This is a genomic window from Streptomyces sp. NPDC033270 (assembly GCF_055576575.1).
The window spans coordinates 2,061-59,731 of sequence record NZ_JBVIRA010000025.1; the positions used below are offsets into that span (position 1 = coordinate 2,061).

40 protein-coding genes and 1 other RNA gene (1 of these 41 only partly in view) are annotated in these 57,671 nt (G+C 73.7%); 25 read left to right on the forward strand and 16 right to left on the reverse strand.

All coding sequences use genetic code 11. The annotated features are described in order from the left end of the window. Positions 1-137: 137 nt before the first annotated feature. A complete protein-coding gene (locus ACZ5XZ_RS29485; protein WP_468983337.1) occupies positions 138-2,483 on the reverse strand; it encodes a bifunctional glycosyltransferase/CDP-glycerol:glycerophosphate glycerophosphotransferase in 2,346 nt (781 codons plus the stop codon). A 204-nt stretch (positions 2,484-2,687) separates the two neighbouring features. Between ACZ5XZ_RS29485 and ACZ5XZ_RS29490 the strand changes: the two genes are divergently transcribed. Beyond that, a complete protein-coding gene (locus ACZ5XZ_RS29490) occupies positions 2,688-4,919 on the forward strand; it encodes a PIG-L family deacetylase (protein WP_468983340.1) in 2,232 nt (743 codons plus the stop codon). On the opposite strand, the gene ACZ5XZ_RS29495 is transcribed toward ACZ5XZ_RS29490, so the two are convergent. The 3 genes from ACZ5XZ_RS29495 to ACZ5XZ_RS29505 are packed head-to-tail and all read right to left on the reverse strand — an operon-like array spanning position 4,916 to position 8,909. Further along, on the reverse strand, positions 4,916-5,323 hold the full coding sequence (locus ACZ5XZ_RS29495; RefSeq protein WP_468983342.1) for a GtrA family protein: 408 nt from the start codon (positions 5,321-5,323) through the stop codon (positions 4,916-4,918). The two genes, ACZ5XZ_RS29490 and ACZ5XZ_RS29495, sit on opposite strands and share 4 nt — an antisense overlap. Further along, a complete protein-coding gene (locus tag ACZ5XZ_RS29500; protein ID WP_468983343.1) occupies positions 5,323-6,294 on the reverse strand; it encodes a glycosyltransferase family 2 protein in 972 nt (323 codons plus the stop codon). Before ACZ5XZ_RS29500 ends, ACZ5XZ_RS29495 begins: the two co-directional genes overlap by 1 nt. Next, positions 6,291-8,909 (reverse strand): YfhO family protein, encoded by a 2,619-nt coding sequence (locus tag ACZ5XZ_RS29505; RefSeq protein ID WP_468983345.1) that lies wholly within the window; start codon positions 8,907-8,909, stop codon positions 6,291-6,293. Before ACZ5XZ_RS29505 ends, ACZ5XZ_RS29500 begins: the two co-directional genes overlap by 4 nt. A gap of 189 nt (positions 8,910-9,098) precedes the next feature. Between ACZ5XZ_RS29505 and ACZ5XZ_RS29510 the strand changes: the two genes are divergently transcribed. Genes ACZ5XZ_RS29510 through ACZ5XZ_RS29520 form a run of 3 tightly spaced genes read left to right on the forward strand, consistent with a single transcriptional unit; the run spans position 9,099 to position 11,720 of the window. After that, positions 9,099-10,703: a glycosyltransferase family 2 protein gene (locus ACZ5XZ_RS29510; protein WP_468983346.1), complete on the forward strand. Its 1,605-nt coding sequence runs from the start codon at positions 9,099-9,101 to the stop codon at positions 10,701-10,703. Positions 10,704-10,726: 23 nt separating this feature from the next. Next, the gene (locus tag ACZ5XZ_RS29515; protein WP_468983348.1) at positions 10,727-10,999 is read left to right on the forward strand and encodes a DUF1876 domain-containing protein; all 273 of its coding nucleotides are present in this window, start codon (positions 10,727-10,729) and stop codon (positions 10,997-10,999) included. A gap of 55 nt (positions 11,000-11,054) precedes the next feature. Further along, complete coding sequence (locus ACZ5XZ_RS29520) at positions 11,055-11,720, forward strand: class I SAM-dependent DNA methyltransferase (RefSeq protein ID WP_468983543.1); 666 nt, start codon at positions 11,055-11,057, stop codon at positions 11,718-11,720. A 26-nt stretch (positions 11,721-11,746) separates the two neighbouring features. Here ACZ5XZ_RS29520 and galE read toward each other — a convergent pair whose 3' ends face one another. From galE to ACZ5XZ_RS29535, 3 genes are all read right to left on the reverse strand, one after another. Next, a complete protein-coding gene (galE, locus tag ACZ5XZ_RS29525) occupies positions 11,747-12,724 on the reverse strand; it encodes a UDP-glucose 4-epimerase GalE (protein ID WP_468983350.1) in 978 nt (325 codons plus the stop codon). Positions 12,725-12,768: 44 nt separating this feature from the next. After that, a complete protein-coding gene (locus ACZ5XZ_RS29530) occupies positions 12,769-14,418 on the reverse strand; it encodes a glycosyltransferase family 2 protein (protein ID WP_468983353.1) in 1,650 nt (549 codons plus the stop codon). 296 nt (positions 14,419-14,714) lie between these two features. Further along, the gene (locus ACZ5XZ_RS29535; RefSeq protein WP_468983356.1) at positions 14,715-18,365 is read right to left on the reverse strand and encodes a bifunctional glycosyltransferase/CDP-glycerol:glycerophosphate glycerophosphotransferase; all 3,651 of its coding nucleotides are present in this window, start codon (positions 18,363-18,365) and stop codon (positions 14,715-14,717) included. Positions 18,366-18,615: 250 nt separating this feature from the next. Between ACZ5XZ_RS29535 and ACZ5XZ_RS29540 the strand changes: the two genes are divergently transcribed. Beyond that, positions 18,616-19,305 carry a class I SAM-dependent methyltransferase gene (locus ACZ5XZ_RS29540; RefSeq protein ID WP_468983358.1) on the forward strand — a complete coding sequence of 230 codons (690 nt, stop codon included), beginning with the start codon at positions 18,616-18,618 and terminating at the stop codon, positions 19,303-19,305. 67 nt (positions 19,306-19,372) lie between these two features. On the opposite strand, the gene ACZ5XZ_RS29545 is transcribed toward ACZ5XZ_RS29540, so the two are convergent. From ACZ5XZ_RS29545 to ACZ5XZ_RS29565, 5 genes are all read right to left on the reverse strand, one after another. After that, entirely contained in the window at positions 19,373-20,332 is a 960-nt protein-coding gene (locus tag ACZ5XZ_RS29545; RefSeq protein WP_468983359.1) for a class I SAM-dependent methyltransferase, read from the reverse strand. A gap of 491 nt (positions 20,333-20,823) precedes the next feature. After that, positions 20,824-21,741 (reverse strand): carbohydrate ABC transporter permease, encoded by a 918-nt coding sequence (locus tag ACZ5XZ_RS29550; RefSeq protein ID WP_468983362.1) that lies wholly within the window; start codon positions 21,739-21,741, stop codon positions 20,824-20,826. Beyond that, positions 21,738-23,168, reverse strand: coding sequence for a carbohydrate ABC transporter permease (locus ACZ5XZ_RS29555; protein ID WP_468983364.1), 1,431 nt, complete (start codon positions 23,166-23,168; stop codon positions 21,738-21,740). The genes ACZ5XZ_RS29550 and ACZ5XZ_RS29555 overlap by 4 nt, the downstream gene beginning before the upstream one ends. A gap of 164 nt (positions 23,169-23,332) precedes the next feature. Further along, entirely contained in the window at positions 23,333-24,694 is a 1,362-nt protein-coding gene (locus tag ACZ5XZ_RS29560; RefSeq protein WP_468983367.1) for an ABC transporter substrate-binding protein, read from the reverse strand. A 462-nt stretch (positions 24,695-25,156) separates the two neighbouring features. Next, positions 25,157-28,549 carry an FtsK/SpoIIIE domain-containing protein gene (locus ACZ5XZ_RS29565; protein ID WP_468983546.1) on the reverse strand — a complete coding sequence of 1,131 codons (3,393 nt, stop codon included), beginning with the start codon at positions 28,547-28,549 and terminating at the stop codon, positions 25,157-25,159. A 475-nt stretch (positions 28,550-29,024) separates the two neighbouring features. Here ACZ5XZ_RS29565 and ACZ5XZ_RS29570 point away from each other — a divergent pair, with 475 nt between their 5' ends. From ACZ5XZ_RS29570 to ACZ5XZ_RS29585, 4 genes are all read left to right on the forward strand, one after another. Then, entirely contained in the window at positions 29,025-30,653 is a 1,629-nt protein-coding gene (locus tag ACZ5XZ_RS29570) for a serine/threonine-protein kinase (protein ID WP_468983369.1), read from the forward strand. A 212-nt stretch (positions 30,654-30,865) separates the two neighbouring features. After that, positions 30,866-32,203: a serine/threonine-protein kinase gene (locus ACZ5XZ_RS29575; RefSeq protein ID WP_468983371.1), complete on the forward strand. Its 1,338-nt coding sequence runs from the start codon at positions 30,866-30,868 to the stop codon at positions 32,201-32,203. Positions 32,204-32,312: 109 nt separating this feature from the next. Then, complete coding sequence (prfB, locus tag ACZ5XZ_RS29580; RefSeq protein ID WP_468983373.1) at positions 32,313-33,419, forward strand: peptide chain release factor 2; 1,107 nt, start codon at positions 32,313-32,315, stop codon at positions 33,417-33,419. Between the two features lie 321 nt (positions 33,420-33,740). Beyond that, positions 33,741-34,580 carry a hypothetical protein gene (locus ACZ5XZ_RS29585; protein ID WP_468983375.1) on the forward strand — a complete coding sequence of 280 codons (840 nt, stop codon included), beginning with the start codon at positions 33,741-33,743 and terminating at the stop codon, positions 34,578-34,580. A gap of 145 nt (positions 34,581-34,725) precedes the next feature. Here ACZ5XZ_RS29585 and ACZ5XZ_RS29590 read toward each other — a convergent pair whose 3' ends face one another. Further along, positions 34,726-34,920: a hypothetical protein gene (locus ACZ5XZ_RS29590; protein WP_468983377.1), complete on the reverse strand. Its 195-nt coding sequence runs from the start codon at positions 34,918-34,920 to the stop codon at positions 34,726-34,728. Between the two features lie 249 nt (positions 34,921-35,169). Here ACZ5XZ_RS29590 and ftsE point away from each other — a divergent pair, with 249 nt between their 5' ends. From ftsE to ssrA, 5 genes are all read left to right on the forward strand, one after another. Further along, complete coding sequence (gene ftsE, locus ACZ5XZ_RS29595) at positions 35,170-35,859, forward strand: cell division ATP-binding protein FtsE (protein WP_018091242.1); 690 nt, start codon at positions 35,170-35,172, stop codon at positions 35,857-35,859. 32 nt (positions 35,860-35,891) lie between these two features. Beyond that, the gene (gene ftsX, locus ACZ5XZ_RS29600; protein ID WP_468983380.1) at positions 35,892-36,803 is read left to right on the forward strand and encodes a permease-like cell division protein FtsX; all 912 of its coding nucleotides are present in this window, start codon (positions 35,892-35,894) and stop codon (positions 36,801-36,803) included. Between the two features lie 90 nt (positions 36,804-36,893). Continuing rightward, positions 36,894-38,108: a S41 family peptidase gene (locus tag ACZ5XZ_RS29605; RefSeq protein ID WP_468983382.1), complete on the forward strand. Its 1,215-nt coding sequence runs from the start codon at positions 36,894-36,896 to the stop codon at positions 38,106-38,108. Positions 38,109-38,126: 18 nt separating this feature from the next. Beyond that, positions 38,127-38,624 carry an SsrA-binding protein SmpB gene (smpB, locus tag ACZ5XZ_RS29610; RefSeq protein ID WP_393499299.1) on the forward strand — a complete coding sequence of 166 codons (498 nt, stop codon included), beginning with the start codon at positions 38,127-38,129 and terminating at the stop codon, positions 38,622-38,624. A gap of 127 nt (positions 38,625-38,751) precedes the next feature. Continuing rightward, positions 38,752-39,121, forward strand: a transfer-messenger RNA (tmRNA) gene (ssrA, locus tag ACZ5XZ_RS29615). Positions 39,122-39,205: 84 nt separating this feature from the next. Here ssrA and ACZ5XZ_RS29620 read toward each other — a convergent pair. Further along, complete coding sequence (locus ACZ5XZ_RS29620) at positions 39,206-40,552, reverse strand: MFS transporter (protein WP_468983385.1); 1,347 nt, start codon at positions 40,550-40,552, stop codon at positions 39,206-39,208. A gap of 121 nt (positions 40,553-40,673) precedes the next feature. Between ACZ5XZ_RS29620 and ACZ5XZ_RS29625 the strand changes: the two genes are divergently transcribed. Beyond that, a complete protein-coding gene (locus tag ACZ5XZ_RS29625) occupies positions 40,674-41,651 on the forward strand; it encodes a LysR family transcriptional regulator (protein ID WP_468983387.1) in 978 nt (325 codons plus the stop codon). Here ACZ5XZ_RS29625 and ACZ5XZ_RS29630 read toward each other — a convergent pair. Next, entirely contained in the window at positions 41,648-43,744 is a 2,097-nt protein-coding gene (locus ACZ5XZ_RS29630) for an asparagine synthase-related protein (RefSeq protein WP_468983390.1), read from the reverse strand. The genes ACZ5XZ_RS29625 and ACZ5XZ_RS29630 overlap by 4 nt on opposite strands. Positions 43,745-43,987: 243 nt before the next feature. Here ACZ5XZ_RS29630 and ACZ5XZ_RS29635 point away from each other — a divergent pair, with 243 nt between their 5' ends. The 8 genes from ACZ5XZ_RS29635 (at position 43,988) to ACZ5XZ_RS29670 (ending at position 54,169) form a co-directional block, all read left to right on the forward strand. Next, positions 43,988-45,424, forward strand: coding sequence for a nitrate/nitrite transporter (locus tag ACZ5XZ_RS29635; RefSeq protein ID WP_468983392.1), 1,437 nt, complete (start codon positions 43,988-43,990; stop codon positions 45,422-45,424). Between the two features lie 236 nt (positions 45,425-45,660). Next, positions 45,661-46,851, forward strand: a complete 1,191-nt coding sequence (locus tag ACZ5XZ_RS29640; RefSeq protein WP_468983395.1) for a uroporphyrinogen-III synthase — start codon at positions 45,661-45,663, stop codon at positions 46,849-46,851. Between the two features lie 206 nt (positions 46,852-47,057). Beyond that, the gene (locus tag ACZ5XZ_RS29645) at positions 47,058-47,708 is read left to right on the forward strand and encodes a CGNR zinc finger domain-containing protein (protein ID WP_468983398.1); all 651 of its coding nucleotides are present in this window, start codon (positions 47,058-47,060) and stop codon (positions 47,706-47,708) included. 100 nt (positions 47,709-47,808) lie between these two features. Continuing rightward, entirely contained in the window at positions 47,809-48,348 is a 540-nt protein-coding gene (locus tag ACZ5XZ_RS29650; RefSeq protein ID WP_384437857.1) for a sigma-70 family RNA polymerase sigma factor, read from the forward strand. Next, on the forward strand, positions 48,345-49,085 hold the full coding sequence (locus ACZ5XZ_RS29655; protein WP_468983402.1) for an anti-sigma factor family protein: 741 nt from the start codon (positions 48,345-48,347) through the stop codon (positions 49,083-49,085). Before ACZ5XZ_RS29650 ends, ACZ5XZ_RS29655 begins: the two co-directional genes overlap by 4 nt. A 131-nt stretch (positions 49,086-49,216) precedes the next feature. Continuing rightward, positions 49,217-51,688, forward strand: coding sequence for a HelD family protein (locus tag ACZ5XZ_RS29660; RefSeq protein ID WP_468983404.1), 2,472 nt, complete (start codon positions 49,217-49,219; stop codon positions 51,686-51,688). A gap of 432 nt (positions 51,689-52,120) precedes the next feature. Beyond that, a complete protein-coding gene (locus ACZ5XZ_RS29665) occupies positions 52,121-53,554 on the forward strand; it encodes an NAD-dependent malic enzyme (RefSeq protein ID WP_468983406.1) in 1,434 nt (477 codons plus the stop codon). Positions 53,555-53,887: 333 nt separating this feature from the next. Next, positions 53,888-54,169, forward strand: coding sequence for an HU family DNA-binding protein (locus ACZ5XZ_RS29670; protein ID WP_006605312.1), 282 nt, complete (start codon positions 53,888-53,890; stop codon positions 54,167-54,169). A 323-nt stretch (positions 54,170-54,492) separates the two neighbouring features. Here the strand turns inward: ACZ5XZ_RS29670 and murA are convergent, their stop codons facing one another. Next, positions 54,493-55,839 carry a UDP-N-acetylglucosamine 1-carboxyvinyltransferase gene (gene murA / locus ACZ5XZ_RS29675; RefSeq protein WP_468983408.1) on the reverse strand — a complete coding sequence of 449 codons (1,347 nt, stop codon included), beginning with the start codon at positions 55,837-55,839 and terminating at the stop codon, positions 54,493-54,495. Between the two features lie 317 nt (positions 55,840-56,156). Between murA and ACZ5XZ_RS29680 the strand changes: the two genes are divergently transcribed. Both ACZ5XZ_RS29680 and ACZ5XZ_RS29685 read left to right on the forward strand, forming a co-directional pair. After that, positions 56,157-56,828, forward strand: coding sequence for a YqgE/AlgH family protein (locus tag ACZ5XZ_RS29680; RefSeq protein ID WP_384437842.1), 672 nt, complete (start codon positions 56,157-56,159; stop codon positions 56,826-56,828). 178 nt (positions 56,829-57,006) lie between these two features. After that, positions 57,007-57,671, forward strand: partial view of a hypothetical protein gene (locus ACZ5XZ_RS29685; protein ID WP_468983411.1) — the 5' portion only. The gene runs 16 nt beyond the window's last position; 665 of the gene's 681 nt are visible here — the first part of the coding sequence; it begins with the start codon at positions 57,007-57,009; its stop codon lies off the right edge, out of view.

The window sequence follows — 57,671 nt, forward strand, 5'->3', positions numbered from 1 at the left end:
GGCGGGGGTTCCCGGGGCCGTGGCGAAAAGACACCCGCCAGCGCACCGCCACCCCCGGCCGGAATTCCGGCCGGGGGCGGCGGTGCGTGTGGTGCGTGCCTCTGGGCGTGTGTCGCTGTGGGCGTGCGGGACCGGTGTCAGCCGGCCATCTCGACGTCCGGGCCGCCCGGGGCCGTCACGTCGTCGTCCGCCGCGGCCCGCGGGGACGGGAGCTTGACCAGTCCGGCTGCCGCGGCCGCGGCGCGCGGGGACGGGGCGACGGTGCGCTCGTCCTGCGGCAGGGGCTCGGGGAGCGTCTCCTGGCCGAGGAAGACCCGGCGCACCACCCGCTCGGCGGCGTTGCCGTCGTCCCACTGGCAGAACCGCGCGCGGAACGCGGCGCGCCGCTCGGTGGCCCGCTCGTCGTCCCAGCGGCCGCTGCGGAAGGCCTCGATCAGCTCGTCCTCGGTGGTGGCGAGCACGCCGGGGGTGTCGCCCGGCTTGCCGGAGAGCAGGTCGAAGGTGACACCGCGGGAGCGGACGTAGGTGTCCCAGTCGTCGGCGTAGTTGATGATCGGCCGGTCGAGGTTGGCGTAGTCGAACATGATCGACGAGTAGTCGGTGACCAGGGCGTCCGCGGCCAGGCACAGCTCCTCGACGACCGGGTGGCCGGAGACGTCGATCAGCGCGCCGCGCTCCTGCAGCTCCTGCAGGCCCGGGTCCTGGTCGTAGAAGTAGTGGGTGCGCACCAGCAGGACGAAGTCCTCGCCCAGCTCGCGGGAGATCTTCTCCAGGTCGAGCCGGGGGACGTAGCCGACCTGGTAGTCGCGCATGGTCGGCGCGTAGAGGACGGCCGTCTTGCCGGGGGCGATGCCCAGGCGCTCGCGGATGTCCAGGACGTCCTGCGCGGTGGCGCGGTAGTAGACGTCGTTGCGGGGGTAACCGGCGTCCACCGACTCGAAGTTGCAGGGGTAGACGCGCTCCCACTGCTCGGTGGTGTGCTGGTTGGAGGAGACCGAGTAGTCCCAGCGGTCGGCGCGGGCCAGCAGCTTGCGGAAGCTCATGCCCTTGGCGGCGGCCGGGTAGCGCTTCTGGTCGACGCCCATCGACTTCAGCGGGGTGCCGTGGTGGGTCTGCAGGTGGACCTGGCCCTCGCGCTTGACCACGCCGTCGGCGAAGTTGACGTTGTTGACGAGGTACTTGGCGCGGGCCATCACCTCCCAGTAGCGCGGCGAGTTCAGCACCACGTGGTCGACGCCCGCGGGGACCTGGTCGGCCAGGTGCTGCTTGACGACCCAGACGCCGTGGACGTCGGGGGCCAGCTCCTTGGCCTTCTCGTAGATCGCCAGCGGGTTGCAGGACGGCAGCCGGTTCCAGTACGCGGAGTAGACCGCGAGGTTGTCGTCCAGGGGCTGGCGCAGCAGGGCCTGGTAGCGCAGGTCCATGGCCTTCTTCTTGGCCTGCTTGACCTTCTTGTTGGCGTGCTTGCGCACCGTGCGCTGCACCTTGCCGGCGACCTTGAGGCCGGCCAGCGCGGGGTAGGCGTCCTTGGCGAGCAGCGCGTACTTGCCGCCGGTGATGCCGGTGGGGCGGACGAAACCGGCCGGGATCCGCATGCGGTAGTCGCGGGCGGCGCGGTGGAAGAACTCGGCCTGGGCGTTGTGCGGCAGCCGGCCGGGCTTGTCCAGCACGGTCAGGTAGTGGTCGATCATCTTGCGGAACATGTGCGGGCGCCAGCGCGACAGCTCGGGGTGCGCGTCGAGGTAGGCGAAGACCCGCGCGTACTGGTCGAAGACGTCGAAGTGCTTGCGGCTGGTGGTGCGCAGGATGTTGCCGCCCTGGCGGCGCTGGCGGTAGTGCAGGCAGACCCGGTCCAGGACGGCGATGCGCTCGGCGGTGATCAGCGTGCAGAACGTCCAGGGGGCGTCCTCGTAGTAGCCCACCGGGAACGCGAAGCCGTGCTCCTCGACGAAGTCGTGGCGGTAGGCCTTGTTCCAGACGATCTGCAGCAGTTCGAGGATCTCGGGGCGCTCGGCGAGCGAGAAGGCCGGCGCGCCGGACTCGTCGAGCAGCTCGGCGAGGGCGTTGCGCCGGGCGGAGCCGTCCCAGTAGGTCCGCGCGTAGTCGAAGATCAGGATCTCGGGGTCGTCGGTGGCGTCCAGCCGCTGGGCGAGCGCGCTGAGCGCGCCGGGCACGAGGGTGTCGTCACTGTCGAGGAAGAGGATGTAGTCGCCGCGGACCTTCTCCAGGCCGGCGTTGCGGGCCAGGCCCAGGCCGACGTTCTCCGGCAGGTGCAGGACCTGGACGCGGTCGTCGCGGGCGGCGTATTCGTCCAGGATGGCGCCGCTGCGATCGGGCGAGCAGTCGTCGACGGCGATCAGCTCGAAGTCCGTGTGGTCCTGCGTCAGCACCGAGTCCATGCACTCGCGCAGGAATCCCTGCACCTTGAACACGGGGACGATGATGCTGAAGCGGGGTACGGCGTCGAGGTCTGTCTCGGACATGCGGTGCTTACTCCTCGTGGCGAGCTGAGTACAGAACGCAAAAAAGCCCCAAAGGGGTCTCTTGCATTGTCAGCCTTCTGACTCGCGTTAACCCAAAAAGGTTGTTGTTCGTAACCTGAAAGTTCTGTGGTGCTCATCACAGAAGTGGTCAAGTAGTGAACTTTCGGGCGAGCGGGATCGCCGGCGCGACCGAATACTGAGGGAGTGTCACCCGCGCCCCCGCCCCGCGTCTCCCGCCGCCGGCTGCTCCAGGCCGCCGGCGGCGGGGTGTTCGCCGCGGCCGCGGGCACGGCCATCCGGTCCTGGCGCCTGACGGAGCGCCACCCGGCCGGGCCGACCGGCCCCGGACGGCTGTTGGTGGACCCCGCGGACCAGTCCTTCGTCCAGGTCATCGCGCACGCCGACGACGGCCTGTTCTTCATGAACCCCGACCTGGAGCAGTCCCTGCGCTGCGGGGCACGCTCGGTGACGGTCTGTCTGACGGGCGGCGAGGCCGACGGACGCAACGTCAGCCCGGGCGCCCTCCACCCCGGCAGCGTTCCCGAGGACCGGGCCGCCTTCGCCCGGGCCCGGACCAACGGGCTGCGCGCCGCGCACGCCGCGATGGCCACCGGCAACCCCGCCGCGCCCTGGGACGTCGCCGCGGTGTCGCTGCTGCCCGGCTTCCAGGTGGAGGTCCACACGCTGCAGGGCGCCCCGCACCACCGGCTGGTCTTCCTCCAACTGGTCGAGGCCCGGGCGGTCTGGCAGGCCCGCACGACGAGCCTGCGCGGCCTGTGGCTGGGCGCCGCCGGCACCCTGCCCACGCTGCGGCCCGCCGGCACCCCCGTGGAGCGGCAGTTCCACTACACCCGCGACCAGGTCGTCCAGACCCTGGTCGCGGTGCTCGACCGGGTCCGGCCCACCGTCGTACGGACGCTGGACCCGAACGCGGCGCACTCCCGCAAGCGCCCGCCGGCCACCGAGGACCGCGACCCCCGGCTGGCCGGCCTGCGCTACCACGACCACCAGGACCACACCGCCTCCGCCTACTTCGCGCAGGCCGCCCTGGCCGCCTACCGGGGCGGCGCGCCGCACCGCCCGGCCATCGTGGAGAACTACCTCGGCTACGAGGCCGGCGTGCTGCCGGGCGACGTCGACGCCGCCACCGCCCGCCGCAAGGCCCGGGTGCTGTCCGTGTACGGCTGGGCCGACCGCCGCCGCTGCGGCGACCCGGCCGGCTGCGGCGACCGCAAGGTGGGCGGCTCGGCGCTCAGGGGCACCGCCCGCGACTGGACCCGCTCCACCCGGCTGCGCGCCCCCGGCTCCAACGCCTGGCTCCACGCCGCCCACGACGGCCGGCTGGCCGCCTTCGCGGTCCTGGGCGGCGCGGCGTACCGCTGGGCCGAGACCCGGCCGGGCAGCGGCCGCTTCGGCGCGCCGCTGCCGGCCGGCGGGGAGCTGCTGCAGGGGCAGATCCACGCGGTGCGCCGGCCCGACGGCGCGCTGGTGCTGTTCGCCTCCCGTACCGTGCTGCCGGGCCGGCACACCGCGCACCGCCGTGAGCTGGTGACCGCGGTGCAGCACGGCACCGCGGCGGACGGCGGGCCGGCCTTCGGGCCCTGGGAGCCACTGGGCTCCCCGGACCCCGACCCGGTCCGGTCGCTGGAGATCGGCTTCCCGGCGGCGGTGGCCACCCCCGACGGCGCGGTGCACGTCTTCGTCCGGACCTGGGACGGCAACATCGCCCACCGCGCCGCCCCGCCCCGAGGGCCCTACTCGCCCTGGCAGCGGCTGGAGGGCCCGGTCAGCACGCTGCAGGCGTCCCCGGGGATCGTCGACGACATCGACGCCTGTGTGGACTCCGACGGGCTGATCCATCTGGTCGCCCCGAGCGCCCGGACCGTGCAGCACTGGGTGTCGAAGCGGGCCGGGCTGACCCCCCGGCCCGCCGCGGCCACCGGGCTGCCGCGGCCGGCCGGCCCGGTCAGCGCCGTGCCGCTGGCCGGCGGCGTGGTCCGTCTCGCCTACCGCCGCGCGGACACCGCGCGGGTGCTGATCGCCGAACGGCAGCGGACGGCCGGCACCTGGCGGGTGTCGGCGCAGTGCGAGGCGGTCGGCGGCTACGGGCGGGTGGCGGCGGCGCGGGTCGGCGGCGGCGACCGGATGGTGCTCGCGGCCCGCGACGACGACGGCGAGGTGCGGATGGCGATGGCCCAGGACGCGCCCAGGCCCTGGCAGCGCGGCCGGGCGGCGCACTCGGCGGCCGCCGGGGTCGCCCAGGACGCCGCCGGGCGCGCGGTGGTCGTCGTCCTGGGCAACGACGGCCGGCTGCACTCGACCCGGCAGACCGCCGCCGGGCAGAGCGCGCCGTTCGGGCGCTGGCGGGCTCAGGACCAGGGCCTGTCCGATGGGGCAGGGCGCGGACCCGGCCCTGCCCCATCGGACACCCCCTAGGGGCCCGCCCGAGCCGCCGGGCGCAGCAGGATGCGCCGGGAGAGCAGGTAGGTGAAGGGCAGCGCACAGCCGGCCGCCGCCAGCGGCGCCACCGTCGTGCTCACCCCCAGCCAGCTCACCAGCGCCACCAGCCCCGCGCTCTGCACCCCGTAGTTGGTGGCCTGGGTCAGCGGGAAGAGCAGGAACTTCCGCCACGTCGGGCGGGTGCGGTAGGTGAAGCGGGCGTTGAGGAAGAACGAGCAGACCATGCTCAGCGCGAAGCTCGCGGTGTAGGCGGCGAAGTACGGCAGCAGGCGGTGCAGCACCAGGTAGCAGGCGTAGAACGTCGCCGTGTTGACCCCGCCGACGGCGACGAAGCGCACCATCTGGCCCCAGCGGACGGGGGCCCGCTCCGCGGCGGGCATCAGCCGGTCTGCGAGCCGGCGGCGGCGCCGGCCGGCTCGGGGGCCGCGGCAGGGCTGTTGCTCTCCTTGACCAGGAAGTGCGGCCGCCGCTTGGCCTCGTAGTAGATCCGCCCGATGTACTCGCCGATCAGCCCCAGCATCACCATCTGCAGCCCGCCCAGCCCCACGATGATCGCCACCAGCGTCACATAGCCCGGGGCGGTGACCCCGCCGGCGACGGCCGCGCCGACGATCCACAGGGTGTAGAGCGCGGCGAGCGAGGCCAGGCCCAGCCCGGCGTAGATGGCCGCCCGCAGCGGGCGGCAGTTGAAGGACAGCATGCCGTCGATGCCGTAGTTGACCAGCGACCCCAGGCGCCACTTCGTCTCGCCGGCCTCCCGGGCGGCGTTGCGGTAGTCGAAGGTGACGGTGTCGAAGCCGATCCAGGAGAACAGGCCCTTGGAGAAGCGGTTGTTCTCCGGCAGCGACAGCAGCGCGTCCACGGCCTTGCGGGACAGCAGCCGGAAGTCGCCCACGCCGTCGGCGAGTTCGACCTCGACCCAGTTGTTGACGGCACGGTAGTACAGCCGGCTGAGCGCGGTCCGCAGCCGCCGGTCGCCGTCCCGGCTGCGCCTGGCGACGACCTGGTCGTGGCCGAGCTGGTAGAGGTCGAGCATCTTCTCGACGAGCGGCGGCGGATGCTGCAGATCCGCGTCCATGATGATCACCGCGTCGCCGGTGGCCGCCCGCAGGCCGGCCAGTATCGCGGGCTCCTTGCCGAAGTTGCGGCTGAAGGAGAGGTAGCGGGTGGTGCCGCGGTGCTGCTGCGCGAGACCGCGGAGCCGGGCCAGGGTGCCGTCGGCGCTGCCGTCGTCGACGTAGACCAGCTCGTAGGGGACGGCGAGGCGCTCCAGGACCGCGCGGATCGCGGCGTCGAAGCGGCCGAGCACGGCCTCCTCGTTGTAGCAGGGGACGACGACGGACAGCCTCATCGGCCAACCTCCTCGGTGGAGTGAAGCCGTGGGCGGCTCCGTAGACGCCCCCCGAGCGCGACCATGACCAGCGCCAGCGCGGCCGCACCGCTCGCCGCCAGCCCCACGGTCAGGCCCGGCGGTTGATACGCACACGTCAGCCGCCGGGCCCCGGAGCCCAGCGGGACGGCCAGCAGCCCGCCGAACGAGGACGGGGCCCCCGACGGCCCGCCGTCCACCGAGCAGCCCCACCCCGCGACGGCCGGCACCGCCAGCACCGCATGCCCCTTGCTGCCCCGGGGCAGCCGGGCCGTCACAGCGTGCCCGCCGGCCGTCAGCTCGCGCGGCCCGCGCAGCGCACGCACCGCCGCGGCGAGCCGGGCGCGCGACAGGCACCCCAGGGCGTGCTCGGGCACCAGCTGGCGGCCGCTGCCGGTGAAGCGCACCACGACCGTGCCGTCGGCGGGCACCCGACCCAGCGTCCGCACCGGATTGGCGGTGCTGTCCCGGACACCGATGCCCTTGGTGTGCCCGCCCAGCCCGCTGACCCGCCCGGAGAACCACGGCGCGGACCACACGACGGTGCTGCCCGGGGCGCACCGCGCACGGAAGGCGGTGCCCGCGCCGCCGCCGCGGCCCGTCCCGCGCCCCGCCGCCTCCGGCAGCAGCCAGCCGCCGCGGGCGGGCACCGGCGCCGGGCCCGCGGCGGGCGCGAGGTCCGGCACCTCGTAGACCCGGGCGCCCAGCATCCGCTCCTGGCGGGCGAAGACGGTCCGCTCGCCGGTGAGCGGACCCGGCAGCCGGTCGCGGACGGTCAGCAGTGGCGCCGGGGGTTGCGCGCGGTGCGCCACGAACGGCCGGCGGCGGTCCGGTCCGGGCGACAGATAGCTGCCCACACCCATGATCGCCTGCCCCACCGGGTCCTCGAAGCTGAGCGTATGACGGCCCCTCATGTACCAGCCCGCGCCCAGGCCGCGCAGCGCGCGGGCGGTGGCCGCGGGCACATAGCTGCTGTAGTACGAGCCGCCCTCGCCGCCGATCAGCAGCGGATCGTTGTTGGCGAACTCGTGCGGGCCGGGGTCGGTGCGGGTGCGCGGCCAGTCGCCACGCGCGGTCAGCACGTCCCGGGCCGCCAGCGACGCCCCCTCCAGCGTGGTCTTGGGCCGGAACCACGCGATCTTGTCCCGTACCGCCGTCACCGAGAAGGCCGTGTACGCCGAGGTGAGCAGGACGGCGGCGGTCAGCGCGGCGGTGACGGCCCGGCGCGCACGGGGCCCGCGCAGCGCCGCGAGCGCGCCCAGCCCCACCAGGACCGCCGCGCCCCCGCCCGCCACCAGGATCCACGTCGCGGTGCCGACCGCCCCCTGGTCGCGGCTCAGCCACGCCAGCAGCGCGACCAGCGCCCCGCCCGCGGCCAGTTCGCCGGTCCGCGGGCGGTGCGCGAGCGCGAGCCAGGAGATCATCACCAGGATCCCGCTGAGCACGAAGGCGGCCCGGTAGGGACTGCCGTTGGGCAGCGCGAAGCCGTGCCACAGCAGGATCGCCGGCTCCCAGACGAACGAGGCGCCCACGCCCGCCGCCAGGACGTACCAGCCGATCCGCACCCGCGGCGGCACCCCGCGCACGAACGGGAACGCCGCGACCAGCACCAGCCCCGCCACCCCGATGGAGACATTGGGCGCCGGCGCCCCGCCGTGACCGCCGGGCAGCAGCTGCGCCAGCTGGACCAGCGGCGCCGGCCGGTCGCGGTAGAGGACCTCGGGCGCCGGCTGGGCGGCCCGGCTGGCCGGCAGTGTGACGGTCAGCACCGGCGCCGCGAGCAGGATGCCGCACGCCGCCATGGACACGGCCCGGGCCAGCGCGGCCAGCCGGTCCGCCGCGGCCATCCCCGGCGCCGTCAGCAGCCGCAGCCCGAGCACCGACGCCATCGCCAGGGTCGCCATCGCCGCCGTGTAGAAGTTGCCCGACCAGGCCAGCGCGACCAGCGCGGTGCCGGCCACCCAGCGGGTGCGGCGCAGGCACCACTCCGCCGCGATCCCGGTCATCGGCAGCGCGACCAGCCCCCACATCCACATCGGGTCGGCGAAACCGTCGTTCAGCACCCAGGCGCACAGCCCGTACCCCACCGACACCAGCGCCCGCAGCGCTCCGGGGCCCGGGTGCAGCCGCCCCAGGAAGACGGTCATCAAGGCGGCGGCCAGGCCGATGCTGAACAGGGTGACCAGGAAGACCGGCAGGTCGGTCAGCTCGCGGGGGAACAGCCCGACCAGCCAGGAGAACGGGTTCATCAGGTACGTGAAGAAGTCCGGAAGGAACGGAACGCCGTAGCCGCTGCTCCAGTTGAAGAACACGTCCCCGGTGGTGTGGCCGTGCAGCAGGTCCCACAGCCGGGCGTGGAACGGCACGAACTGGTTCCCCAGGTCGTTGACGGCCCTGGAGCGCGGCCCGAACGGATAGCTGCCGTAGAGGGCCAGCGCCAGGCAGTACGCCCCCATGGACAGCGCCGCCGCGAGCCCCGGGGCGGCCAGCCGGCGCAGGGGCCCGCGCACGGCTGTGGGGTGTTCCGTCGGGGGAAGGGGCCGGGTGACCTCCTGGGGCCGGAGGGCCTCTTGTGGGGTGGCGGGCGTCGGAGCCACCGGCACTCCTCCACACTCGGCGAACGTTCACTCAACGTTATATGTCTTAATAGTCCGTTTCGCTCTGCTGGGACGCGGGGCTTTCGGGGGATTGCCCCCACAAGCGAGGCGGCACGGGACCACACGGTGCGGTCCCCGGCCGGGGCGGGCCCGGCCGACCGCGACGACACCGACGAACGGAAGGGCACCATGCCGGTATCCGACGACACCACCGCCGCGGCCACCGCCCCGCCGCCCACCGTCTCCGTGGTCATACCCGTGCACAACACCCGCCCCTACCTCGACCGCAGCCTCGGCTCGGTCTTCGCCCAGACCCTCGACCCGCGCCGCATCCAGGTGATCGCGGTCGACGACGGCTCCACCGACGGCAGCGCGCAGTACCTGGCCGAACGCGCCCGCCACCACCCCAACCTGACGGTCCTCCACCAGCCGGCCTCGGGCGGCGCCGGCCGACCCCGCAACGTCGGCCTCGCCCACGCCACCGGCGACTACCTCTTCTTCCTCGACTCCGACGACCGCCTCGGCACCGAGGCACTGGCCCGGCTCACCCGCATGGCCCAGACCCACGGCTCGGACATCGTCTACGGCCGGATCGTCGGCGCCGACGGCCGGGCCGCCCCCGTCGACCTCACCACCACCGCCGCCGCCGTCACCCCCTTCGACTCCCCGGTCTACTGGACCCTGGCCGCCTACAAACTCTTCCGCCGCTCCTTCGTCGAACGCCACCGGCTGCGCTTCACCGAAGGCCGCCTCCTGGCCGAGGACCTCCCCTTCGGGATCACCGCCCTGCTGCGCGCCGAGACCGTCTCCGTCGTCGCCGACTACGACTGCTACTACCTGCACGGCCGGCCCGACGACAGCAACGCCAGCCGCCAGGACACCGACTGGTGCGACTACCTCCACTACATCGGCGGCGTCCTCGCCGGCGTCGCGGCCGAAGTCCCGCCCGGAGCACACCGCGACACCCTGATGGTCCGTCACTTCCACGGCGAGATCCTCATGCCCTTCGCCGCCCCCTACCTCGCGCGCGACGCCGCCGGCCGCCGCGCCATGGCCGCCGCCGCCCGCCCCCTGGTCGACCGCTACCTCACCGACCGGGTCCTGACCGCCCTGCCACCCGGCCTCCGCCTGCGCGCCCACTGCCTGCGCCACGCACTGCACGACGAACTGACCGCCGTCGTCCGCGCCGACACCGGCACCCGGCCCCCACCGCCGCACATCGACACCGACGGCCGCGTCTTCGCCCCCTACCCCTACTTCCGCGACCCCGCCCGGGCCCTGCCCGAGGCCTGCTACGACCTCACCGACCGCATGGTGCTGCGCCAGCGGCTGACCGGCTGGCGATGGAGCGGCGGCGCGGTCCATCTGCGCGGCACCGCCGCCCTGCCCCACCTCGGCGGCAGCGCCGTCGAGGTCCTGCTGCACGGCAGCGCCGGCGACTACCGCGTCCCGGCCCGCTACGAAGGCGAGCACTGGCGGGCCGCGGTCGACCCGGCGACCGCGGCCGACGGCCGTCCGCTGCCCGACGGCACCTGGGGACTCAAGGTCGCCGTCACCGCCCACGGCAGCGGCACCACCACCGGACCCGCCCTGCGACGCGAGGCCTGGCTCGTACCGGAAACACCGCCCGGCCCCCCGAACGGCCCGGACGCCGCCGGCCTCACCCCGCGGACCGTCGCCCGCGGCCCGGCCGGCCCCGCCGTCGCCACCCTCTTTCGCTCCCGGCCGCACGGCCATCTCCATCTCCACCTGGGCACACCGTGCGCCGGTCCGCCAGTGGGCGCACTCTGGTAACAGCGGTTTCGGAGGTGATCGCGATGTTGCAGACCGCTGTCGGATGGCATGTAGAGCTGGAATTCGAGGAGGACACCCACCGCACCCGCGCCGCCGCGCTCGTACGGCTCCCCGACGGGAGCGAGGTCCGCGCGCACGGGTACGCCAGCCGCCACCCCGCCGACGCCAACCAGCCGAGGGTCGGCGAAGAGGTCGCGGGAGCCAGAGCGCTCAACGAACTGGCGATGAAGCTGCTGACCAAGGCACACGACGAGATCGACGAGGCGTCGGGCCGGACCTCGCACCCACTGGCCTGACCACCGGATCACGGCACCTTGCCCCGCACCCCGCGGAGTAGGGTGCCCGGTCATGATCGACGAACCGGAGTTCCTGACCGACACCCGCGCCTTCTACGACACCATCGCCACCGACTACGCCGACCACTTCCGCGGGGCCATGGCCACCAGGCACTGGGACCAGGCCGTGCTCACCGCGTTCGCCGACACCGTACGGGCCGAGGAGGCCGGGCCCGTCGCCGACCTCGGCTGCGGCCCCGGATGGGTCACGGCACAGCTCGACGCCCTGGGGCTGCCCGCCTTCGGCGTCGACCTGTCCCCGCAGATGGTGGCCCTCGCCCGGCGGGAGCACCCCGGCGTCCGCTTCGACGTGGGGTCGATGCTCGACCTGGACCTGCCGGACGGCTCCCTCGGCGGCATCGTCGCCTGGTACTCGATCATCCACACACCCCTGGAGCGGCTCCCGGAACTCTTCGCCGCCTTCCACCGGATGCTCGCCCCGCGCGGCCACCTGCTCCTCGCCTTCCAGGCCGGCGACGAGCCGCTGCACCTGGCGCAGCCCTTCGGCCACCCCGTATCGCTCGACTTCCGCCGGCGGCAGCCCGACGAGATAGCCGCACTGCTGGCGCGGGCCGGGCTGGACGTACGAGCCCGGCTGCTGCGCGAGCCGGAGGAGACGCTGGGGGAGTCGACCCCGCAGGCCTACCTCACCGCCCGCAAACCCGCCGCCGACGCCGGCTGACCGCGCCCGACGGCGGGCCGCTCACGTCAGGCCCCGGGGTGGTGGTGGAGCCACCCCGCCCACGCCGAAGTGATCATGTCGCGGACGTCGTGGTGCGCCTTCCAGCCCAGCTCCGCGGCGATCCGGTCCGCCGCCGCCACCACCCGGGCCGGGTCGCCGGCGCGGCGCGGGGTCACCTCGGGGACGACGCCCTCACAGCCGGTGATCTTGGTGATCAGGCCGATCATCTCGCGTACGGAGACGCCCTCGCCCCGGCCGATGTTCAGCGTCAGATCACGCACCGGGCCCGGCTCGGCGAGCTTGCGGGCGGCCGCCACATGGGCGTCGGCGAGGTCGGCGACATGGATGTAGTCGCGGACGCAGGTGCCGTCGGGAGTGTCGTAGTCGTCGCCGAAGACCCGCGGGGCCGCGCCCTCGGTGAGCTTCTCGAAGACCATCGGCACGATGTTGAACACGCCGGTGTCGGCGAGCTCGGGGGTGGCCGCGCCGGCGACGTTGAAGTAGCGCAGACAGGCCGTGCTGATGCCGTGCGCCCGGCCCGCCGCACGGGCCATCCACTCGCCGACCAGCTTGGTCTCGCCGTAGGGGTTGATCGGCGCGCAGGGCGTGTCCTCGGTGACCAGGTCGACGTCCGGCATGCCGTAGACGGCCGCGGAGGAGGAGAACACGAAACGGCCGACGCCGCCCGACGCCATCGCCTCCAGCAGCGTCTGCAGGCCGTGCACGTTCTCCCGGTAGTACAGCAGCGGCATCTCCACGGACTCGCCGACCTGCTTCTTGGCGGCCAGATGCACCACGTCGGTGACACCGTGCCCGGCGATCGTCTCGTCGAGCAGGGAACGGTTCAGGGTCGAGCCGACGACCAGCGGGACGCCCTCGGGCACCCGGGCGGCCACGCCCGTCGTCAGGTCGTCCAGCACCACGACCTGCTCCCCCGCCTGCCGCAGGGCCCGTACGACATGGGAGCCGATATAGCCGGCACCACCCGTGATCAAGTAAGACATAGCGCCAATCCTAGGCTCGGGGTCGGACAAACAGCGGGCGGCGGTCAGCGGCGCAGGCGGCGGGCGGCGATCCGCCAGACGCTGCGCAGCCCCGACGCGACCCGCAGCGACAGCGCGCCGCCGGTCGTCGCATACGGCTGCACCAGCAGCACGGCATGCCGCCGGCTGGGCAGGACACGGCGCCGCAGCCCCGGACCGGTGGCCCGCAGGGCGGCCCGGAAACCGGCGCCGTCGGCACAGCTGACCTGCGCCATCAGATCCCACGGCTCCGGGTCGGCGTGGCCGGCGCCACGCTCGACGAGCGCCTCTATGTCCAAGACGACCTCGGCCGACCAGCAGGCCTCCGCGCCGCCGCCGGCCGCCGTGGGAGTCAGGGCCGCGGTGTGGACCGGGCCGCGGCGGTCGTCGCGCCGACGCCGCAGCTCGACGTCGATGCTCTCCGGCCCCGCCGCCGCCAGCCGCCCGTACAGATCATGGACGCGCAGCCGCAGCACACCGCGGCCGGCGACCACCGGTTCCGCGTCCACCGTCACCGGCAGCCGGTTCAGCGGCTTGGTGCCGATCGCCTCCAGCTCGATCCCCGGAAGGTCCGCCGACCACACCGCCCGCCCCTCGGCCTCCGCGTACGGCGGCAGCAGCCGACCGGGCCGGGCCGCCAGCTGCGTGAGCCGGTCCAGGTCACGCGGCACGGGGGAGGCCAGCACCACCCGGGCCAGCCAGCGGGCCGGGGCCCGGGCCGCACGCAGCTCCGCCTCGTCGAAGCCCGCCAGGTACTCACGGGTCAGCCGCCACCACTCGGCGCGGTAGTCGGCGCCGCGGGTGTGCAGCTCGCGGACGTACATCCGCAGATCGTGATCGAGGAACTTGGTGGCGGCGGCCTGCGCCAGCGCCTTGTGCCCGGCGTCCAGGAAGATCCGCACACTGGCGCGGTGCGCCTCGATCCGCGCCTGCCAGTTGGCGACGTCCTTGCGGTCCAGGGAGATCGACTGCTTGGCGGCCGAGCGGCGCACATGCCAGATGTAGACACTGTCGGGGATGGTCGCGACACGCGGCGCGGCGGCCAGCACCCGGGCGGTGAAGACGAAGTCCTCATAGGTGAAACGGCCCTCGGGGAAGGCGATGCCGTGTTCGTCGAGGAACGCCCGGTCGTAGAGCTTGTTGACGCAGAGGGTGTCGCGGACCAGCTGGGGACTGGACGCGGCGGACTCGTGCACCGCCGCCTCGCGGTAGAGCGCCGGCAGCCAGGGGATGTCGCGCCGCGCCGGCAGCTCACGGCGCACACAGGCCCCGGCCGCCACCGGGGCGTCGTGCTCCAGCGCGGCGGCCAGCAGCGCCCGCGCCGCGCCCGGCGGCAGCACGTCGTCGCTGTCCAGGAACATCACGAACCGCCCGGTGGCGGCGCGCAGACCGTCGTTGCGGGGGGTGCCGCAGCCGCCGCTGTTCTCGCTGCGGTGGACGACCCGCAGCCGCGGCTCGGTGCGGGCGAGGGCGTCCAGGGCGGCGCCGGTGCCGTCGGTGGAGGCGTCGTTCACCGCGATCACCTCGGTGACCGTCTCCCCGGGGGTCTCCTGCGCGAGCGCGGAGCGCACCGCATCGCACACATGGACGGCATCGTTGAAGGCGATGACGACGATGCTGACCTGCGCGGAAGGCGTGATGGTGGGCCCCGGCAGCGGCTCTAGGGCTTCTTTCACAGTCACTAAATCTACATTTCGTGTCGACAGCATCACTTGGCGCGAGCGGGGTCCGATCCCATATCCGATGGGTCAGAGGGGGAATCCCGCCGTGCGGTTGCACCCGTCGCCTCGGTTTTCCGCCTCATTGCCATCCCATGACCGGACGGAGTCGGGAGCCGGGTGCGCGCACGCCCGCAAGGGAACCCGCACATGCTGTAACGACGCGAGCGCCCTGCGATGCCGATCCGCCCGCCCTCACCTTGCCGCGCACCGACCCGCCCACCGCTCCCTCGCGCCACCACCCCCTGGGAGCCTCACCGCTCCATCAGGTCCGCGACCCGGCCGGCCGCCCCGCCGTCGTCCCGGTGGCAGAACGTCTCCCGGAAGTCCGCGTAGGCGTCCGAGCCGGCCGCCGCGATCGCCTCCAAGTCGCCCAGCGCGTCGATCAGTTCACCGGTCGACGTCAGCAGCGGGCCCGGCACCCGGGCCTCGAAGTCCAGCGTGAAACCGCGCAACGCATCACGGTAGTGCGGCAGATCGGGGGTGAGGAAGAGCATCGGGCGGCCCGTGTTGGCGAAGTCCGCGGCCAGCGAGGAGTAGTCGGTGACCAGGACGTCCGCGGCCAGCAGCAGCTCGGTGGCGTCGGGGTAGCAGGAGACGTCCACGGCGAACGGCGCATGATGGGCCGGCAGCCGGTCGGCGACCAGCGGATGCCCGCGCACCAGCAGCACATGGCTGTCCGCCAGCTCCCGCCGCGCCAGCTCCAGATCCAGCGGCAGATGCAGCCGGTGATGACCCGCGTCGTACGCCAGATCGTCCCGCTGCGTCGGCGCGTACAGCACCACCGTCCGGTCCGGCGCGATCCCCAGCCGCTCCCGCACCGCGGCCGCCCGCAGCTCACGGTCCGCGGCGAACAGCGCGTCCGTACGCGGCAGACCGGTCTCCAGCAGCCGCCCCGAGTAGCCCAGCGCCGAACGCAGCACCGGCGTGCTGTGCGCGTTCGGCGACAGCAGCACACTCCACTGCCGGCTCACCCGCGGCCGCGGCGCCAGATGCGCCAGCCCCGCGCACAGCGTGCCCGCCAGATCGGCGCCGATCCGCTTCAGCGGAGTACCGTGCCAGGTCTGGATGATGCGCTGTCCGCCGCGCCGGGTGAACCAGCGCGGCAGATGGGTGTTGGTGACCACCCAGCGGCTGTGCGCCAGCGCCCCGTGCCACTCGGCGCTGCCCACCACCACCGCCCGCGCCGTCTTCGGCACCGCGGCCTGCCCATCGCGCACCGCCCACAGATGCTCCACCTCCACACCCCGGCGCACCAGCTCCTCGTGCACCGCGCGCGGCGAATCCCCGTACGCGCGGCCCCCGAAGCTGCTGTAGAGGACGGTGTCCCGCAACGGGCGGGAGCGGTGCAGCGCATAGTGCTGCTCGCGCAGCACCCGGCGCCGGTAGGGGCCGCGGTCGGTGACCGGCAGCGCCGGCCCCGCGAGCACCAGCGCCTCGTCGTGCCGATGCCGGTCCAAGGTCAGCGGCTTGCCGCCGACCGCGCAGCCGGCCGGCAGCCCCTCCCAGACGGCCGGCGCGATCCGCACCGGCGCGTCCAACGCCGACCCGGGCGCCCCCCGCTCCCGCAGATGCAGACTCCAGCTGCCCTCCCGCAGCGGCACCGGCCCGGCGAACGAGGGCAGCGCCCCCAGCGGCAGCGTGCCATGGAACCGGCCCTCGTCGTGCGTGGTGGCGAAGGCCAGCTCGGCGGCGTGCGCGGCGTGCTTGAGGACCAGTTCGGTGGCGTGCGGCGCGGCGTCCGGCAGCCCGCCCGCCACCAGCAGCGTGCCGTCGGGGCGCCACAGCACCCGGTCCAGATACGGCTGCGGAGTCCGGTCGTGCAGGACGAGGTCCCCCGCCGCGGTGGCCGCCACCACCAGCTCACGGCCGTGCGGAAGCGGATACGCCACCGGCTCCAGCCCCACCTCGCAGGCGATCGCCTCGGTGCCGCCGCCGGGCAGCACCAGCTCCGGCGACCAGCTCTCGGTGTGCACCGGGGCGATCGCCGAGGGCACGCCGTCGCGAGGGGGCCGCGCCGCGGCGAGCGCGTCCAGGCGGATCCGGACGGTCAGCTGCCCGACGCCGTCCGGGGCCGCGGCGCCCGCCCCCTCCCCGGGGGCCGCGGCCACCCGCGCCGTCTCCACCGGCAACGACACCACCGTCCCCGTCCCCTGATGCGTCAGCCGCAGCGCCGCCGGCGCCGGCCCGGGAGCCGTCACCGTCACCTCCAGCGCCCCGGCCGCCGCCCGGTGCCCGGCCAGCCGCCGGGTACGGCGCGCCACCGACAGCCGCAGCCGCCCCTGCGCGTACCACGGTGTGATCCGCACCCGCCCCGCCGCGCCCTCCTCGGCCACGTCGAAGGCCCCCGGCGCGGCACCCGAACCCGTCTCCGCCGCACCCAGCGCCGCCGCCCGCACCACGCCCGCCGAGGTGAGCAGCACCCCGACCCGCCACTCGCCCTCCTCCCACCGCCCGCCCCGGCGCAGCCGCGCCGGATCGAGCCGCACCTCGAAGCCCGACCAGTCGTAGCAGTGCTGCTCCTGACCGGACTCGGCGGTCGCCTCCGGCATCGCCAGCGCCCGCAGCGGCAGCAGGATCCGCCGCCGGCCGCACGACAGCACCGCCGTCCGCAGATAGCTGTGCCGGTGCGCGGCGGCCAGATTGCGGATATAGGCGTAGCCGCGCAGGCACAGCACCCCCTCGCGCCACACCGCCTCGACGACCTTCGCCCGCACCGGGAAGTCGGCGCGCTCCAGCCGCGTCACACCGGGCGGCAGCTCCAGCGCCACGGCCCCTGCCGCGCCGCTGCGCAAGCCGCCCGGCGCCGCGCCGCTCAGCGGCAGCACCGCCCGCTTGCGCAGCGGCGGACCGGCCACCGTGAACCCCGCCGGGTTGCGCGCCTCGTGCGCCAGCAGCGCCAGCAGATCCGCCATCCGCCCCGCGCGGATCAGATACCAGCGCATCCGCAGCTCCACCGGCAGCGCGGGGAACAACCGCGGATCGGCACCCGCCAGGAAGCCCCGGGCACAGTCCAAGAACGCCGTCCGGGTCTCCGGCGCCGCGGCCGGCAGCGCCTCGATGAGATCGAGCAGCCCGTCGGTCAGCTGCGCGCGGTCGTAGTCGCGCTGATAGGCGTTCAGATGGGTACGCGCCGGGTCGGCCAGGAAGCGGCGGACCGCGGCCACCGCCGCGAACCGCTCCCGCACACCCGCCGCATCGAGCCCCCGGTGCCGGTCCGGCCCCTCCGGCAGCCGCCAGTAGCACACGTGCTCGTGCAGTACGTCGACCGCCCTGGCGAGGAAGTGCGCCGGCAGCGTCACCACCGCGTCATGACACAACTCCCCTTCGGGGAAAGCCAGTTCGTGCCGCTCCCAGAAAGCGCGCCGGAAGACCTTGTTGCGCGCGAAGCAGTCCGACAGCAGCGACAGGTCCTCGGAGATATGGGTGCGCAGCGCCGTCCCGTAGGTCTCCGGGTGGTGCGCGGACTGGCTGCGGCCGGCCGCGCCGAGCCGGTAGACGTTCCCCGTCGCCAGGTCCGAACCGGACTTGTCCAGCAGGCCCACCAGATCCTCGTAGGCGCGCGGCAGCAGCACATCGTCGGCGTCGAGGAACGCCAGGTAGTCGGTGTGCGGATAGCCGTGCCGGGCACCGGTGTTGCGCACCGCGCCGCACCCGCCCGCCGCCTCGCCCCCCGGGTGGTGGACGATACGGAACCGCGGATCCCGCTCGGCGAACCGGCGGGCGACCGCGGCGGGCGTGCCCTCCGCGGCGCCGGCCGCCCCCTGCGCGGGAGCGCCGTCCACCATCACCACATCCAGTTCGGTCAGCGTCTGAGCCGCCACCGAATCCAGGCACTCCTCCACATTCCGCTCGGACCCCTCCAGGCGATGCACGGGGACGACGACGGTGAGCCGAGGCTTCATACGCGGACCAAGCCTTTCCGGACTGGCGATGCACAAGACCGGACCGTTCAACTCACCACCGGCGGCACGGTCACCGGATCTGCGCTGAAAGGGTGAGACGCGGCATCGACAGCACGTGTTCGGGTGATTACGCTCAGTGCCCGGCCCTCGGCGCGCCGCAGCGCCGGGCGCGCGTCAGATGCCGTAGACCCGATGCACAGCGTTATGGCGCCCCGTGCGCCGCGTCCCCAGGGAAGGTGACCGCGTCCCGATGCCCGGCCGTACCGACAGCTCCACCGCCACCGACAGCCCCGATGCCCAGCCGCCCGGCAGCGACCCCCGCACCGCCCCGGCCGCCTGCTCCACCGGCACCGCCCCGGCCGCTTCCACCGCCCGGCTGCCGGCCGACCGCGCCCGCAGCGGCCTCGCCCGGCTGCTGCCCGACCGCACCCCCTACCGCCGCCCACTACGGCGCCTCGGCGCCGGACGGGTACTGGAGATCGGCTGCGGACAAGGCGACACCCTCGCCGGATGCGCCCCCGGCAGCGTCGGCGTCGACCACGACCCGCACTCCGTGGAACGCTGCCGCACCCGCGGCCTGACCGCCTACACCGCCGACGCCTTCCTCGCCGGCCCGCACGCCAGACCCGGCGCCTTCGACGCACTGCTGACCGCGCACGTCCTGGAGCACCTCGACGACGAACAGGTCGAAGAGCTGCTGCGCGCCTACGTCCGCTACGTACGGCCGGGCGGCGGCGTAGTGCTGATCACCCCGCAGGAAGCCGGACACCGGGCCGCCGGCCCCGCCCCGGTCCGCTTCACCGACTTCCACCTGCTGCGCGCCTTCGCCGAATCCGCCGGCCTGGCCGTCCGCCGCACCTACTCCCATCCGCTGCCGCGACCGGCCGGGATGCTGCTGCGGTCCAATGCGTTCGTCCTCGTGGCGCAGGTCCCCGCATAAGGCGCCGAGGTGACACGCGATGCCGCGCCGGAGCCGAGGGCGGCAGCGCGCCGCCCGCCGGCCCGCCTCAGCGGGTACGCGCCCGCTTACGGGCCCGGACGATCGCCCGGGTGACGATCGGCGGCAGCACATCCAGTGCCACCCTGCGCACCGCGCTGCGGGTCGGCACCGGCGGACGGGGCGCCGGACGGGCCCCGGACGCCGCCGGACGCCCGGCCGACGCCCGCGGCACGACACGGGCGGCAGGCACCGCCTGGTGGCGCGAGACCGGCTGGACGGGCTCCTTGGCACCCTTGGCGCTCAACCGGACCAGCGGGGCGTCGTTGACGTACTGCACCTCGTGCCAGACATCGCCGCGCGCCGCGATCCACTCCAGCAGCGCCTTCTGCACCGGCTCGGGATCGCCCCACGTCCCGTAGAACTTGGTGCCGGTGATGCAGATCGGCCGCAGCCCCTCGTTCGCCACGGCCTGCCAGGTGGCGGCGGCCACCCCCGGACAGTGCTCGGCGCGGTAGTCGTCCAGCACCACCACACCGCTGCCGGTGAGCAACTCGCGCACCGCGAGGATGTCGCCGTGCACATGCTCGTACAGATGCGAGGCGTCGATGTGGGCGAAGCGCACCGAACCGGGCTCGACATGGTCGCTCACGATCGAGCTGAGACCCTGCACGATGGTGGGCAACTCGTCGTGGAACGCCAGGTAGTTCGCCTCGAACGCGCGGCGCGTCAGAGTCGCGTAGGACTTCTTCATCTCCTTGGAGTTGGAGGCGTCCTCCGCGGGGGAGTCGAAGAGGTCGCAGACCGTGAAGCGCTCGTCGGGGCGCAGCCGCGCACCGAGGAAGATCGCGCTCTTGCCCATATACGCGCCCAGTTCGAGCAGGTCACCCGACTCGGAACGGTCCTGCTGATACGCCAGGAACCAGTCGAAGAGCAGCTGATCGGCGGTGAAGAACCAGCCTTTGACCTCGGACAGCCGCGTGGGGCGCGGGAGTTGTTCGGCACTCTGGTCTGCGGTGGGGGCAGTCATGTGCGGTCCGTCTCCAGACGGTCGGGAACGTAGGGCGAAATGCACTCGGGACAGGGGATCGAAGGGGATCGATACGGGGGCGACGGGAGATCGACAGGGGATCGGCAGAGGGTTGGCAGGAGAGAGGGGCGTGAGGGAAGGCGGAGCTGTCGGGGAATCTGTACGCAATCCGTGCGGCATCTGCAGTTGTGAACGCGCCCGGCGTCACGGCCGCGGCGCGGCGGCGCGACCCGCGCGGGGCCCAGGCGCCTGGCTCGCACGTCATCGCGCGAGCACCGCTAGGCAGTCTCCACGACGAGGCGCCGACGCACCATGCCTTTCGCGGCAGTGCCCGACATCGTAGGGGGACCGACATGAACGCGGGATAACAACAAAAGACCCCCCGGCACCGGTCCTGCGCCGGTTCTGCACCGGTCCGACGGCGGTCCCTGGCGATCTCGCACCCGTCCCGTGGCGATCTCGCGCCGGTCCCGTGGCCGTCCCCGGCGGGCCTACTTCACCGCGCCCGCCATCACACCCGAGACGAACTGCCGCTGGAAGGCGAAGAAGACGATCAGCGGCACCACCATCGACAAGAACGCCCCCGGCGCCAACACGTCGATGTTGTTGCCGAACTGCCGCACCTCCTGCTGCAGGGCAACCGTGATCGGCGGGCTGCCGCTGTCCGCGAAGATCAGCGCCACCAGCATGTCGTTCCACACCCACAGGAACTGGAAGATCCCCAGCGACGCGATCGCCGGACCGCCCAGCGGCATCACCACCCGGGTGAACAGCCGCAGCTCACCCGCCCCGTCCAGCCGCGCCGCCTCCAGCAGCTCACGCGGGATCTCCGCGAAGAAGTTCCGCAGCAAGAACACCGCGAACGGCAGCCCGAAGGCCGTGTGGAAGACAACCACCCCGGCCGTCGTCTCGAACAGCCCCACCGCACCGAACAGCTTCGCCACCGGGATCAGCGCCACCTGCACCGGAACCACCAGCAACCCCACCACGACCAGGAACCAGCCGTCCCGCCCCGGGAAGTCCAGCCACGCGAACGCATAGCCGGCCAGCGACCCGATGACCACCACCAGCACCGTCGCCGGCACCGTGATCGAGGCCGTCGTCAGCAGCGAGCCCATCACCTTCTCGTTGGACAGCAGCTGACTGTAGTTGTCCCAGGTGATCTGGGCCGGCTCGGCGAAGACCTGCCACCAGCCGGACTCGGCGATCCGCTGCGGACCGCGCAGCGACGACAGCAGCAGCCCCACCGACGGCATCAGCCAGAACAGGGCGACCAGGACCAGGAAGACCCGCATGGCGCCGCCACCCGCCCGCGCCGCCACCCGCGCGGCGAGCGGCCGCCCGGCCCGCACGGCACCACCCGAGGCGCCGGCCCGCCGGTCCGGTACGGCACCGTCCACGGTCGTCATCGGCGACGCTCCTTCCGTAGGCGCCGGAGATTGACGTACATCACCGGCATCACCAGCAGCAGCAGGAACACGGCGATGGCGCTGCCCAGCCCCTCGTCCACATCCGTGCCGAACGACGACTGGAACAGCTGCAGCGCCAGCACATTGGCCGACCGGATGCTGGAGCCCGGCGCGATGATGTAGACCAGATCGAAGATCTTCAGCACGTTGATCATCAGCGTGACCAGCACCACCACCAGCACCGGCGCCAGCAGCGGCACCGTGATCCGGCGGAACACCTGCCACTCGCCGGCACCGTCCACCCGCGCCGCCTCCAGCAGCTCACGCGGCACCCCCGCCAGCCCCGCGGCGATCAGCACCATCGCGAAACCGGCCCACATCCACACATAGGAGCCGATGATGGCCGGGGTGACCAGCGCCGGCCCCAGCCAGTCGACACCGCCGTACGCCTCGGCGAAGTCAGCCGCGGGCAGCCGCAGCCGCGCACCGCCGGCCCGCTCCCCGGGCAGCACATACGTGCCGTCCGCCGCCGTCGTCGCCACGGCCACCACCCGGCCGCCCTTGACCGCCTCCACCGTCAGACCCGCCAGCGCCCGCTCCCCGCCGTCGATCACACCGGGCCGCCCGCCGCCACCGCGGGTGAAGTCCAGCCAGACGGTGCCGGTGACCTTCCCGGGCCGCGGTACGGCGGCGACCGCCGCCTTCGCGCCCCGCAGATCGTCCTGCCGCACCGCGACCAGCGGCAGATTCACCGCCGAGCCCGCCCGTACGGCCGACCGCGTGGTGAACGCGCCGCCACCGGACGGCCGGAGGTCGGCGCGCGGCCGCGGCTTGGCACCGGGGAACGGCGCCGGATTGGCGAAGGTGTCATGCACACCCACCCACACCGCATTGGCGACCCCCCGCTCCGGGTTCTGGTCGTACACCAGCCGGAAGATGATCCCGGCCGCCAGCATCGAGATCGCCATCGGCATGAACACGATCAACTTGAACGCGGTGCCCCACCGGATCCGCTCGGTCAGCACCGCGAAGACCAGCCCCAGCGCCGTCGACACCGTCGGCGCCACCACCACCCAGACGACGTTGTTCCGCAGCGCCGTACGGATGCCCTCGTCCGAGAACATCTCCCCGTAGTTGCCCAGCCCCACGAACCCGTCGCCGGACGCGTCGAACAGACTGCGGTAGACGGAGAAGACGATGGGATAGACCACCAGCGCACCCAGCAGCAGCAACGCCGGCAGCAGAAACACCGCGGCGATCCAGCGGCGCGTCGCCGGCAGACCCCCGCGCCCCCGGCGGCCGCCGGCCGCCTTTGCGGCTGCGCCGGTCCTACTGGCCGCGCCGGCCTTACCGGCTGCGCCGGCCCGAACGTCGCCCCCTACATCGCTCCGTACGCGGCTCTGCGGGTCGCGCTGTCGGTCGCTCATCGTGACGGTCCCCCGGTCCCGGTCGCAGCGGTCGGCGGCAGGCTCCCGGCGCCCGGACAGCGCCCGGACGACACGCTCTCCTCGCCCGGACGACGCGCGCTCGACGACGCCCCCTCAACGACGCGCCTCGACATGCCTTGACACGCCCTCGACTCCACGGGCCCTCAACGCCCGAACGACTTGGCGGCGTCCTTCTCCAACCGCGCCTGCGTACCGGCGATGTCCTTCGTGTCCTTCAGAAAGTCCTGCAGGTCCTTCCACTCGCCCTGCCCCGGCTTGCCGCCGAAGGACGCGGGCGCCTGATCGGACATGTCGAAACGGAAGTCGTCGCCCGCCGCGATCAGCGCCTTGGCGATCTCCCGCATCACGTCATCGGCGTAGGCCGCCTGGTCGAGCTCCTTGTTGGGCGAGATGAACCCGCCCGCCTGCGCCCAGATCTTCGCCGCGTCCGTCGACGCCAAAAACGTCAGCAGCGCCTGCGAGGCCTTGCTGTCCTTGAGCGCCACCGCCACATCGCCGCCGGTCACCACCGGGGACCTGGCGCCCACCGCGGGAAACGCGAAGACCTTGGCGTCGGTACCGACCTTCGCCTTGGTCTGGGCGATGTTGGCGGCGGCGAAGTCGGCCGACGAGACCATCGCGGCCTTGGGGGCGTCACCGCCGCTGAAGGTCTGGGTCACCGACGTCGGGAAGTCTGTCTGCAGCGCACCGGAACCGCCGCCCGCCAGCAGGTCCTTGCGGCCGAAGAGCTGCGCCAACGTGTTCAACGCCTGCTTGACCGAAGGATCGGTCCACTTGATCTTGTGCTGTGCCAGCTGGTCGTACTTCCGCGGACCCGCCTGCGAGAGGTAGACGTTCTCGAACCAGTCGGTCAGCGTCCAGCCGTCCGCGCCGCCCACCGACACCGGCTCGACACCCGACTCGGAGATGATCTCCGCCGCCTTGACGAAGTCCGGCCAGGTCTTCGGCTCCTTGGCGCCGGCGCTGTCGAACGCCTGGGCGTTGTACCAGACCAGCGACTTGTTGCTGGCCTTGAAGTAGACCCCGTACGGGGTGCCCTTGTGGGCGCCGAGGTCCTGCCAGCCCTGGGAGAAGTTCTTGGCGAGCTGCGCCTTGGCGCTCGCGCCGAGCGGCTTGAGCCAGCCCTTCTGGGCGAACTCGTTGAGCACGCCGACCTGCTGGAGCATCGCCACATCGGGCGGGCCACCACCGGCGATCTTGGAGCCGATGAAACCGGCCATGTCATCACCGCTGGGCACGAAGGCGACCTCGGCGCCGGTGCGCCTTTCGAACTCGTCCAGCACCTTGACGAAGTTCTCCCGCTCCGGCCCCGTCCAGACCGCGGTGACCTGCAACTTCTGCCCGTTCAGCTGGGGCAGCCGCACGGTCGGAGCGGTGGAGCCCTCCTTGCCCCCGCCACCCCCGCCGCTGCTGCCGCCGCCCTTCGCCCCACCACCGCTGCCACAGGCGGCCAGCACCAGAGCCAGCCCCCCGGCCGCCACCGCGACGGTCGCGCGTCCAGCCATACGGTCGAGTCGTCTGCGCATCCCCGTAGCCCCCTGTCGCTGCGCCTGCCATACCGGTGCGGTGCGGTGCGGTGCGTGGTGCGGTGCGGTTGCGGTGGTGCCGTGGTGCGGTGCTTCTGGTGCGGTGCGGTGCGTGGTGCGGTGCTTCCGGTCCGGTCCGGTCCGGTGCGTGGTGCCGTAGCGCTCTTCGCTCTTCGCTCGTCGTCGCCGGGGCGCCGTCGAGCCTCTGTGCGGTTGTGGTGTGCGACAGGTCTACGCCCTGCCCACGGGCTCCGCAATACCGCCTTCGCCGCCAACTCACCTTTCGTGATGGGGCTGTTACGGGATCAGCGACTACGGCAAGTCGAACGGCACAGGACGAGGCGGATACGCGCGACACCCCGGATACGGGCGACACCTACACCCCGGATACGTGTGACACCTACACCCCGGATACGGGCGACACCTGGGGCCGCCCCTCCCTCACACCAAGGGCGGAGCGGACGGCGCGCCCGAGGACTGTGCGGCCCTCTGTAGCGCGCTGGCCAGCAGGGCCAGGTCCGTCGGGCCGTTGCCCAACTCGCGCAGCGGGCGCCGGGCAGGGGGGTCGCCCATCCGCTGCCATTCGAGCGGTACGACGGTCGGCCGCAGCGTGGAGGTGCGGGGTATCCGGCCGGTGACCCGGCCCGCCTGGAACGGTGTCGAGGAGCCGTCCGCCGCGCGGTGCAGCCGGCCCCGGCCGGTCGGTACCGGCTCCGAGGGGTCGGCGGCCGCGCCCAGTTCGATGCGCAGGCCGGCCCGTTCGCTGGTCGCGGTCTCGGCTGTGCGGTCTGGGTGGCCGGTCGCGGCTATCAGGTGGACGCCGAGCGCCGCCCCGTCGCGGGCCACCGCTTCCAGTGCCCGTACGACGGAACCGGCGGCGGGCCGGCCGGGGCTGCCCAGGGCCGGGGCGACCAGCGCGTCGAAGTCGTCGACGAGGACGAAGAGCCGGGGCATCGGCGCGGCGGGTTCCGGGGATCCGGTGGCGGTGTCCTCGGCGGTGGCTCCGCTGCGGGCGCGGAGCCGGAGTGTGCCGGTCGTCGACGAGTCCGCCGGTGTGCCGCTCTCCTCCTCCTTGTTTCGGCAACGATTACGGAGAGTAATTGGTTCCTGCTCTCCGTGACCGCCTTCGGTCGAGCGGCGCGGGGCGATGATCCGCGGTGCCGGCAGGTGTTTGGCGCGCCACTCGGCGAAGGGCGTGCCGGCCAGTATTTCCGTGCGCCGCTTCAGCTCCGAGGACAGCGCCTGGGCGAACTCCCGCATCCGGACCGGGTCCGAGGCGGCGAGGTACGTCGTGACGTGCGGCAGGTCCGTGCACACCCGCAGTCCCTCGCCGCGTTCGCTGCCGCCGCCGTCCACCAGCACCAGCGACAGCAGATCCGGGCGGTCGGCGGCGGCCAGCGACGCCGCCATCGAACGCAGCAGCTCGGTCTTGCCGGTGGCCGGCGCGCCCTCCAGGAGCAGATGCGAGCCGTCGGCGGCGAGGTCGGCGTGGAGCGGGCCGTGCGGTCCCGCGCCGAGCACCGCGGCGGCGCCGGCCCGGTCGGTGTCCAGGGTGGCGGCCCAACGGGCCATCAGCGACGCCGGGGTGGCGCGGGCCAGCCCCAGCTCGTCCAGCAGCCGCGCCGAATCGGGTAGCGGGACGGCCGCGCGGGGGACCGCGGAGCCGTCGGCGGTGGCCGCGGCGTCGGTCTCGCGCAGCGGCGCCAGCGCCCGCGCGAAGCGGTCCGCCCAGGCGACGGAGACCGCGTCGACGGTCGCGACCGTGCCGTTCGGCCCGGAGCCCGGCTGGACCACGCGCAGCGCCGTGGCGACATCGCCGCTGAGCACCGCGACCGCTCCGCACTCGCCGAAGGCGGGTGACGCCGTGCGGGCCGCCTCGTACGTCGAGGCCAGCGGGAAGGCGGGGGAGGCGGCCGGGGTCTCCGCCAGGCACAGGAGGTGGATACCGGCCGCCGGGCCGCCCGACGCGAGGCGGGCGGTGGTCTCGCGCAGCGCCGACGAGCCGGGGTCGCCGTCCACGATCACCAGGGTGTACGGGCCCTGGTGGCGGGCGGCGGCGGAGGCGATCTCGGCGCGTTCGGCGCTGGCCCAGCCGGGGCCCAGCGGGCTGTCGTCGAGCCGCCGTACCAGCTCGGAGGTGCGGGCCGTGGCCTGCTCCCGGTCGTAGGCGAGCAGCAGCCGGCAGTCCTGGCCGTGTGCGGGGCGGACGTGCGGCAGCCAGCCCAGCCAGGACCAGTCCGCCACCCGCTCCTCGGTGCCGCGCGCCCGGTCCGCGCTGATCAGCACGATGTCGAGGGTGCCGGGGGAGTGCAGGGCGGCGAGCTGGGCGACGGCGGAGCGGGCCAGCCCGGCGAGCCGGGCGCGCGGTCCGGCCAGGCCCAGGGAGCCCGCCCGGCGCAGCTCGACGGTGACCGGTACGGCGCTCCGGCCGCCGCCGCGGCTGGCCGTCCCCAGGCGGACGGCCAGGGCGTCGGGGTGGTCCCGGCCGCGCTCCCAGAGCCGGGGCCCCGGGCCGAGCGCGGTGAGCAGGACCGCGGCGGGGTCCGGCCAGCGCTCGTGCTCGGCCGGCCCGGAGGGACCCGCGGCGCCCTCCGCGCCGCCGGTGGCTGCCGCGGGGGAGGGGGCGGGGGCGCCGGTCGGCTCGTAGCGGCCGGCGAAGTCGGTACGGGCGTCCTCCGGGCGCTCCACGGCGGGCCGGCCGCCGGCCAGCCGCCGCGCCCAGGCGCCGATCCCGCCCCGCCGGCCGCCCTTGCGGGGTGCCTCGTCGCCGGGTGCCTCGTCGCCGGGCGCCAGCGCCCGCTGTCCGCCGTGCGTCAGGTCCTGCGCACCGGTGGGGGCGCCGTCGGCCGGCTCCTCGCGGAAGGCGGGGCCGAATCCGTCGGCGGTGCCGGTGGTGTGGTCGAAGCCGTGGCCGTAGCCGTGGGCGGTGGCGGCGTCGGGGAGGGCGTCGGTGGCGCCGCCGTACGGGGCGCTGTAGCCGTGGCCGTCCGGGGTGCCGGGCGATGACCAGGCGTCCTGCGTGGGAGTGCCGCGCAGGGGTGTGTCGCGTCGTGTCGCCGGGCCCGTGGGCGGTGCGGTGCGGGGCGGGGGTACGGAGGCGGCCGCGGCGGCGCCCTGGAGGCCGTGGCCGTACGCGCCGGGCGGGGTGTCCGCGCCGTCCCCGGTTCGGGAGCCGTCCGTGCCCGGGGCGATGCGCAGCTGCCCCTCGCCGTCGGGGGTGGTCCGCAGGGCGGGGTCCGGGGTGCTGGGGGCGGACTGGAGGCGCAGGGCGGATTCGCCGATGCGCAGCAGGGCGCCGGGCCGCAGCGGAGCGGGCCGTTCACCGAGGTCGCCGCCGTCGATGACGGTGCCGTTGGTGGAGCGCAGGTCGGCGACGTGCACCGAGCCGTCCGGCTCGACCGTCACGGCGCAGTGCAGCCGGGAGACGTCCGGGTCGTCGAGGGGGACGTCCGCGTCGGCGGAGCGGCCGATGCGGATCTGGCCGCCGTGCAGCAGATGGACGCCGCCGGCGTCGGGCCCGGAGACGACGCGCAGCCGCGCGGTGCCGTGGGGCAGGCCGTGGGCGGGGGCGGGGCCGGGGCCCTGGAGGGAGAGCACCGCGCCGTCGATCAGCGGGGGCTCGCCGATCGCGGCGCGCTGCGGGTCGAGGCGCTCGGCGCCGGCGTACAGCACGACGGGGCCGCTGCCGGCCTCCGCGCCGGCGCCCGCCACGGAGGCCGCGAGCGAGCCGGCCACGGCCGCCAGGGCGGTGCCGGCGGGAGCCGTCACGAGCACGTCGCAGGCCCGTGTGGTGTGGCCGCTGCGCGGCCCGAGGACGGTCAGCCGGATCTGCATCGCCGTCAACGGTCCCTTCTGCCGGGGCTCCGGCAGGGGGCCGCTCGCTCCCCCCGCCAGCCCGAGCACGTCGGCACGTACAAGTCCCAAGTGCACGCCGCGACAAAGACCGCGCCCCCACCGCTTCGTGCTGGGTGCATCCTCGCACCTGCCACTGACAACACGCCCGCCGACCGTCAATCAGTGATCTTGATTGGTCTTCTAAGGACGAAAAAGTGCCTGCTTGTACGCGGTGCCCGGCCGGATTCGCACTGCCATGGTCATCTCGGAACCATCCCCGATCGGGTGGTGCGGCCCGCCGGGCGGGCGCCGGCGGCAGTGGGCAACCATCTGTCCGAAACGCGCGTCTTCCCCACAAGCCCCGCCCGGTCCGCCGGACCGAAAAGCTTGTGCGACGGCACTACAGTGGATCGGACGGCCGCGGCTGACCCAGCGGGCCAGGCAAGAGATCCATCACGACCAGGGAGCGCATGACGTGCGGCCGGTAGGCAGCAAGTACCTGCTCGAGGAGCCGCTGGGACGCGGCGCCACGGGCACCGTCTGGCGTGCCCGCCAGCGGGAGACGGCGGGCGCCGAGGCCGCCGTGGCAGGACAGCCCGGTGAGACGGTCGCGATCAAGGTCCTCAAGGAGGAGCTGGCGCACGACGCGGACGTGGTGATGCGCTTCCTGCGCGAGCGCTCCGTCCTGCTGCGGCTGACCCACCCCAACATCGTCCGCACCCGGGACCTGGTCGTCGAGGGCGATCTGCTCGCGCTGGTCATGGACCTGGTCGACGGTCCCGACCTGCACCGCTATCTGCGCGACAACGGCCCCTTCAGCCCGGTGGCGGCCGCCCTGCTGACCGCCCAGATCGCCGACGCGCTGGCCGCCAGCCACGCCGACGGCGTGGTGCACCGCGACCTCAAGCCCGCCAACGTCCTGCTGGCCGGGGCCGACGGCGGCGAGATGCATCCGATGCTGACGGACTTCGGCATCGCCCGGCTCGCCGACTCCCCGGGCCTGACCCGCACCCACGAGTTCGTCGGGACCCCCGCCTATGTGGCCCCGGAGTCCGCCGAGGGCCGTCCGCAGACCTCCGCGGTGGACGTCTACGGCGCCGGCATCCTGCTGTACGAGCTGGTCACCGGCCGTCCCCCGTTCGCGGGGTCGACCGCCCTGGAGGTGCTGCACCGCCACCTGAGCGAGGAGCCGCGCCGCCCCAGCACGCTTCCCGAGCCGCTGTGGACGGTGATAGAGCGCTGCCTGAGCAAGCGCCCCGAGGAGCGGCCCAGCGCCGAGAACCTCGCCCGGGCGCTGCGCACCGTCGCCTCCGGGATCGGCGTGCACGCCACCCCCGCGCAGGCCGAGGCGGCGCTCGGCGTCGCCGCGCTGCTCGCCCCCGACCCGGCGCCCGCGTCCGTCCCCGGTACCGGCGCGGACGGCGGCCAGGCCGCCGGAGGCGACGCCGAGCCCACCCAGGTGCTTCCCTCGGGCCCCGGCGCCGGCGGCTACGACCCGGCGGCGGCCACCAGCGTGCTGCCGTCCACCGGCGGCCCCGGTGGACGGGACGCCGATCCGACCCGCGCGATGCCGCCGATGCCCATTGGCGCGCCGGCCGGTGGCCCGCCGGAGCCCGACGGCCCCCATCCGTGGGAGTCGCAGATGCGGGCCGCCCGCGACCGCAACGAGCAGACCCAGGTGCAGTACCTGGACCCCACGCAGGACCCGCTGCGCCGCCGCCCGCAGCGCCGCCCGGCCGCCCCGCAGCAGCCGCCGCAGTACCGCCAGCAGCCCGCTCCGGTGCCGTACGCGCAGCAGCGGCCGCAGGCCCCGCAGCGCCGCCAGGAGCCGCCGCCGCAGCGCTACGAGCCGCAGCGGCCGCCCGCGCCGGAGCCCCGGCCCCGGCGGGAGCCCCGTCAGCGCAGCGCCAACCCGATGAAGATCCCCGGTCTCGGCTGCCTCAAGGGCTGCCTGGTCACGCTGATACTGCTGTTCGTGGCCGCCTGGCTGGTCTGGGAGCTCACCCCGCTCCAGGAGTGGATCGGCACGACCCGCGGCTTCTTCTCCCAGATCGGGCACACGTACCGCGACGTCGAGCAGTTCGTGAACAAGCTCGGCGGCTGACGCCGGCCGCCCGTGGTCCCCGTGCGCCGCACGGCGGCTCCGCGGGCGGCTTCGTTGATTTGTCGACTTCTTAGGGGTTCTTGCGGGCAATTTCGCTCACAGAAGTGAAGGTTGCCGCCGTCCGGGGCAATGAACCCGGTGGCATCCGCGTAGCTTTGACGCCAACCTCAGCCCCCGCAGGACGCTCGGGGGCCCGACACGTCGGAGCAGTCTTGGCACGGAAGATCGGCAGCCGGTACACCGCCCACCAGATCCTGGGGCGCGGCAGCGCCGGCACGGTATGGCTGGGCGAGGGTCCCGAAGGGGCCGTGGCCATCAAGCTGTTGCGTGAGGACCTCGCCTCCGACCAGGAGCTCGTCGGCCGCTTCGTGCAGGAGCGGGCGGCGCTGCTGGGCCTGGAGGACCCGCATGTCGTCGGCGTGCGCGACCTGGTCGTCGACGGCAACGACCTGGCGCTGGTGATGGACCTCGTACGGGGGACCGACCTGCGCACCCGTCTGGAGCGGGAGCGCAGGCTGGCCCCGGAGGCCGCGGTGGCGATCGCCGCGGACGTCGCCGACGGGCTCGCCGCCGCGCACACCGCCCGCATCGTGCACCGCGACGTCAAGCCCGAGAACGTCCTGCTGGACATGCAGGGCCCGCTCGGCCCCGGTGGCGCGCACCCCGCTCTGCTGACCGACTTCGGCATCGCCCGGCTCGTCGACTCGCCGCGCCGCACCCTTCCCCTGGGGGCACCTCCCGGCGGCAGCCGGGGGACTCCGGCCGGGGGGAGCGCCGTCCCGCTTCGCTCGACCAAGGTCATCGGCACCCCCGACTACCTCGCCCCGGAGATCATCGAGGGCCTGCCGCCGCGCGCCTCCGTGGACGTCTACGCGCTGGCGACGGTCCTGTACGAGATGCTCGCCGGGTTCACGCCCTTCGGGGGAGGCCACCCCGGGGCGGTGCTGCGCCGCCATGTCACCGAGAGCGTGGCGCCGCTGCCCGGCATCCCCGACGAGCTGTGGCAGCTGCTGCTGCAGTGCCTGGCCAAGGCGCCCGCCTCCCGGCTGCGGGCCCCGGAGCTGGCCGCCCGGCTGCGCGAGCTGCTGCCCGGACTGGCCGGTATGCCGCCGCTGGACATCGACGAGCCGGACGACGAGCAGCCGGAGGACGAGCAGGAGGCCGCGGCCGGCAGGTCCCGCGAGGAATCGTTCTACCCCCCGGTGGCGGGTGAGGCCACGCCGCCGCGCGGCGCGGTCCCCCTGGTCCAGGGCTCGGCCCCGGACTCCAATCGGGAGACGCACACCAGCATGCGGGTCCCCGGCCCCGACGAGCTGGCGGGCGGCGCGCACGGCACCGCCCGCGCCCCCCGGGCGGCCGGGGAGCGCAGGGCGGGCTCGGCCCGGCACCGTGCGTCGCCGGAGGCGCTGCGCCGGCGCCGGACCAGGCTCGGCGCGGCCGCCGCGGTGGTGGTCGTGGCGGCGGGGCTGGGCGGCTGGCTGGCCTCGGGGGACGACGACGCCGGCGACGCCACACCGGGTGTCCACCAGTCGGAGCCGGACGCTCCGTGACCGTGTGACGACCCCGGGTGGGGCGCGTCCTCCGGCGGGGACACGCCCTTCGGGGGCCCGGTCCGCCGGGGCGGGTCAGGTTGCCGGTGGTAGCCGTTAGGCTGGGTGCGTGGCAGTCGTCGATGTATCCGAAGAGCTGAAGTCCCTCTCCTCGACCATGGGGTCGATCGAGGCCGTCCTGGACCTCGACAAGATGAGGGCCGACATCGCCGTGCTTGAGGAGCAAGCGGCGGCGCCGTCCCTGTGGGACGACCCGGAGAGCGCTCAGAAGGTGACCAGCCAGCTGTCCTACCTCCAGGGCCAGCTGCGCCGCGCCGAGGAGCTGCGCGGCCGGGTCGACGACCTCGAGGTGCTCTTCGAGCTGGCCGAGGCCGAGGGCGACGAAGAGACCCGCGCCGAGGCCGAGGCGGAGCTCGAAGAGGTCCGCAAGGCCGTCGAGGAGCTGGAGGTGCGCACCCTCCTGTCCGGCGAGTACGACTCCCGCGAGGCGCTCGTCAACATCCGCGCCGAGGCCGGTGGCGTGGACGCCGCCGACTTCGCCGAGAAGCTGCAGCGGATGTATCTGCGCTGGGCCGAGCGGCACGGCTACAAGACCGAGCTGTACGAGACCTCGTACGCGGAAGAGGCCGGCATCAAGTCGACCACCTTCGCGGTGAACGTCCCCTACGCCTACGGCACGCTCTCCGTCGAGCAGGGCACGCACCGCCTGGTGCGCATCTCGCCGTTCGACAACCAGGGCCGTCGCCAGACGTCGTTCGCCGGTGTCGAGGTGCTGCCCGTCGTCGAGCAGACCGACCACATCGAGATCGACGAGTCGGAGCTGCGGGTGGATGTGTACCGCTCCTCGGGCCCCGGCGGCCAGGGCGTCAACACCACCGACTCCGCGGTCCGGCTGACGCACATCCCCACTGGCATCGTCGTCTCCTGCCAGAACGAGCGCTCGCAGATCCAGAACAAGGCGACCGCGATGAACGTCCTGCAGGCCAAGCTCCTGGAGCGCCGCCGCCAGGAGGAGCAGGCCAAGATGGACGCGCTCAAGGGCGACGGCGGCAACTCCTGGGGCAACCAGATGCGTTCCTACGTCCTGCACCCGTACCAGATGGTCAAGGACCTGCGGACCGAGTTCGAGGTCGGCAACCCCACCGCTGTGCTGGACGGCGACATCGACGGCTTCCTGGAGGCCGGAATCCGCTGGCGCAAGCAGCAGGAGAAGTAGCGGCTCGGGCCGGAAAACACGCGAAACAACTGCCTCCCTCGGGGAGGCAGTTGTTTTTGCTGTGGCGGTTTGGTCACAGTCGTATGTCCATGTACCGCCCATCCCTCGGCAATTCGGGCATCGGGACTTTATTCGACCTTGACGATGTCGGCCTGACTGGGAAGGCTGAGCGCGGCATGCGTATGTTCTGGGGCGCGTGTATGAACGGGGAGATGAGTGGCCAGTCGGCAGTCCGTGGCCAAAACTCGCGTACCCCCATCGGCTCGTCGCCCCACACAGCGGTGCTCCAATGACGAGTTCAGCTACTGGGGGTAGCAGTACATGACGAAGAAGACGCGGCTGCGCGTAGCGCGCATTGCGGCCGGTGCGGTGATCGCGGCGGGTGCGTCGCTCACCGCGGCCGGCGCCGCCTCCGCGGCCAGCCCGGGTGACACCGGCGGCAGCGACGGCGGGATCATCGGCGGCATCATCGGCGGGATCATCGGCGGCGGCGACTCCGGTGGCGACACCGGCGGTTCGGACGACGGTGGCACCACCGGCGGTGACGACGGCGGCACGACCTCCGGCGAGATCGGTGGTTCGGACGGCGGTTCGGTCGACGGCGGCACCATCGACGGCGGTACGACCGACGGCGGCTCCTCCGACGGCGGTTCCGTCGACGGCGGCACCGTCGACGGTGGTACGACCGACGGCGGCTCCTCCGACGGCGGTTCGGTCGACGGCGGTTCCTCCGACGGCGGTACGACCGACGGCGGCAACTCGGGCGGCAACTCCGGCGGTAACTCCGGTGGCAACTCGGGCGGTAACTCCGGTGGCCACAACTCGGGCGGTAACTCCGGCGGCAGCGTGAGCGCCGGCGGCAGCGACAGCTCCGGTGGGAGCGACAGCTCCGGTGGCAACACCAGCGGTGACTCCACCGGTACCGGCACCGACAACGAGGGCTCCAAGCCGATCGAGCAGCCCGGCCAGGGCAAGGAGCAGATCGGCGACACCCCCGGCCAGGCCAAGCAGCAGGCCAAGGGCGGCGAGCTGGCGGAGACCGGTTCCTCCGGTACCACCGTCCTGCTCATCGGTGCGGCGACGATGATCGCGGGCGGTGTCGGCTTCCGTATGCTGCCCCGTCTGATCAACAAGAACGGTGGCGGCGCGGCAGCGGCCTGACGCTGACGCGGCACCACGAGGGGCCCGGGACGCAAGCGCGTCCCGGGCCCCTCGGCGTTCGTGTGGCCCCGCGTCGTGGTGCCCCGGGGCGGAGCCGTTGTCGGTCGCGGTGCGTGCGATCCGGTTTCCGGCGCCGGTAGGCGCGTCAGACGGCCTGGTGGAGCAGTACACCGACCGCGAACAGCGCGATCATCAAAGCCACCAGCATCGCGGGGCTGAGCTGGGCGAAGATACCGCCCGCCTGCTGCTGGAGCCGTTCTCTGCTGGCCCGGCACACAGGGCAGCGGCCCTCGCTCACAGGGGCCGCGCAGCTGGCGCACACCAGTCGGTCGTACGTCATGCGACCTCCTTCTCCACTGCACCAACGCACCGGACGGCGCATTGGTTCCCCCTACCACTGTGCCAGCTCCTGGAGGGAACGGCGCGCCCCGCGAGATTGTGCGCCTTTTGTCCCGTAGATGCCGTGAATAAACGCACCAACCGCCCACGGCGACTGCACCGTGCTGCGAGGTTCGCGTATGGTCACGCACACCGACGGGAGCCGCAACTCGGCAACCGTGCCCCTATCCAGGTCGACCGTGGTGCATCTGTGATCCGATTCGACAACGTCTCCAAGACCTACCCGAAGCAGAACCGTCCCGCGCTCAGGGACGTCTCGCTCGAGATCGAGCGCGGCGAGTTCGTCTTCCTGGTGGGCTCCTCGGGCTCCGGCAAGTCCACCTTCCTGCGGCTGCTGCTGCGCGAGGAACGGGCCAGCCATGGCCATGTGCACGTGCTCGGCAAGGACCTCGGCAAGCTCTCCAACTGGAAGGTCCCGCAGATGCGGCGCCAGGTGGGCACGGTCTTCCAGGACTTCCGGCTGCTCCCCAACAAGACCGTCGGGGAGAACGTCGCCTTCGCCCTGGAGGTCATCGGCAAGCCGCGCGGCCAGATCCGCAAGACGGTCCCCGAGGTCCTCGAACTCGTCGGCCTCGGCGGCAAGGAGGACCGCATGCCGGGCGAGCTCTCCGGTGGTGAGCAGCAGCGCGTCGCCATCGCGCGGGCGTTCGTCAACCGCCCGATGCTGCTGATCGCGGACGAGCCCACCGGCAACCTCGACCCGCAGACCTCGGTCGGCATCATGAAGCTGCTGGACCGGATCAACCGGACCGGTACGACGGTGGTCATGGCCACCCACGACCAGCAGATCGTCGACCAGATGCGCAAGCGGGTCATGGAACTCGAAAAGGGCCGGCTCGTCCGCGACCAGTCGCGCGGCGTGTACGGCTACCAGCACTAAGCGTGTACGGCCCCCAGTACTGAAAGGACGCCATGCGCGCCCAGTTCGTCCTGTCGGAGATCGGCGTCGGTCTCCGCCGAAACCTCACGATGACGTTCGCCGTCATCGTCTCCGTGGCCCTCTCGCTGGGCCTGTTCGGCGCCTCGCTGCTGATGCGCGACCAGGTCAGCACGATGAAGGGCTACTGGTACGACAAGGTCAACGTCTCCATCTTCTTCTGCAACAAGAACGACGCCGAAACCGGCGCCAACTGTGCCAAGGGTGCGGCCACCCAGCAGCAGAAGGACGACATCAAGACCGAGCTGAACAACCTGCCGATCGTGCAGAACGTGACCTACGAGTCCAGCGACCAGGCCTACAAGCACTACAAGGAGCAGTTCGGCGACACGCCGGTCGCCGGCCTGGTGACGCCCGACCAGCTGCCGGAGTCCTTCCGGGTCAAGCTCAAGGACCCGACGAAGTTCACGGTCATCAAGTCGGCGTTCTCCGAGCGGCCCGGTGTCCAGGAGGTGCAGGACCAACGGGACACCGTCGAGCCGCTGTTCAACCTCCTCAACGGCATGAACTGGGCGGCGATCGGGGTCATGGTGCTGATGCTGATCGTGGCGCTGCTGCTGATCGTCAACACCGTACGGGTCTCCGCCTTCAGCCGGCGGCGGGAGACCGGGATCATGCGGCTGGTGGGCGCGTCCAGCTTCTACATCCAGATGCCGTTCATCCTGGAGGCGGCCATCGCGGGCCTGCTCGGCGCGGCTCTCGCCTGTGTGCTGATCGCCGGTGGCAAGTACATCCTGGTCAACAACTGGCTGGCGGAGAAGATCCAGGTGATCAACTTCATCGGCTGGGACTCGGTGGTGGCGGTCCTGCCGCTGGTGCTGCTGATCGGTCTGCTGATGCCCGCGCTCGCCGCGTTCTTCGCGCTGCGCAAGTACCTCAAGGTGTGAGCCGCAAGTACCTCAAGGTGTGAGCTTTGCCAAGGGCGCCGTACGGTCAACTCGCCGTGCGGCGCCCCTTTGTCCCCTAGACTCACCGGCATGTCGGGCCCGTGTTCGTACGACCGGCCCCGCCGCATTCGCCGCGGGGCGGCCCTGACGTTGTTTCTCGCCAGCGTGCTCGCCACCGGTGCGGCGACCGGCACCTGGAGCGATCACGGCGAGAGCGCCGCGAGCCGTACGGCCGCGGACCGCACCGCCTTCGGGGCGCACGCACCCGACGCCGCCACCGCCGACCGCGCGGCCGTCGAGCGGGCCGCGAGCGAAGCCATCGAGGACGGGAAGTCCGGTTCCCAGGCCGCCGCCGAGGTCGTCAGCCGCAGCGGCGACCGCTGGTCGACGATCTACACACCGGGCGAGTTCGAGTCCTTCCAGGAGCAGTTGGACGGCGCGTACGTCGGTGTCGGCCTGTGGGTGCGCCAGGCGGCGGGCGGCCGGACCGAGGTGTCGCGGGTCCAGCCCGGCGGTCCCGCCGCACGGGCCGGCGTCGAGGTGGGTGACCGGCTGCACGCCGTCGACGGCCGGGCCACCCGGGGAAGGCCGGTCACCGAGATCGTCGCCCGGCTGCGCGGGTCCGCCCCGCACGGCGCCGGCGGATCGGCCGCCGGTACGCCCGTGCGGCTGGACCTGGAGCGCGGTGCCCGCCACTGGAGCGTGACCCTGCACCGCACCCGGCTGCGGACCCAGAACGTCGTCGCCGACCGGCCCGCCGGAGCGCACGGACCGACCCGCGTCAAGATCGCCGCGTTCGCCAAGGGCACCGGTGTGGCGGTCCGCCGCGCGGTGCGCGGGGCCTTTGGCCGCGGCGGTCTGCTGCTCGACCTGCGCGGCAACACCGGCGGTCTGGTCACCGAGTCCGTCGCCACCGCCTCCGCGTTCCTCGACGGCGGCCTGGTCGCCACGTACGACATGCGGGGCAGCCAGCGCGCCCTGTACGCCGAGCGCGGCGGCAACACCCGCCTCCCGCTCGTCGTGCTGGTCGACGGCGGGACGATGAGCGCCGCCGAGCTGCTGGCCGGCGCGCTGCAGGACCGCGGCCGGGCGGTCGTGGTGGGTTCGCCGACCTTCGGCAAGGGCTCGGTGCAGATGCCCAGCCGGCTGCCCGACGGCTCGGTCGCCGAGCTGACCGTGGGCCACTACCGCACTCCGTCCGGGCGGGCCGTGGACGGCGCCGGCATCACCCCCGACCTGGTCGTCGCCGACCAGGCCGAGAAACGGGCCCGCACAGTATTGAGTGGCCTCGGGACCGGTGCTTAGTGCGAAAATGGCGGCACTATGAGCAAGCAGACTAAGGACAAGGGCAACCCCGGGCGCAAGCTCGTGGCGCAGCACAAGAAGGCGCGGCACGACTACCACATTCTGGACACCTATGAGTGTGGCCTGGTGCTGACCGGCACCGAGGTGAAGTCGCTGCGCCAGGGCCGGGCGTCGCTGGTGGACGGTTTCATCCAGATCGACGGCAACGAGGCCTGGCTGCACAACGTACATATCCCCGAATACGCCCAGGGCACCTGGACCAACCACGCGGCCCGGCGCAAGCGGAAGCTGCTGATGCACCGCGCCGAGATCGACAAGCTGGAGTCCAAGAGCCAGGAGTCGGGGCACACGATCGTGCCGCTGGCCCTCTACTTCAAGGACGGCCGGGCCAAGGTCGAGATCGCGCTGGCCAAGGGCAAGAAGGAGTACGACAAGCGGCAGACGCTCCGCGAGCAGCAGGACCGCCGCGAGGCGGACCGCGCGGTCTCGGCGGCCCGCCGCCGGCAGCGGGCCTGAGGTCCGCGGGCCGGCCGGCCCGGCCGTCCGGCCGCGGGGAAATACGCTGGCGACCTCATGCGTTGTTCACGTACGATGGCTCCGCACCCCACTGAGGGGCGCAGTCACCACCTTGATAAATCAACATGGGGATGATCGGTTTCGACAGCGGATGTCGAAGCAGGGGAAGCGAGTCGAGGAAGCGGCAATGATCTCGTAAACCATATGCCGAAACCAATAATCGCCAACACCAAGCGCGATTCCTTCGCCCTCGCTGCCTAAGTAGCGACTTGCGAAGTGTCAGCCCGGGGCTGTTCCCGACCCGGATCCTGGCATCAGCTAGGGGACTAAACTTCTAGACCCGGTCACGGGGTCTGGAAGGAAATCAAACAGTGACTGAGCCCGTCGGAGACTTGTCCGTGTGATCTCCGGGGCTGAGAAAATCGCAGCGGACTGCACTCGGAGAAGCCCTGGTTCCGCACCGTTGGACGCGGGTTCGATTCCCGCCATCTCCACAATTCCCATGTGACGGCCCAGGCCTCGTTTGTCCGACAGGACGAGCGGGGCCTGGGCCGTTTTCGCATCCCGCCCGTGCCGCGGAATCAGCGGGGGCGGGGCGCGAGCAGGGTCGCGGTCAGGGCGAGCGCGGCCGCCGCGGCGGGGACGAGGTAGGCGGGCCCGGGGCCCGTCAGGTGCTCCACGGCCCAGCCGCCGGCCGCCGAGCCGGCCGCGATGCCGCCCAGCAGGGCCGTCACGGCGAGCGTGAGCCCCTCGTTCAGGCGGCCCTCGGGGGTGCGGGACTGGACCAGCCCCATGCCGGTGACCATGGTCGGCGCGGTGGCCATACCGGCCGCCAGGAGCGCGACCGCCAGCACCGCCGGGCTCCCGGTCCGGGCGGCGAGCGCGGGCAGCAGCATCAGGGCGGCCATCGCGCCGACGCACAGCGCGAAGCGGTGCGCGGCGCGGGCCGCCGGGCGCAGCAGGCCGTAGAGCAGTCCGGCGGCGCCGGATCCGGCCGCCTGGAGGGCCAGCAGGCCGCCCGCGGCGGAGCGGATGCCGTGGTCGTCGGCGTAGGCGACGGTGACGACCTCCAGCGAGCCGAAGATCGCGCCGGTGCACAGGAAGGTGAGCAGCAGCGGCGCGAGGCCGGACCGGCGCAGCAGCGAGGCCGTAGGGGCCGGGGTGCGGTCCGCCGTCCGTGGGGCCACCGGTGGTTCGGTGCGGCGTTGGGCGGCGAAGAGCAGGACGCCGGTCAGCAGCAGCGCCGCGGCCACCGCCGTGCCGGCCTCCGGGAAGAGCGCGGTGCACAGCAGCGTCGCCAGTACCGGCCCGAGCATGAAGCACAGCTCGTCGGCGGCCTGTTCGAAGGAGTTGGCGGTGTGCCGGGCGGCCGGGTCGTCGCGGAAGAGGTGCGCCCAGCGGGCGCGGGACATCCCGCCGGTGTTGGGGGTGGTGGCGGTGGCGGCGTACGAGGCGAACAGGGTCCAGTCGGGTGCGCCGAGGTGCAGGCACAGCAGCAGGGAGAGCGAGCCGAGCACGGCGAGTGCGGTGGCCGGGACCGCGATGCGGGCCTGGCCGTGGCGGTCGACGAGCCGGGCGGTCCACGGCCCGACGAGCGCCGTCGCCGCCAGCCCGGTCGCGGTGACCGCACCGGCCAGGGCGTAGGAGCCGCGTACGCCGGCGATCATCAGCACCGCGCTGACGCTGAGCATCCCCATCGGCAGGCGGGCCGTGAGGTTGGCGGCGGTGAAGGCGCGGGTGCCCGGTACGGCGAAGATCCGGCGGTAGGGGGCGAGCAGGCCGGGCCGGGCGCGGCGGCGCGGGGCCGGGCGCAGGGGCGGTCGGGGTCCCGCGGCGCAGGGGGCTCCCCCCGCGCGGGCGCGGCCGAGCGTGGGGGAGGGGCCGGGCGCGGGGGAGACCACCGGTCGGGCGGCGAGGAAGAGGATCATGCCTCTACGGTCGCGGTTGCCCCGGTCGCCGGTCCAACACCTGATCGGCACCCATTGACGCACCTGCGTTGTCAATCGGGGTGCGGGGCGCGGCGGGGGCGGGCACTGCCAGGATGTCCGGATGCCGTTCGCCATCGATCCGCGTCTGCTCCGGGCGTTCGTCGCCGTCGCCGAGGAGCTGCACTTCACCCGCGCCGCGGGGCGGCTCTACGTCGCCCAGCAGGCGCTCAGCCGCGATATCCGGCGCCTGGAGCGGGAGTTGGGCGCGGCGCTGTTCGTGCGGACCACCCGCCAGGTGACGCTGACCGCGGACGGCGAGCGGCTGCTGCCGTACGCGCGGCGGGTGCTGGCCGCCCACGAGGAGCTGGCGGCCGCCTTCGCCCCGGCTCCCGAGCGGCCGCTGCTGGTCGATGTCGGGGTCCCGATCGGCACCGCCCACCGGGTGCTGGAGGAGGCCAGGGGCCGGGTTCCGGACAGCTGCGAGCTGGTCGCCCGCTTCCACAGCGGGCTGACGGGCGCGGCGGCGGAGCTCGCGGCCGGGCGGCTCGATGTCTCCTTCGGGCGGTACGCGGGCCTGCCGCCCGCCGTCCGGGCGGGCCTCGCACACCAGCCGGTGCGGCTGGAGCCGATGGCGGTGCTGCTGCGCGCGGACCATCCGCTGGCCGGGCACGCCGCGGTCCGGCTCGCGGAGCTGGCCGGCGAGACGCTGTACGCGGCGGCCGGCAACCCGCAGACCGCGGAGTGGACCCAGCTGGCGGCGCGGCTGTTCGCCGGGCGCGGTATCGCGATGGCCGAGCCGTTCCCGGAGATCGAGGGTTCGCAGGAGTTCGTGCGGGTGGTGCGCAAGCGCGGGTGGTCGGTGCTGGCGAGCGTGGAGTTCATCGAGGTGCCGGGGATGGTGCTGCGGCCGCTCGTCGACCCGGTGCCGCTGTCGCCGGTGTCGATGGTGTGGCGGCGGGGGCTGCGGCACCCCGGGCTGGGCGCGTTGCGGGCGGCGGCCGGGGAGTTCGCCCAGCGGGGCGGGTGGCTGTCCGTCCCCGGCGGCGGGTGGCTGCCGCCGGAGGACGCCCGGGTGATGGGGGTGGGCGGGGCTCTTTAGTTCCGGGCCGCGGGACGCGGACGCCGCGCCGGGACGCTGGGGGCCGGGCCCGGCGCCTCGGGCGCGGGGGTGCGGGCCGGGGTGTGCGCGCGGAGCCAGTACTCGGTGGCGAGGGTGGGATCCAGGGCGTGCGGGGACGGCTGGCGGGAGGTCAGGTGGTGCTTGAGGACGCCGGGCCGGATCAGGCCGCGTTCGGCGAGCAGCGAGTCCTCGCACAGGGCGGCCAGGGCGCCCCGGTGGGTGCGCAGCCCCGCCCGGGCCTCGGCGTCGGGCCCGACGCTGGTGCCGCGGGAGAGTACGGCGCCGGGGACGACGCCGCGCAGGGCGCGGGTCAGCAGCGGGGTGTGGACGCCGGCCCGGGTGCGGTCGGCGAGCCGCAGGGTGAGCGCCGCCTCGATGACGGCGTCGTCCAGGAACGGCGCCTCGTAGCCGATGCCGTAGGCGGAGGTCAGGGCGGCGATGCCGCGGACCGTCTCCCCGGCGCGGACGGCGGCCCGGACGGTTTCGTGCTGGGAGCGCAGCGGCGCGAACGGCTCGGGGACCTCGGCCGCGGCCTCGCGCAGCAGCCGGCGGACGACGGCGACGGCGTCCGGGTGCGTCCACGGCGGCAGGGCCGCACGGACCTCCCAGTCGGCGCCGGTGGTCCGGGGGCAGGTGGCGGCCACCCGTAGCGCGCCGCCGGCCAGCCACCGCGGGTAGGAGCGGCCGCCCAGCAGGGTGCGCAGGGTGTCGCGGGCCTTCCAGTGGCACAGGTGGTGGGCCGTCCAGGCGCGCCGGGCGGCGGTGCGCGGGTCGCTGCGGGCCAGGGAGTTGAGGGCCGCGGGGCGGTGGGCGAAGAGCGCGTCGCCGCCGACGCCGGCCAGGTGCAGCCGGGAGCCGCGCGCGGCGAGCAGGCGGGCGAGGTGGGCGAGGCGGGCGGCCTCGTGGAAGGCGGCGAGCGGGGCGGCCGGGTCGGCGGGGGTGGGGTGGCCGGGGTCGTCGGGCGGGGTGTACCAGGTGGGGGCCTCGGCGTACGGCAGGACCAGGTGTTCGCCGTCGCAGGGGCAGGACCGCCGGCAGCGGTCGCGGCCGGCCGGCTGTTCGCGCGGGTGGGGTACGGCGCCGGGGCGGGCCGCGGCGCGGGCGCCGCCGGTGGTGTCGGCGCCGCCGCGGTGGCGGCACCCCCAGGACGTGGTGAGCAGGTGGACGTCCTCCCGGGCCGCGAGGAAGGCGAGGCCGGCGGAGTCGGTGGTGCCGAAGAGGTCGGCGCTGAGCGTGCCGCCGCTGCCCGCCGCGCCGTGGGCGGCCCGCCGGACGCGGTCGGCGCGGGCGGCGACCGCGTCGGTCAGGGCCCGGCGCACGGTCTGCGCGGCCTGCTCCAGCGGGGCGTCCGGCTCCGGCGGCTGCCACCAACGGGCCACGCTGTGGCGCCCGTTGGCGTACAGGGTGAGGTGATGGCCCGGGGGTACGGCGCGCACCGAGCGCCACAGCGGGCGCAGGGCGAGGGGGAGCGGCGCGAAGGGGAACAGCAGGCGCAGCGCCAGCGACTCCTCGTCGACGAGGCCGGTACCGGGGGTGCCGGAGGGCGGTTGCGCGCCGGCCGCGGCGCGGGCGAGCGCGGCCAGGTCCTGGGGCCGGTTGCCGGCGACGGTGAGGCCGCCGATCCGGGCGTGGTGGAGGGGGTGGACGGTCGCGAGGTCGCCGCGGCAGCGCAGGTCGCCCTCGGCGGCGGTCAGCAGCACGTAGCTGCCCGGGATGCGGCGGGCGCGCTGCCCGATGCCGTCGAGGTGGCCGGGGCCGGGCAGCAGCCGGGCCAGCGCGCCGGGGTCCGCCGAGGTGGTGCCGAGCAGCACCGCGCGGCGCGGCCCGGCCTCGGCCGCCACCACCTCGTCGGCGGTCCAGCGGCCGACGATCCAGGGGCGCCCCGAGGGGTGGCGCAGGAGGTGTGCGGGCGGGCCGGCCGGCAGCAGACGGCACAGCGCCTGGCCGGCGGGGTGGTCGGGGAAGACGAGGAAATCCACGGTGGGGGAGCACTCCACTTGGTGCGCGGTGACGGGGCCCGGGCGCCGCCCGAGGCCGGGCACGGACCGTGCCGAGGGCAGGAAGCGGCGCATGGGACGGAAATCCTGACAGTGTCCACGTCAATATCCATTACCCCGAACGAGTGTGAATGGGGGCGTGCGAGGCATTTCAGGGCGTCTGTCGCCGGTGCGTACGCCGTGGCGTCCGCCGTCGCTCACGCACCGCCCCCGCTCCCGGTGAGCGCAAGGTTTCCGGGCGGTCACCTCCCTGCCACGGCGCCGGAAACCGGCCGTCCCTACCTTCGGGGCAGATGACCCGACTCCCTGGGAGGCGCGATGACGGCCGAGGCCGCGGGCACCCGTAGCGACAGTTCTGACCACGGCGGTACCGAGGCACGCACGCGGCGCGGCGGGCGGTGGATCGAGCACTGGGAGCCGGAGGACGAGGGGTTCTGGCGGGAGACCGGCGAGCGCGTCGCCCGGCGGAACCTGGTGTTCTCCGTGCTCTCCGAGCACATCGGGTTCTCCATCTGGAGCCTGTGGTCGGTGATGGTGCTGTTCATGGGGCCGCAGTACGGGATCGATCCGGCCGGGAAGTTCTTCCTGGTGGCGATGCCGACGCTGGTGGGCGCGGTGCTCCGGGTGCCCTACACCTTCGCGGTGGCGCTGTTCGGGGGGCGCAACTGGACGGTGGTCAGCGCGGCGATGCTGCTGGTGCCGACCGCGGCGGCCGCGGTGGTGATGGAGCCGGGCACCTCGTACACCACGTTCATGCTGGTCGCCATGCTGGCGGGGGTCGGCGGCGGGAACTTCGCCTCGTCGATGACGAACATCAACTCCTTCTTCCCGCTGCGCAAGAAGGGGGTCGCGCTGGGGCTGAACGCCGGCGGCGGCAACATCGGGGTGCCGGTGATCCAGCTGCTGGGGCTGCTGGTGATCGGGACGGCCGGGGCCGGGCACCCGCGGGTCGTGCTGGCCGTCTACGTGCCGCTGATCGTGCTCGCCGCGGTGCTCGCGGCGCGGTTCATGGACAACCTCGCCCCGGTGACGAACGACACCGGAGCGGCCCGCGACGCCGTGAAGGAGCCGCACACCTGGGTGATGTCGCTGCTGTACATCGGCACGTTCGGGTCGTTCATCGGCTACAGCTTCGCCTTCGGCCTGGTGCTGCAGATCCAGTTCGCCCGCACGCCCCTGCAGGCGGCGTCGCTGACGTTCGTCGGGCCGCTGCTGGGGTCGCTGATCCGGCCGGTCGGCGGGCGGCTCGCGGACCGGTTCGGCGGCGCCCGGATCACGCTGGGGAACTTCGCGGCGATGGGACTGGCCACCGGCGTGGTGATCTACGCCTCGGCGGTGCGGTCGCTGCCGGTGTTCCTCGTCGGGTTCATCGCGCTGTTCGTGCTGTCGGGGCTCGGCAACGGCTCCACGTACAAGATGATCCCGGGGATCTTCCAGGCCGAGGCGCTGCGGCGCGGACTGGTGGGCGAGGCGGCCGAGGCCCACGGGCGGCGGCTGTCGGGGGCGGCGATGGGGCTGATCGGCGCGGTCGGCGCGCTGGGCGGGCTGGGCATCAACCTCGCCTTCCGGCAGTCGTTCGCGGCGACCGGTTCGGGCACGCCCGCGTTCGTGTCGTTCCTGGCCTGCTACGTGGTGTGCGCCACGGTGACCTGGGCGGTGTACCTGCGCCCCGCGGCCCGCGCGCGGCGTACCGCGCCGGCGGGGACGGCGCCGGCCGCCGACGGGGAGCGGCGCCCGGTCTACGCGGAGGTCTGAGCCGGCCGGCGCGGCCGGCGGTCGTATCCAGGCCGCCGTGCCGCGCCCTTCGCCGGGCCTGGTACGCGGTGGCCGGAGCGGGCCGCCGCGCGCGGCGCCGTAACCGCGGGGAAATACTGGAGGACCGAGCCTGTCACGTGCCGTTGGCAGCCTTGGCACCCTGGCACCCCGTGCCGCCCGAGCCGCGGCGGCCGGTGCGCAAGCACGCAGCACAACCACTCTGGGCGGAGCGGGCCATGCACGATCAGCAGCACAAGCAGGGCGAACAGGGGCAGACGGAGCCGGCGAGCAGGCCGGCGGTCCGGCCGCTGGACGGCTTCACGGTCGGGGTGACCGCCGCCCGGCGGGCCGAGGAGCTGGGCGCGCTGCTGGAGCGGCGCGGCGCGCAGGTGCTGCACGCGCCCGCGCTGCGTATCGTCCCGCTGCCGGACGACGCCGAACTGCTCGCCACGACCCGGGACCTGATCGCCGACGCCCCCGACGTCGTCGTGGCGACCACCGCCATCGGCTTCCGCGGCTGGGTCGAGGCCGCCGAGGGCTGGGGCCTGGGCGAGGCGCTGCTGCACCGGCTGGCCGGTGTGGAGCTGCTGGCGCGCGGACCGAAGGTGCGCGGCGCGATCCGGGCCGCCGGGCTGACCGAGAAGTGGTCACCGGCCTCCGAGTCGATGGCCGAGGTGCTGGAGCGGCTGCTGGCGGAGGGTGTGGCCGGGCGCCGGGTGGCCGTCCAGCTGCACGGGGAGCCGCTGCCGGGGTTCGTCGAGGCGCTGCGGGCCGGCGGCGCGGAGGTGGTCGGCGTCCCCGTCTACCGCTGGATGCCGCCGGAGGACATCGGCCCGGTCGACCGGCTGCTGGACGCGGTGGTCTCCGGCGCCGTGGACGCGGTGACCTTCACCAGCGCGCCGGCCGCCGCGTCGCTGCTGAACCGCGCCGCGGAGCGCGGTATCCAGCCGGAGGTGCTGACGGCGCTGCGGCAGGAGGTGCTGCCGGTGTGTGTGGGGCCGGTGACCGCGCTGCCTCTGGAGGCGGCCGACGTCGCCACGCTCCAGCCGGAGCGCTTCCGCCTCGGGCCGCTGGTGCAGCTGCTGTGCCGGGAACTGCCCGGCCGGGTACGGCCGTTGCCGGTGGCCGGGCGGCGGCTGGAGATCCGTGGGCAGGCCGCCGTGGTGGACGGCGCGCTGCGGCCGGTGCCGCCGGCCGGGATGGCGCTGCTGCGCGCGCTGGCCCGCCGCCCGGGCTGGGTGGTCTCCCGCGCCGAGCTGCTGCGCACGCTGCCGGGCGCGGGCCGCGACGAGCACGCGGTGGAGACCGCGATGGCCCGGCTGAGGGTGGCGCTGGGCGCGCCCAAGCTGATCCAGACGGTCGTCAAGCGGGGGTACCGGCTGTCGCTCGATCCGCACGCCGACTCCGACAAGTACGACGCCCCTTAGGGGCTCGCGAACGGGCCAGGGCGCGTCCGGGGCGTCCCGCCGCCCGCCCGCGGCCGGGTGCCGTGCGGGCGGCCGGGCGGCGGCCGCCTTCCGGAGGGTTCCGGCCGGACCGCGCGCCGGGCACTCTGGGAGCACACGCGTGGTGGGTTCCCGGGGCCTTCTTCGGCCCCGACCCGCCGCAGAAGGCCCTAAGGAGTGACAGGCACATGGCGGCGCCTTGCGACCTGCGGTTCGACTGCGGGCGGATCTGCCTGGACCTGGTGGCCACGGCCGGCGGTGCCCCGGCCGAACGCCTCACCGGCCCCGAGCAGTTGACGGTCTGGCTGGTCGGCGCGGGGCTGGTGCCGCCCGGCGCCCCGCTGGAGGGCGTCGACGGCCGCTGGGTCGCCCGCTTCCGGGCGCTGCGCGAGCTGCTGCGCCGGGTGGTGCACGACGAACTGCGGGGCCGGGCGGCCGACGGCGACCTGACGCTGCTCAACTCCGCGGCCGCCTCCGGGCAGCCGCCCGCCGCGCGCGCCGTGCGCACCGCCGACGGCGCCCTGGCCCGTACGCTGCCCGGCCCGCCGGACTGCGCCGGGCTGCTGGCCGCGGTGGCCCGCGACGCGGTCGGGCTGCTGACCGACGCGGTGGCGCGGGGGCAGTTGCGCCAGTGCGCGGGCGAGAGCTGCTCGCTGGTCTACCTGGACACCTCGCGCGGCCGGCGCCGCCGCTGGTGCTCCAGCGAGGTGTGCGGCAACCGCGCGCGGGTGGCGCGGCACCGCCGGCGCACGATGGTGCGCCGCGGAGAGGCCGACGGGGCCCCGCCGTCCCGGGCCCCCGCCCCCGCCGCCGCGGAAAATATTTCGGCCGACCGCTGAACGCCCCGCCCGTAGCGTCCGTACTCCTCACCGCAAGTCCGATTCATGGCCAGGTCCCCGGCGATCTTGGGCGATCCTCGCTATCGACCCGGGAGTTGGAGTGCGTAAGGATGCCGTCGTGGCAGACAGGACGACACCTGACGAGGAGCTCATGCGAGCCCTCTATGACGAGCACGCGGGCCCGCTCCTCGCCTTCGTCCTGCGACTGGTGGCGGGCGACCGCCACCGCGCGGAGGACGTGGTGCAGGAGACACTGGTGCGGGCCTGGCGCAACGCCGAGCAACTGCAGCGCGCCACCGGCTCGATCCGCCCCTGGCTCGTGACCGTCGCGCGGCGGATCGTGATCGACGGGCACCGCAGCCGCAAGGCCCGGCCCCAGGAGGTCGACGCGACGCCACTGGAGATGATGCCCGCCACCGACGTGATCGACCGGGCGCTGCGCCTGATGACGATCTCCGAGGCGCTGGGCGACCTGAGCCAGGCCCACCGAGAGGCCCTTGTCGAGACGTACTTCAAGGAGCGTACGGTCAGCGAGGCGGCGGAGGTGCTGCGCGTGCCGGCCGGGACCGTCCGGTCCCGGGTCTTCTACGCGCTGCGCTCCCTGCGGCTCTCGCTTGAGGAACGAGGAGTGACGGAGTGACCCCGCCCACGCAGCCGGACCGGCACACCGACGTCGGCGCCTATGCGCTGGGCGTCCTGGACGCCGCCGACGCGGAACGGTTCGAGGCGCATCTGGCCGGCTGCGACCGGTGCGCCGCCGAACTGGAGCAGCTCATGGGCCTTACGCCGGTGCTGGCCGAGTTCAAGGCGTCCGCCCCCACTGTGGAGACGCTCACCGCCGTGCCCGGCCCCGGGCTGCTGGACGGGCTCCTCGACGAGGTCACCGAGGTGCGCCGCGGCCGCGCCCGGCGCCGGCTGTTCCTGGTCGCCGCCGCCGTCGTGCTGATCGTCGGCGGACCGCTCGCCGCGCTCTCCCTGAAGGGCGGCGAGCCTCAGAAGCCGGCGCCGCCGCTCGCCAGTGCCGTCCGGGCCCAGTACGCCGAGGGCGAGCAGGTCCGCTCCGTCGACCCGGTCACCAAGGTCTCGGCAGGCGTGTCCATGGCGCCCCGCACCTGGGGCACCCAGGTCGTCCTCGAACTCGCCAACGTCAAGGGGCCGCTCAGCTGCGACCTGGTCGCGGTCGGCAAGGACGGCCGGCGGCAGACCGTCACGACCTGGGCGGTCCCCCAGGGCGGCTACGGCATCGAGGGCAGCGCGGCGAAGTGGAACCGCGAGCCCCTCTACGCGGCCGGCGGCGCGGCCCTCAACCGCGGCGACATCGACCATTTCGAGATCAACACGCTGGAGGGCAGGCGCCTGGCCACCGTGAAGGTCTAAGACGCCCGACGTACCGCCCCGAATCAACATCCGACCAAATCCGCCCGACTTTGTCCCTTTCACCAGGTGCGCAGGGCCCCTGGTTCGCGTACGGTTGACGGCTGCCCTACGCACAGCAGAAGGGGGCCTGGGTGGCCGCGCAGAACGCCACGCACGCACCGGATCACGCATCGGATTCCGTTCGCGACCGCGAGATCGAAGCCGAGCAGACGCACCTGGACCGCGTCTACCGGCGCCTTGAGGAGAAGATCCACGAGGCGGAGTTCCTGATGGACGACGCCGCCAAGCGCGGCCAGGTCGGCACGCCCGGCGCGCTCGCCGAGCGCGACGCGCAGGTCTTCCAGGCCGGCGTCCATCTCCACCGCCTCAATTCCGAGTACGAGGACTTCCTCTTCGGCCGGATCGACCTGCTCCTCGGCAAGGACGGCAAGAAGGGCCCGGACGGCGCCTACACCTCCGTCGAGCCCGCCGACGGCGCCATCGAGGACAACCGCGCCGCGATCGCCGAGACGCTGCACATCGGCCGCCTCGGCGTGCTCGACGCGGACTACTCCCCGCTGGTCATCGACTGGCGGGCGCCGGCCGCCGCGCCCTTCTACCGCGCCACCCCGGTCGCCCCCGGCCGGGTCGTGCGCCGGCGCGTGATCCGCTCCAAGGGCCGCAGGGTCCTCGGCGTCGAAGATGATCTGATGCGCCCGGAGGTCACCGCGACGCTGGACGGCCGGGAGCTGCCGGCGATCGGCGACGGCGCGCTGATGGCGGCGCTCGGTCGGGCCCGCAGCCACACCATGCGCGACATCGTCGCCTCCATCCAGGCCGAGCAGGACATGGTCATCCGCGCCCCCGCCGCCTCCGTCACCGAGGTCGAGGGCGGGCCCGGCACCGGCAAGACCGCGGTCGCCCTGCACCGCGCCGCCTACCTCCTCTACCAGGACCGGCGCCGCTACGCGGGCGGCATCCTGATCGTCTCCCCGACGCCGCTGCTGGTCGCCTACACCGAAGGCGTGCTGCCGTCCCTCGGCGAGGAGGGCCAGGTGGCCATCCGGGCGCTGGGCTCGCTGGTCGACGGGGCCGAGGCCACCGCCTACGACCCGCCGGCGGTGGCCCGTATCAAGGGTTCCTCGCGGATGCAGAAGCTGCTGCGCAAGGCCGCCCGCGGGGCGCTGGAGCTGGCGGCACCGGCGGCCGGGCCGGCGCCCGCCGCCGCGGGGGACACCCAGCTGTCCCTGGAGGACCTGGCCACACCCGCACCCGCCCCCGGGGCCGGGTCGGGCCGCCGCAGCCGCGGCGCCGCCGCGCGGCCCGCCCCGGCCCGGCTGCGGGTCGTCGCCTTCGGCGCCCGCATCGAGCTGGACGCCGACGAACTGCACGCCATCCGGCAGTCGGCCCTCGGCGGCACCGCCCCGGTCAACCTGCTGCGCCCGCGCGCCCGCCGGCTGATCCTGGACGCCCTGTGGGCCAAGTCGGGCGCCGGCCGCCGCTACACCGACCCCGAGCTGGCCGCCGAGGCCCGTGAGGGCTTCGACGAGGACCTCACCACCGAGGCGGACTTCCAGGAGTTCCTCCAGTCCTGGTGGCCGGAGCTGACCCCGCGCGCGGTCCTGGCGTCGATGGCCGACGAACGGCTGCTGGGCCGCTGGGCGCGCCGCCTGCTCAACCCGCGCGAGGTGCGCCAACTCGCCCGCTCCCTGCGGCGGTTGGACGACCGCGGCCAGGGCCCGCTGTCGGTGCACGACGTCGCCCTGCTGGACGAGCTGCAGCTGATCCTCGGTGCGCCCGCACGCCCGCCCCGCCCGCGCGAGGCCGACCCGCTGGACCACCTGACGGGCCTGGAGGAGCTGACGACCTTCGCGGACCGCAGCGGCGCCGGCCGCGGCCGGCGCGAGCGGCTGGAGGAGGAGCGCACCGACTACGCCCATGTCATCGTCGACGAGGCGCAGGACCTGACGCCGATGCAGTGGCGGATGGTCGGCCGCCGTGGCCGGCACGCCACCTGGACCGTCGTCGGCGACCCGGCGCAGTCGTCGTGGTCCGATCCGGACGAGGCCGACCTCGCGCGCCGCGAGGCGCTCGGCACCCGCCCGCGCCGCCGCTTCACGCTCACCGTGAACTACCGCAACCCCGCGGAGATCGCCGACCTGGCCGGCAAGGTGCTGGCGCTGGCGATGCCCGGCATGCAGTCGCCGAAGGCGGTCCGCTCCACGGGCGTCGAGCCCCGCTTCGCGGTCGCCGGGGACGGGCAGGGGGCTGGCCGCGACGACGACGGATCGCTGGCGCGCGCCACGGTGGCACAGGCCGAGCGGCTGCTGGGCGAGGTGGACGGCACGGTCGGCGTCGTGGTGGCGATGAACCGCCGCGAGCAGGCCCGCCGTTGGCTGGCCCCGCTGGGCGAGCGGGTGGTGGCGCTGGGCTCCCTGGAGGCCAAGGGCCTGGAGTACGACGCCACGCTGGTGGTCTCGCCGGCCGAGATCGCCGACGAGTCCCCGGCCGGCCTGCGGGTGCTCTATGTGGCGCTCACCCGGGCCACCCAGCAGCTGACCGTGCTCTCCGCCGGGCGCGACGAGCCGGACGCGGCGGGGGTGCCGGACCTGCTGCGGGACTGAAAGGGCCGGGGGCGGACCGCCGTACGGGCGGTCTTGGAAATCGGTGCCCCACGACGGGATTCGCTTCCGGAGATGGTTTGTTAGCCTGGGTGACGGCACCGGCTCGATCCAAGCCCCCGGGCCCAACCATCGTCGCTACGAGCGACCACTTGCCGCGAGGCGAGCATGGCGGGTCGGTGTCGCCAACGTCGGCTGCGGGCGCCTCTCCACAGGGAGAGGCGCCCGCAGCCGTTTTCGCGTGGCGGTGCTCACGCCTGCGCCGAAGGGGTTCCGCCCGCACGATCATCTCTCGTATGGTGGAAGAAGTTTTCCGGTCCCGCCCAGTGCCTGCGAACAAAACGTTCGCAATACGGGGCGGCTACCACGTACTCGGCGGTAGGTGCGACGATCGGACGCGATCCAGCGACACGGTGAAAGCAGAGGAAGTCGGCCATGGCAACGGCGCCCAGCGTCTCCTACTCGATGACGGTCCGGCTGGAGGTGCCCGCGAGCGGAACCGCGGTCTCCCAGCTCACCACGGCCGTAGAGTCCCACGGAGGCTCGGTGACCGGCCTCGACGTCACCGCGTCCGGACATGAGAAGCTCCGCATCGACGTCACCATCGCGGCGACCTCCACCGCCCACGCCGACGAGATCGTCGAGCAGCTGCGAGGCATCGAGGGCGTCTCGCTCGGCAAGGTCTCCGACCGTACGTTCCTGATGCACCTCGGCGGCAAGATCGAGATGTCGTCGAAGCACCCCATCCGCAACCGCGACGACCTGTCCATGATCTACACCCCCGGCGTCGCCCGGGTCTGCCAGGCCATCGCCGACAACCCCGAGGACGCCCGCCGCCTGACCATCAAGCGCAACAGCGTCGCGGTGGTCACCGACGGCTCCGCGGTGCTGGGCCTGGGCAACATCGGCCCCAAGGCCGCGCTGCCCGTCATGGAGGGCAAGGCGGCCCTCTTCAAGCGCTTCGCCGGCATCGACGCCTGGCCGATCTGCCTGGACACCCAGGACTCCGACGCCATCGTGGAGATCGTCAAGGCCATCGCCCCCGGCTTCGCCGGCATCAACCTCGAGGACATCTCCGCGCCCCGCTGCTTCGAGATCGAGGCGCGGCTGCGCGAGGCCCTGGACATCCCGGTCTTCCACGACGACCAGCACGGCACCGCCATCGTGGTGCTCGCCGCGCTCACCAACGCGCTGCGCGTGGTCGGCAAGAAGATCGAGGACGTCCGCGTCGTGATGTCCGGCGCCGGCGCGGCCGGCACCGCCATCCTCAAGCTGCTGCTCGCCGCCGGCGTCCGGCACGCCGTCGTCGCCGACATCCACGGCGTGGTGCACGCCGGCCGTACGGACCTGGTCGACGCCGACCCCGACTCGCCGCTGCGCTGGATCGCCGACAACACCAACCCCGAGGGCGTCACCGGCACCCTGAAGGAGGCCGTGGTCGGCGCGGACGTCTTCATCGGCGTCTCCGCGCCCAACGTCCTGGACGGCGACGACGTCGCGAAGATGGCCGACGGCGCGATCGTGTTCGCACTTGCCAACCCCGACCCCGAGGTCGACCCCGCCATCGCCCGGCAGACCGCCGCCGTGGTGGCCACCGGCCGCTCCGACTTCCCCAACCAGATCAACAACGTCCTGGTGTTCCCCGGCGTCTTCCGGGGCCTGCTCGACGCCCACTCCCGTACGGTGAACACCGAGATGATGCTGGCCGCGGCCGGCGCCCTCGCGGACGTCGTCCTGGAGGACGAGGTCAACCCGAACTACATCATCCCCAGCGTCTTCAACGAGAAGGTCGCGGGCGCGGTGGCCGGGGCGGTGCGCGACGCGGCCAAGAGCGGCGACGGCGCTGTGACGGCCACCACGGCGGTCTGAGAACGGCGCGTCGCACGACACGCCCTCGTTGGGGGCCCCATAGGGTGGCGGGCAGTGTGTGGCCGCCGTCTTCTGGGGCCGGTACGAAGCGGGAACGGCACGGAGCGTCACCAGGTGCAGCCAGTGGCGCTTTTCGTGTGACCCTGCTGGGTGCCGGATTGGCTTTACCGCCGCAGGTAGGGGCAGGATGCGTAACCGGGCGAGAGGGTCTGGCACCAGACCTGGGTCCGGAAAGTGTCCGAGGACCCTGGCAGCATCGGCTTCGCTGTGCCCTACATGCGGCCAATGCCGCGTGGCACGCCTCATTGGCAAGAAGAACACGGGAGTACAAACATGAACCGCAGTGAGCTGGTGGCCGCTCTGGCCGATCGCGCCGAGGTGACCCGCAAGGACGCCGACGCCGTTCTGGCCGCCCTCGCCGAGGTGACCGGCGAGGTTGTCGCCAAGGGCGACGAGAAGGTCACCATCCCCGGCTTCCTCACCTTCGAGCGCACCCACCGTGCCGCTCGCACCGCGCGCAACCCGCAGACCGGCGACCCGATCCAGATCCCGGCCGGCTACAGCGTGAAGGTCTCCGCGGGCTCCAAGCTCAAGGAAGCCGCCAAGGGCAAGTAAGGCCCTCCGCACCGGCACAACAGGGCGGCCATCCCTTCCAGGGGTGGCCGCCCTTGTGCGTGCTGCGGGAGCGGCGCCGGACGCGCCCCTCAGAGGCCGCCACGGCCGCCTGGGGGTGCCAGGGCGGGCGCCGTGGAGGCGACGGCCACCGGGGGCAGCCGGGGCCGCGGTGCGGCGTACCGCGGTTCTCACCGGCCGGGGGGCGCCGCGCGCGGCGGCGTTCGACCCGTCGCACCCGCAACCGCCCGGGCCTCCCGGGACGCACCAGGGGCGGCCACCCGGCTCGGGTGACCGCCCCTTCGGTGCGTCGGCCGGCGGGCCGCTCAGTTGCGCAGCGCGCCGTTCGGCAGTTCCACCTTGGCGCCGAGCTCGACCAGCTTCTCCATGAAGTTCTCGTAGCCGCGGTTGATCAGGTCGATGCCGTGGACCCGGGAGGTGCCCTGGGCGGCGAGCGCCGCGATCAGGTACGAGAAGCCGCCGCGCAGGTCGGGGATGACCAGGTCGGCGCCCTGGAGCCGGGTCGGGCCGCTGACGACCGCGGAGTGCAGGAAGTTGCGCTGGCCGAAGCGGCAGGCGGAGCCGCCCAGGCACTCGCGGTAGAGCTGGATGTGCGCGCCCATCTGGTTGAGCGCGGAGGTGAAGCCGAGCCGGGACTCGTAGACCGTCTCGTGGACGATCGACAGCCCCGACGCCTGGGTCAGCGCGACCACCAGGGGCTGCTGCCAGTCGGTCTGGAAACCGGGGTGGACGTCGGTCTCCAGGGCGATGGCGTTGAGCGAGCCGCCCGGGTGCCAGAAGCGGATGCCCTCGTCGTCGATCTCGAAGGCGCCGCCGACCCTGCGGAAGGTGTTGAGGAAGGTCATCATCGACCGCTGCTGCGCGCCGCGGACGTAGATGTTGCCCTCGGTGGCCAGCGCCGCGGACGCCCAGGAGGCGGCCTCCAGGCGGTCGGGGAGGGCGCGGTGGGTGTAGCCGTTGAGCTTGTCGACACCGGTGATCCGGATCGTCCGGTCGGTGTCCATGGAGATGATCGCGCCCATTTTCTGCAGTACGCAGATCAGGTCCTCGATCTCCGGCTCCACGGCGGCGTTCGACAGCTCGGTGACGCCCTCGGCCAGGACGGCCGTCAGCAGCACCTGCTCGGTCGAGCCGACCGACGGGTAGGGCAGACGGATCTTGCAGCCGCGCAGCCGCTGCGGGGCCTCGAGGTACTGCCCGTCGGCGCGCTTTTCGATCTTCGCGCCGAACTGGCGCAGCACGTCGAAGTGGAAGTCCACCGGCCGGCCGCCGATGTCGCAGCCGCCCAGGCCCGGGATGAAGGCGTGGCCGAGGCGGTGCAGCAGCGGGCCGCAGAAGAGGATCGGGATCCGCGAGGAGCCGGCGTGCGCGTCGATGTCGGCGACGTTGGCGCTCTCCACGTGCGAGGGGTCGAGGACCAGCTCGCCGGGCTCGTCACCCGGGCGGACCGTGACGCCGTGCAGCTGCAGCAGCCCGCGCACCACGCGGACGTCCCGGATGTCGGGGACGTTGCGCAGCCGGCTGGGACCGCTGCCGAGCAGGGCGGCGACCATGGCCTTGGGTACGAGGTTCTTCGCACCGCGAACCCGGATCTCGCCCTCCAGCGGGGTGCCGCCGTGGACAAGCAGTACGTCGTCAGTAGAGACGGTCATGGATCTCGCGTTCCTGGAGACGGGCAGGGCCAAGCAGAAATGGTAAGGGCGGCCGGGGGTGTGTCCGTAGGCCCGTGCAGGCTCTGAGCATGTAATGGCTTTGTCACAACACACTCCGCTACGGTCCGCCTTTGATTCGTAATCGCCTTATGGGTGAAGCGTCACTGAATGCCCTTAATGTCCGGCCGGGTGGCGAGCGGCGGCCGCCGGCGGGAAACGGCGTGCGCCCGGCGCTGCCGCCGTACGCCCTGCCCTGCTTTCGCGCGGCCTGGGGCTTTGACTCCCCGCTTCGGCCGGAAGTGCGGGATCATGTGCCCATGACCGAGGTGTCCTCGCTCACAGGCCGGCTGCTCGTCGCGACGCCCGCGCTCGCCGATCCGAACTTCGACCGCGCGGTGGTGCTGCTCCTCGACCACGACGAGGAGGGCTCCCTCGGCGTGGTCCTCAACCGCCCCACGCCGGTCGGCGTCGCGGACATCCTCGCGCCCTGGGCCGCGCTGGCCGGTGAGCCGGGCGTGGTCTTCCAGGGCGGCCCGGTGTCGCTGGACTCGGCGCTCGGCGTGGCCGTGGTGCCCGGCGGCCTGTCCGGTGAGGGCGGCGCCGCGCCCGCGGACGGCGGCGCACGACCGGCCGGCGACGGCGAGGAGACGGCCGGTGTGCAGGCCGCGGACCGCACCGGCCTGCAGTCGGGTGACGAGCCGCTGGGCTGGCGCAGGGTGCACGGCGCGATCGGCCTGGTCGACCTGGAGGCGCCGCCCGAACTCCTCGCGGCGGTCCTCGGCAGCCTGCGGATCTTCGCCGGCTACGCGGGCTGGGGGCCGGGCCAGCTGGAGGACGAGCTGGTGGAGGGCGCCTGGTACGTGGTCGAGTCCGAGCCCGGCGACGTCTCCTCGCCCGACCCCGAGCAGCTGTGGCGCGCGGTGCTGCGGCGCCAGCGCAACGAGCTGGCGATGGTCGCGACGTATCCGGACGATCCGTCCCTGAACTGAGCGCCGGGCGCACGGACGGGTGAACGGTCGGGCGCGGACCGGAATTTTGTTGAGCGCTGGATTATTGTGACGGCTTCGTCATGGGGAATTGTCAGTCCTCGTCGCTATGGTTCGAGTCGGCAGGGGACGGTGCGCGGCCGCGTCGGCGGGGCCGCGCTGGACGACGGGGGAGAGCGCCATGCACAGGCCGAGTGTGCCCGAGGACCTGGACCGCCCGGAGCGGCTCTGGGCGCGCGCCGCGACGCTGGCGGTGGTGGCGGCCGCCATGGACGACGGGGACGAGTTCTCCTGGGGCGAGAAGGGGCTGCAGTGCTGGAACGCCGGCGGCAGCTACTGGTGGCGGCTGACGCCGTGCCCCGACGGCCGGGCGGTGCTGTGCGGCCAGGACGCGGACGGCAGCCATACGCACAGCGGGGGCCGGCAGATCGACTTCCTGGCCGGCGGCCCCGCGTGGCTGCCCTGGGAGCGGTTGCGCGAGGACGCCGAGGGCAATCTCCTCGGGTTCGTCTACTGGTGGCAGGACGGCGCCTGGGCCCGCGCGCCGTACCCCGCCCAGCTGCCGGACGACGGCCTGGCGATGGCCATGAGCTGGGTCGCGCCGGGGGACGCCGCGGTGGCGAAGATCGTGGAGGACCTCGTGGCGCTCACCGAGACCGAGCGGGACGCGGCACCCGCGGTGCACGCCTTCCTCGCCGCGGCCGAGGCCCGCACGGTCGGCGCGGGGGACGTCGCGGCGCTGCTGGACGCGGTCTGCGACAAGGATTCCTGGTACGAGGTCCGGCCGGAGGCCGCGCTGGCCTTCGCCGCGCAGCTGGGCCTGACGGCCGGCGACCGGGGCGGGGT

Bases quoted from the DNA above. Each gene is read 5' to 3' on its own strand.
- ACZ5XZ_RS29485 (WP_468983337.1), bottom strand. From the start codon at position 2,483: ATGTCCGAGACAGACCTCGACGCCGTACCCCGCTTCAGCATCATCGTC.
- ACZ5XZ_RS29495 (WP_468983342.1), bottom strand. From the start codon at position 5,323: ATGCCCGCCGCGGAGCGGGCCCCCGTCCGCTGGGGCCAGATGGTGCGC.
- ACZ5XZ_RS29500 (WP_468983343.1), bottom strand. From the start codon at position 6,294: ATGAGGCTGTCCGTCGTCGTCCCCTGCTACAACGAGGAGGCCGTGCTC.
- ACZ5XZ_RS29510 (WP_468983346.1), top strand. From the start codon at position 9,099: ATGCCGGTATCCGACGACACCACCGCCGCGGCCACCGCCCCGCCGCCC.
- ACZ5XZ_RS29515 (WP_468983348.1), top strand. From the start codon at position 10,727: ATGTTGCAGACCGCTGTCGGATGGCATGTAGAGCTGGAATTCGAGGAG.
- galE (WP_468983350.1), bottom strand. From the start codon at position 12,724: ATGTCTTACTTGATCACGGGTGGTGCCGGCTATATCGGCTCCCATGTC.
- ACZ5XZ_RS29535 (WP_468983356.1), bottom strand. From the start codon at position 18,365: ATGAAGCCTCGGCTCACCGTCGTCGTCCCCGTGCATCGCCTGGAGGGG.
- ACZ5XZ_RS29540 (WP_468983358.1), top strand. From the start codon at position 18,616: ATGCCCGGCCGTACCGACAGCTCCACCGCCACCGACAGCCCCGATGCC.
- ACZ5XZ_RS29545 (WP_468983359.1), bottom strand. From the start codon at position 20,332: ATGACTGCCCCCACCGCAGACCAGAGTGCCGAACAACTCCCGCGCCCC.
- ACZ5XZ_RS29550 (WP_468983362.1), bottom strand. From the start codon at position 21,741: ATGACGACCGTGGACGGTGCCGTACCGGACCGGCGGGCCGGCGCCTCG.
- ACZ5XZ_RS29555 (WP_468983364.1), bottom strand. From the start codon at position 23,168: ATGAGCGACCGACAGCGCGACCCGCAGAGCCGCGTACGGAGCGATGTA.
- ACZ5XZ_RS29560 (WP_468983367.1), bottom strand. From the start codon at position 24,694: ATGGCTGGACGCGCGACCGTCGCGGTGGCGGCCGGGGGGCTGGCTCTG.
- ACZ5XZ_RS29565 (WP_468983546.1), bottom strand. From the start codon at position 28,549: ATGCAGATCCGGCTGACCGTCCTCGGGCCGCGCAGCGGCCACACCACA.
- ACZ5XZ_RS29585 (WP_468983375.1), top strand. From the start codon at position 33,741: ATGACGAAGAAGACGCGGCTGCGCGTAGCGCGCATTGCGGCCGGTGCG.
- ACZ5XZ_RS29590 (WP_468983377.1), bottom strand. From the start codon at position 34,920: ATGACGTACGACCGACTGGTGTGCGCCAGCTGCGCGGCCCCTGTGAGC.
- ftsX (WP_468983380.1), top strand. From the start codon at position 35,892: ATGCGCGCCCAGTTCGTCCTGTCGGAGATCGGCGTCGGTCTCCGCCGA.
- ACZ5XZ_RS29605 (WP_468983382.1), top strand. From the start codon at position 36,894: ATGTCGGGCCCGTGTTCGTACGACCGGCCCCGCCGCATTCGCCGCGGG.
- smpB (WP_393499299.1), top strand. From the start codon at position 38,127: ATGAGCAAGCAGACTAAGGACAAGGGCAACCCCGGGCGCAAGCTCGTG.
- ACZ5XZ_RS29620 (WP_468983385.1), bottom strand. From the start codon at position 40,552: ATGATCCTCTTCCTCGCCGCCCGACCGGTGGTCTCCCCCGCGCCCGGC.
- ACZ5XZ_RS29625 (WP_468983387.1), top strand. From the start codon at position 40,674: ATGCCGTTCGCCATCGATCCGCGTCTGCTCCGGGCGTTCGTCGCCGTC.
- ACZ5XZ_RS29630 (WP_468983390.1), bottom strand. From the start codon at position 43,744: ATGCGCCGCTTCCTGCCCTCGGCACGGTCCGTGCCCGGCCTCGGGCGG.
- ACZ5XZ_RS29635 (WP_468983392.1), top strand. From the start codon at position 43,988: ATGACGGCCGAGGCCGCGGGCACCCGTAGCGACAGTTCTGACCACGGC.
- ACZ5XZ_RS29640 (WP_468983395.1), top strand. From the start codon at position 45,661: ATGCACGATCAGCAGCACAAGCAGGGCGAACAGGGGCAGACGGAGCCG.
- ACZ5XZ_RS29645 (WP_468983398.1), top strand. From the start codon at position 47,058: ATGGCGGCGCCTTGCGACCTGCGGTTCGACTGCGGGCGGATCTGCCTG.
- ACZ5XZ_RS29665 (WP_468983406.1), top strand. From the start codon at position 52,121: ATGGCAACGGCGCCCAGCGTCTCCTACTCGATGACGGTCCGGCTGGAG.
- ACZ5XZ_RS29670 (WP_006605312.1), top strand. From the start codon at position 53,888: ATGAACCGCAGTGAGCTGGTGGCCGCTCTGGCCGATCGCGCCGAGGTG.
- murA (WP_468983408.1), bottom strand. From the start codon at position 55,839: ATGACCGTCTCTACTGACGACGTACTGCTTGTCCACGGCGGCACCCCG.
- ACZ5XZ_RS29680 (WP_384437842.1), top strand. From the start codon at position 56,157: ATGACCGAGGTGTCCTCGCTCACAGGCCGGCTGCTCGTCGCGACGCCC.